We start from the raw sequence: 55,000 nt of genomic DNA, 5'->3' as shown, positions 1-55,000 counted from the left end.
GAGTCATGCAGGATTCGAACCTGCGACCCTCTGATTAAAAGTCAGATGCTCTACCAACTGAGCTAATGACTCGTCTAAATGGTGCCGGCAAGAGGACTTGAACCCCCAACCTACTGATTACAAGTCAGTTGCTCTACCAATTGAGCTACACCGGCATATAAATGGTGGAGGATGACGGGATCGAACCGCCGACCCTCTGCTTGTAAGGCAGATGCTCTCCCAGCTGAGCTAATCCTCCATTATGCTTGGCGACGTCCTACTCTCACAGGGAGAAACCCCCAACTACCATCGGCGCTGAAGAGCTTAACTTCCGTGTTCGGAATGGGAACGGGTGTGACCTCTTCGCTATCGTCACCAAACAATATAAGGAACGTTGTTCCTTCAAAACTAGATAATAAGAAAGCATTGCGTGTTATCAAAACAATAGGTTAAGTCCTCGACCGATTAGTATCAGTCAGCTCCATGTGTCGCCACACTTCCACCTCTGACCTATCAACCTGATCATCTTTCAGGGGTCTTACTAGCTTGCGCTATGGGAAATCTCATCTTGAGGGGGGCTTCATGCTTAGATGCTTTCAGCACTTATCCCGTCCGCACATAGCTACCCAGCGATGCCTTTGGCAAGACAACTGGTACACCAGCGGTGCGTCCATCCCGGTCCTCTCGTACTAAGGACAGCTCCTCTCAAATTTCCTGCGCCCACGACGGATAGGGACCGAACTGTCTCACGACGTTCTGAACCCAGCTCGCGTACCGCTTTAATGGGCGAACAGCCCAACCCTTGGGACCGACTACAGCCCCAGGATGCGATGAGCCGACATCGAGGTGCCAAACCTCCCCGTCGATGTGGACTCTTGGGGGAGATAAGCCTGTTATCCCCGGGGTAGCTTTTATCCGTTGAGCGATGGCCCTTCCATGCGGAACCACCGGATCACTAAGCCCGACTTTCGTCCCTGCTCGACTTGTAGGTCTCGCAGTCAAGCTCCCTTGTGCCTTTACACTCTGCGAATGATTTCCAACCATTCTGAGGGAACCTTTGGGCGCCTCCGTTACCTTTTAGGAGGCGACCGCCCCAGTCAAACTGCCCACCTGACACTGTCTCCCACCCCGATCAGGGGTGCGGGTTAGAATGTCAATACAGCCAGGGTAGTATCCCACCAACGCCTCCACCGAAGCTGGCGCTCCGGCTTCACAGGCTCCTACCTATCCTGTACAAGCTGTACCAAAATTCAATATCAGGCTGCAGTAAAGCTCCACGGGGTCTTTCCGTCCTGTCGCGGGTAACCTGCATCTTCACAGGTACTATAATTTCACCGAGTCTCTCGTTGAGACAGTGCCCAGATCGTTACACCTTTCGTGCGGGTCGGAACTTACCCGACAAGGAATTTCGCTACCTTAGGACCGTTATAGTTACGGCCGCCGTTTACTGGGGCTTCAATTCAAAGCTTCGCTTGCGCTAACCTCTCCTCTTAACCTTCCAGCACCGGGCAGGTGTCAGCCCCTATACTTCACCTTGCGGTTTCGCAGAGACCTGTGTTTTTGCTAAACAGTCGCCTGGGCCTATTCACTGCGGCTCATCTGGGCTTTAACACCCTAATGAGCACCCCTTCTCCCGAAGTTACGGGGTCATTTTGCCGAGTTCCTTAACGAGAGTTCTCTCGAACACCTTAGGATTCTCTCCTCATCTACCTGTGTCGGTTTGCGGTACGGGCACCCTACATCTTGCTAGAGGCTTTTCTTGGCAGTGTGGAATCAGGAACTTCGGTACTCTATTTCCCTCGCCATCACAGCTCAGCCTTAACGGAAACGGGATTTGCCTCGTTTCCAGCCTAACTGCTTGGACGCGCATATCCAACAGCGCGCTTACCCTATCCTCCTGCGTCCCCCCATCGCTCAAACGATGTATAGGTGGTACAGGAATATCAACCTGTTGTCCATCGCCTACGCTTTTCAGCCTCGGCTTAGGTCCCGACTAACCCTGAGCGGACGAGCCTTCCTCAGGAAACCTTAGATATTCGGTGGAAGGGATTCTCACCCTTCTTTCGCTACTCATACCGGCATTCTCACTTCTAAGCGCTCCACCAGTCCTTCCGGTCTAGCTTCAACGCCCTTAGAACGCTCTCCTACCACGGACATCGTAGATGTCCATCCACAGCTTCGGTGTTATGTTTAGCCCCGGTACATTTTCGGCGCGGAGTCACTCGACCAGTGAGCTATTACGCACTCTTTAAATGGTGGCTGCTTCTAAGCCAACATCCTGGTTGTCTAAGCAACTCCACATCCTTTTCCACTTAACATAAACTTTGGGACCTTAGCTGGTGGTCTGGGCTGTTTCCCTTTTGACTACGGATCTTATCACTCGCAGTCTGACTCCCGAGTATAAGTATTTGGCATTCGGAGTTTGACTGAATTCGGTAACCCGATGGGGGCCCCTAGTCCAATCAGTGCTCTACCTCCAATATTCTCAATCTCGAGGCTAGCCCTAAAGCTATTTCGGAGAGAACCAGCTATCTCCAAGTTCGATTGGAATTTCTCCGCTACCCACACCTCATCCCCGCACTTTTCAACGTGCGTGGGTTCGGGCCTCCATTCAGTGTTACCTGAACTTCACCCTGGACATGGGTAGATCACCTGGTTTCGGGTCTACGACCTCATACTCATTCGCCCTATTCAGACTCGCTTTCGCTGCGGCTCCGTCTCATCAACTTAACCTTGCATGAAATCGTAACTCGCCGGTTCATTCTACAAAAGGCACGCCATCACCCATGAACGGGCTCTGACTACTTGTAGGCACACGGTTTCAGGTTCTCTTTCACTCCCCTTCCGGGGTGCTTTTCACCTTTCCCTCACGGTACTGGTTCACTATCGGTCACTAGGGAGTATTTAGCCTTGGGAGATGGTCCTCCCTGCTTCCGACGGGATTTCACGTGTCCCGCCGTACTCAGGATCCACTCAGGAGGGAACGAAGTTTCAACTACAGGGTTTTTACCTTCTTTGACGGACCTTTCCAGATCTCTTCATTTACCCCGTTCCTTTGTAACTCCATGTAGAGTGTCCTACAACCCCAAGAGGCAAGCCTCTTGGTTTGGGCTAATTCCGTTTCGCTCGCCGCTACTCAGGAAATCGCGTTTGCTTTCTCTTCCTCCGGGTACTTAGATGTTTCAGTTCCCCGGGTCTGCCTTCAGTACCCTATGTATTCAGGTAAAGATACTGTTCCATTACGAACAGTGGGTTTCCCCATTCGGAAATCTCCGGATCAAAGCTTACTTACAGCTCCCCGAAGCATATCGGTGTTAGTCCCGTCCTTCATCGGCTCCTAGTGCCAAGGCATCCACCGTGCGCCCTTTCTAACTTAACCATTCAAAAAATCTTACTCGGTGTTTTGAAAATTGACGCAAAAAAATATTGCCTTCTATCTATTATCTAGTTTTCAAAGAACAAAGTTCTGAATGAATTACTCATTCAAAACTGAACAAAACAAAAGCGCCTATTTAATGAAGAACCGAGATTCTTCATTTTTCCTTAGAAAGGAGGTGATCCAGCCGCACCTTCCGATACGGCTACCTTGTTACGACTTCACCCCAATCATCTATCCCACCTTAGGCGGCTGGCTCCAAAAGGTTACCTCACCGACTTCGGGTGTTACAAACTCTCGTGGTGTGACGGGCGGTGTGTACAAGGCCCGGGAACGTATTCACCGCGGCATGCTGATCCGCGATTACTAGCGATTCCGGCTTCATGTAGGCGAGTTGCAGCCTACAATCCGAACTGAGAATGGCTTTATGAGATTCGCTTACCCTCGCGGGTTCGCAGCTCTTTGTACCATCCATTGTAGCACGTGTGTAGCCCAGGTCATAAGGGGCATGATGATTTGACGTCATCCCCACCTTCCTCCGGTTTGTCACCGGCAGTCACCTTAGAGTGCCCAACTGAATGCTGGCAACTAAGATCAAGGGTTGCGCTCGTTGCGGGACTTAACCCAACATCTCACGACACGAGCTGACGACAACCATGCACCACCTGTCACTCTGTCCCCCGAAGGGGAACGCCCTATCTCTAGGGTTGGCAGAGGATGTCAAGACCTGGTAAGGTTCTTCGCGTTGCTTCGAATTAAACCACATGCTCCACCGCTTGTGCGGGCCCCCGTCAATTCCTTTGAGTTTCAGCCTTGCGGCCGTACTCCCCAGGCGGAGTGCTTAATGCGTTAGCTGCAGCACTAAAGGGCGGAAACCCTCTAACACTTAGCACTCATCGTTTACGGCGTGGACTACCAGGGTATCTAATCCTGTTTGCTCCCCACGCTTTCGCGCCTCAGCGTCAGTTACAGACCAGAGAGTCGCCTTCGCCACTGGTGTTCCTCCACATCTCTACGCATTTCACCGCTACACGTGGAATTCCACTCTCCTCTTCTGCACTCAAGTCCCCCAGTTTCCAATGACCCTCCACGGTTGAGCCGTGGGCTTTCACATCAGACTTAAAGGACCGCCTGCGCGCGCTTTACGCCCAATAATTCCGGACAACGCTTGCCACCTACGTATTACCGCGGCTGCTGGCACGTAGTTAGCCGTGGCTTTCTGGTTAGGTACCGTCAAGGTACGAGCAGTTACTCTCGTACTTGTTCTTCCCTAACAACAGAGCTTTACGACCCGAAGGCCTTCTTCGCTCACGCGGCGTTGCTCCGTCAGACTTTCGTCCATTGCGGAAGATTCCCTACTGCTGCCTCCCGTAGGAGTCTGGGCCGTGTCTCAGTCCCAGTGTGGCCGATCACCCTCTCAGGTCGGCTACGCATCGTCGCCTTGGTGAGCCGTTACCTCACCAACTAGCTAATGCGCCGCGGGTCCATCTGTAAGTGATAGCAAAACCATCTTTCCATCTTCTCTCATGCGAGAAAAGAAAGTATCCGGTATTAGCTCCGGTTTCCCGAAGTTATCCCAGTCTTACAGGCAGGTTACCCACGTGTTACTCACCCGTCCGCCGCTAATCTCAGGGAGCAAGCTCCCATTGATTCGCTCGACTTGCATGTATTAGGCACGCCGCCAGCGTTCGTCCTGAGCCAGGATCAAACTCTCCGATAGAATTTGACTTGCTCATGTTGCACTTTTTTATCGTGTGTGCTCACTTAAAAATTAACGTTGGCGCTTTGTTTTGTTCAGTTTTCAAAGAGCAATGTTCGTCACTTCTTAACGAAGCAACTTTTATATAATATCATTTTTACGAATCCTCGTCAACACTTTTTTAAGATTTGTTTTACTTTCTTAATCTGTATGTGACTCGTTCGTAACAACAGATATAAATATACCACCATTGTATCTTCGTTGCAATACTTTTTTAAAAATTATACAACTAGTTTTTGTAACTAAAAATATTAAATAAAAAATCGAATACGAACAGTCTTTTTAAAAGACTGTTCGTACTCGATTTAGTTTATCTTCTTTTCTATTAACGGTGACGCATTAATGGGAATAATAGAACATCGCGAATTGATGGAGAATTCGTTAACAGCATAACTAAACGATCGATACCAATTCCTAAACCACCAGTAGGAGGCATACCGTATTCTAATGCTTCAATGAAGTCTTCATCCATTTCATGCGCTTCATCGTTCCCTTGTTCACGTTCTACTAATTGTGCTTCGAAACGTTGACGCTGATCAATTGGATCATTTAACTCGGTGAAAGCATTTGCGTGTTCACGAGCTACAATGAACAATTCAAAGCGATCTGTGAAACGTGGATCTTCTGGATTTTTCTTCGCTAATGGCGAAATTTCAACTGGATGACCGTAAATAAAAGTTGGTTGAATTAATTTTTCCTCTACCACTTGTTCAAAAAATTCATTTACAATATGGCCAAATTCCATCGTATCTTTTATTTCAATATTATGCTCTTTCGCTAATTGTTGAGCTTCTTCTTTCGTCATGTGCTTCCAGAAGTCTACACCTGTATATTCTTTAACCGCATCAACCATGTGAAGTCGTTTCCACTCAGGTTTTAAATCAATCTCATATTCACCATATTGAATCGTTGTTGTACCTAGTACCTCTTGTGCTACATGTGCCACTAAGTTCTCTGTTAAACTCATAATGTCCTTATAATCTGCATACGCTTCATATAATTCAATCATTGTAAATTCAGGGTTGTGTCTTGTTGATACCCCTTCGTTACGGAATACACGGCCAATTTCATATACCTTTTCCATTCCTCCGACGATCAAACGCTTCAAATGAAGCTCAATCGCAATACGAAGGTGCAAAGGCATATCTAATGCATTATGGTGTGTATTGAATGGACGAGCAGCCGCTCCACCAGCAACCGAATGCAACATTGGTGTTTCTACTTCCAAGAATCCTTGTCCATCTAAATAACGACGGATTTCTTGAATGATTTTACTGCGCAAAATAAAAGTATGCTTGCTTTCCTCATTCGTAATTAAGTCGACATAGCGTTTACGATAGCGCTCCTCAACATCCTTTAAACCATGGAATTTATCAGGAAGCGGACGAAGAGCTTTTGTTAAAAATACATACTCTTTTGCCTTGATTGAAAGCTCTCCTACATTTGTTTTAAACACAACACCTGTTACACCAACAAGATCTCCTAAATCTGTTTGTCCGAAATCTTGATACGGTTCTTCACCGACTGCATCTTTTCTTACGTAGATTTGAATTTGCCCACTAATATCTTGAATATGCGCAAACCCAGCTTTTCCTTTTCCACGTTTCGTCATCACACGTCCTGCAATCGTTACCTGAATTTCTTTTTCTTCCAGCTCTTCCTTAGAAATGTCACCATACGCTTCTTTAATTTCTGCTGCTGTATGTGTACGATCAAAGCGGCTGCCAAATGGATCCTTCCCACCTTCTTGCATCGCTTGCATTTTATCTCGTCTTACTTGCAATTGGTCATTTAATTCTTCATGACTCATCGAATATCATCTCCGTCTGTATTTTTCAGCATTATATAACCGTATGCGATTAATTGTTTAACATCCTTATTTATTCTTACATAAAACAAAGAAATCGAACAAGCCTTTTAACTGAAATATTTACGTTTTCAGGCCATATAAAAACTGCCAGAAAATCCGGCAGTTGAAGTTAAGCGTATTATAGGGAAACGCCGACACAATGTCAAACGTTTACACCATTTGCATATTTTGTTCTTTCGCTTCAATTTCTTCTACAAGACCGTATAGAAGCTTCACAACATCTTCTCGTGTATTACATTCGTTAATCTCTTTACGTGCTTTTCCATTCCCTTGAACACCTTTTAAATACCAGGCAGCGTGCTTACGCATCTCACGTACTGCAATGTTTTCATTTTTCAAGGCAATAAGACGGTCCATGTGGAGTACGCATACATCCATTTTTTCACGTACACTCGGCTCCGGCATTAGTACACCTGATTCTAAGTATTTAACAGTTTGGTAAATCATCCATGGATTCCCAAGTGCAGCACGGCCAATCATAACACCATCAACACCGACCTCGTCTAGCATTCTTTTAGCGTCTTGAGGCGTTACAACATCCCCATTCCCGATAACCGGAATGTTCACTGCATTTTTCACATCTCGAATAATATCCCAGTTCGCTTTTCCTTCATACATTTGAACACGCGTTCTGCCGTGTACAGCTACCGCACTGCCGCCAGCACGTTCTACCGCTCTTGCATTCTCGACAGCAAAAATATGATCGTCATCCCAACCGATACGCATTTTCACCGTAACTGGTTTATCAACTGCATCAACAACCGCTGACACCATATCATAAATTTTATTTGGATTAAGCAGCCATCTTGCTCCTGCTTCACATTTAATAATTTTAGAAACGGGGCACCCCATATTAATATCAATAATATCAGCATTTGTGTTTTTATCCACAAACTTAGCCGCTTGCACAAGTGATTCTTTTTCGCCGCCGAAAATTTGTAAGCTCAATGGATTTTCACGTTCATCTATATATAGCATACCCATTGTTTTTTTGTTCTTAAGATTAATCCCTTTGTCACTAATCATTTCAGCACACACAAGTCCTGCGCCAAACTCCTTTACTGTTAAACGGAAAGCCGAATTGCAAACACCAGCCATAGGAGCCAGCACAACAGGATTACTTATTTCAACATTTCCAATCTTCAACAAACTATGGGCCTCCCTTACTTTTCTCTTTCTTATCATCTAGCGGTTGCAGCTCTTCTAATGACACACTGAGCATATCCGACACATCTTGTAAAAAATAATCTGGCGGTACTTTGTTTCCTCTTTCTACTTCACCTAAAAAAGAAACAGATACACCTATTTCTTTCGCAAATTGTTCTTGTGTAAATCCTTTTAACTTTCGAAAAGCCCGAATACGTCGTCCCCATTTTTCCGCTTCCATAATCGTACTCCTTCTTTATCCGGTATCTGATTTAGAATATCGTTCAAAGATGCGTTTACGTTCGGAAGTTTGATGTCTGGGTCTAATTCCAATAGTGGAACTATCACAAATGCTCTTTCTTGCATCCGAGGATGTGGAACAGAAAGACTCTCTGTCTCAATATTTTCTTGATTATATAACAAAATGTCAAGGTCTAAGGTCCGAGGTCCCCATCTAATTTCCCTTTTTCTCCCTAATTTTGTTTCGATATTCAAACAAGTTTGCAGCAATTCTTCGGGGCTTAAAGAAGTAAAAACTTTAATTACCGCATTTAAAAAGCAGTCTTGATCTGTATATCCTACAGGATCTGTTTCATACAAAGATGAAGAGCCAACAACTTTTACCAATTTGTTACTATCTAATAATTGAAGCGCTTCATGAAAAGTAGCAAGTCGATTGCCGATGTTGGACCCAATCGAAAGGTATGCGATATTCTCCATCGTTATCTCCCTCTCGTAATTTCAATTGCAACCGATTTATAATGCCCTCGTATCGGCGGATTAGGCTTGATTACTTTTACCGTACAATTTTGAACGCTAGGGAATTTCTCCAATAGCTTTATTGAAATGGTTTCAGCAACTGCTTCAAGCAGCTTCATCGGTTCTCCTTCCACAATCCCTTGAACTACTTCAAATAATTCACCATAGTTAATAGAATCATCTAAGCAATCCGTTTGACCTGCTTTTGCTAAATCCGTCTCCACTACTATATCAACAACAAATCGTTGTCCAAGTTTTGTTTCTTCTGGAAACACACCGTGATATCCATAAAACTCCATTTCATTTAAATAAATTTTATCCACTGTATTCTCCTTTCTTAACAAGCGCATCCATCATCTTTGCTGTACGCGCCATTTCTTTCACATCATGTACTCGAACAAGCTGGCACCCTTGTCCAATACCGAAACAAATCGTAGCAGCTGTTCCTTCTACACGCTCTACCGGCGGCAAATCTAGTACATGTCCGATCATAGATTTACGAGATGTAGCCAGCAAGACCGGATAACCTAACGCCACAAGCGTATCAAGATTTCGCATCATTTCTAAATTCAGTGTGACATCTTTGGCAAATCCAATCCCTGGATCCAAGATAATTTGTTCCTCTCTTACACCGGCTGCTTTTACAAGAGCGATACTTTCATACAAGTCTTGCAGTGCATCACGCATAAAATGTTGATAGGTTTGCCCCTCGCGATTGTGCATGAGGATAATCGGAACTTGATATTGAGCTGCGACCTTTGCCATTTCAGGATCAGCCTTCGCTCCCCATATATCATTAATAATATGAGCACCTGCTTCAATCGCAGCTTTTGCGACCTTTGATTTATACGTATCAATTGAAAGCGGGACATCAATCCGTTTAGAAATCGCTTCAATAACAGGTGCGACACGCTCTATTTCTTCTTCATCTGAAATTCGCTCATAGTTCGGGCGTGTGGACTCTCCCCCGATATCGATTAAATCTGCTCCATCCTCTACCATTTGCTCTGCATGTCTTAGGGCTGCATCGATATGATCGTAGCGACCGCCATCTGAAAAAGAATCTGGTGTAACATTTAAAATGCCCATAATATACGTTTTCTTTTGATAATCAAGCGTATAAGGGCCGCATTTTGTTTGCAAAGTACTTATTCCCGACATTTCTTACTCTCCTTCGTCTCATCAAAAAATTCACATACTGAGTGTACTCACTTTCAAAGGCAAAACGCAAGTTACACAACTAAAAAAGCAAAGCCCCTAAAGGAACTTTGCTTTTTTTACTATTCCTATTAAGATTATTCAAAGTGATAAAGAGGTGTACTTAAATAACGCTCTCCGTTACTTGGAATAATAGCTAGTACTTTTTTACCTGCACCTAACTCTTTAGCTACTTTAATTGCAGCACTAATCGCAGCTCCTGAAGAAATACCACCTAAGATTCCTTCTTCTTTCGCAGCACGGCGAGCATATTCAAATGCTTCTTCCGTTGTAATTTGAATAATTCCATCATATAACTCAGTATTCAAGATGCTTGGTACAAAGCCTGCACCAATTCCTTGAATTTTATGAGGGCCTGGTTTTCCACCCGATAAAACTGGAGAATCTTTCGGCTCCACTGCGTAAATCTTAATGTTTGGATATTTCTCACGTAACACTTCACCAGCACCTGTAATTGTTCCACCTGTACCGATACCAGCAATGAAAGCATCTAATCCTTCATCACCAAAAGCTTCAACAATCTCAGGACCTGTTGTTTGACGGTGAACTTCAGGGTTTGCTGTATTGTTAAATTGTTGAGGTAAGAAATAGCCTTTTTCTTTTGCTAATTCTTCCGCTTTAGCAATAGCACCTTTCATACCTTCCGGCCCTGGAGTAAGAACTAATTCCGCACCATATGCACGAAGTAAGTTACGACGCTCTAAGCTCATTGTTTCTGGCATAACAAGAATGGATTTATATCCTTTAGCAGATGCAACTAACGCTAGACCAATTCCTGTATTTCCACTTGTAGGCTCAATAATCGTATCGCCCTCTTTTAATTGACCGCTTTTTTCAGCTGCCTCAACCATTGCAAGTGCAATACGATCTTTTACACTGCTCCCTGGGTTAAAATACTCTAGTTTCAAGTAAATATCTGCGATGTTTTCTTCTGGAATTCTGTTTAATTTTACAATTGGTGTTTGACCAATTAATTCAAGTACGGAATTAGCAATACGTGCCATTTCGTTCACTCCTTCATTTTTAAATACCTAGTAAGTATATTGGTTTTATTAATTCAAAATTATCAGATTGTATAGACTATTGTCAACTATTTTCTACTTTTTTCTAGTAATTTTTACTCATTTCGCACCATAAAACCATTCAACTTCTAGTTCATCCCAAAATATTTCGCTAGATACAGATGTTTGAATATGTTCCATAGCTAATTGACGACGAATCTGTTGTTTCACTTCATCATAAGAGAATTGTTCTCCTTTAATTTTTTCATGAAGATATAGAACCGCCCAGCCTTCTTCAATTTGAATCGGCTTGCTCCAATCATTTGTTTTCATTGATGCCGCCGTCTCAATATAGACCTTTGGCACTCGTTCATTATCTTCAGAAATGAAACCCATCGCCCCGCCTTGATTAGCTGTAAACTCATCAAGAGATTTCTCCATAGCTAACACCTGAAAAGAAACGCCCTTTGTCAGCTCTTTCATTACTTTATCCGCCTCACTTTTTGTCGCTGTTGTTAAGTGAGAAATTCGATAAGTAGTCGGGATTCGAAATAAATCCTGATTGTCGTTATAATAGTTTTTTATTTCTGTTTCCGATATGCTGACATCTTTCGTCAAAATCTCTTCTAATAATAAGTCCGCTTTGATTTGAGCCTTTCTCTGGTCTTCAGACTGACTTTGTGATTGTTCGTAGGTTCCATATAAAGTTTTCATTATCTTATATTCTCGCTCAATTTCTTGGTCTGTGACGCTTACATCATATTTCTCAGCCATTTGTTTTACGACTTCCTCATCAACCATCTCTTTGAGCACATCTTTCCCATACCGTTGTTCTAACTCATTTATCCAACTCTCTCTTGAGATACCTACATCACCAATTTGAGCTACCGTTTCTCCTCCGCCAACCGTTCGAGAATTAAACATCGGCCAAATCGCAAATATGACAATCGTAATCAAATTTAACAAAGCAAGACCAGCAACCATAGATCTTAACCGCTTCTTCGACAACTATCCTTCCCCCGTTGGCCTTTATTTTGCTTCTGCCGCTAATTCCTCAAGCTCTTCTTTAGAAAATTGATATTTTTCATTACAAAAGTGACACTGTGCTTCCGCCTTACCTTCTTCTTCAATAATGTCCTGAATTTCTGCTTTCCCTAAGCTGATTAAGGCATTTGAAATTCTCTCTCTTGAACATTGGCATTGAAACGATACTGGCATTTTCTCTAACACCTTTACATTTCCTTCTCCTAAAAGTTGGTCCAAAATTTCTTCAGGCGTTAATCCTGCTTGAATCATTTTTGAAACAGGCGGAATACTCTGTAATCGATTTTCAATTTCTGTAATAGTTGAATCGTCTATTCCAGGCATTAATTGAATAATAAAACCACCAGCTGTTTGAATAGAGTTATCCGGATTCACAAGCACGCCTACACCTACTGATGACGGAACTTGCTCTGAAGTAGCAAAATAGTAAGTGAAATCTTCACCAAGCTCTCCTGATACAATCGGAACTTGGCCAGTAAAGTGATCACGTAATCCAATATCCTTTACAATCGTTAACATCCCATCGGTACCGACTGCTCGTCTTACATCCAATTTACCATGCTCATTTAAATCGAAATGAACGTGTGGATTCGTTACATAGCCACGCACTTCACCTTTTGCATTGCTATCCACTAGAATGGCACCGATTGGCCCGCCACCTTCGATTTTAATCGTGAGCTTTTCCTCACCTTTTAACATGGCTCCCATCATCAAACCCGCTGTCATAGCACGACCTAATGCAGCAGAAGCAGTTGGCCATGTATAATGACGGCGCTGAGCTTCTCCCACTGTTTCTGTCGTAGAAACGGCATACGCACGCACCTGTCCATTATATCCCAACGCTTTTACTAAATAATCTTTCACTACTTTTGCCCCTTTCCTAGCTGCCTTTAATTCTTTAATTCTTTACTTGTTCACGATTCCGCTTATAAATTAACTGAAGTCCCTTTAACGTTAAAAACGGTTCTACAATATCAATCGCCGTGGATTCATTAGCAATTAACGGTGCAAGTCCTCCTGTCGCGATAACAAGCGGCTCGATTTTACTTTGCTCCTTAATTCGAGCAACAATGCCTTCTACTTGTCCTACATAACCATATAAAATACCAGACTGCATGGCTGAAACAGTATTTTTACCAATTACACCCTCCGGACGGCTAATTTCAATTCTCGGTAGCTTCGCTGCTTTTGAATAAAGAGCCTCCGTTGAAATATTAATCCCAGGGGCAATTGCTCCACCCATATATTGTTTGTCTTCATTAATGTAACAATAAGTTGTTGCTGTTCCAAAATCCACAATAATGAGAGGGCTTCCAAATTCGTGAATACCAGCAACAGCATTCACAATTCGGTCCGCACCTACTTCACGCGGGTTTTCATATTTAATGTCTAACCCTGTCTTAATACCTGGTCCAACAACTAACGGCTTAATACCAAAATATTTCTTACACATTCTCTCTAGCGCAAACATAATAGGAGGCACAACAGAAGATATAATCATGCCATCAAATTGGTCAAAAGATAGCCCCTCATGCTGTAATAAAGATTTAATGATCATTCCATACTCATCTTCTGTCTTATGACGATTTGTCTCAATTCGCCAATGATATTTCAAAATATCATCCTCATATACCCCTAAGACTGTATTTGTATTTCCAACATCTAATACAAAAATCATCGTTCTATCCCCCTAATAAATTATTCTCCTACGTCACACTTAATCATTATTTTACACGATAATAGAAGTAAAACGAAAGTATCTTGTCATATTCTGAGAATAAGATAAGTAATTACTAAGCGAGAAAAAGGTATTCCATCTAGGAATACCTTTTTCTCGTTATACAATCATAACTTATTATCTGTATCTTTTGGACCCTTTTCTAAAGAAGGTGCTTGATTCCCTTCAAAAGGTGTCGAATCTTCTTTTTTGGCATTAATCTTTACCTTTACATCATCGTCTGAAGCAAGATTTCCATTAAGGGCTACATAATCACGATCCGGTAGTTTCCCCTCACGGTACAGACTTTGGATTTGTTCTTGGTCTAGTGTTTCCACATCAAGTAACGTTCTTGCTACTAAATCTAACTTCTCACGATTTTCTGTAAGAATTTGCTTACATCTTTCATAAGACTCATTAATGATTCGTTGTACTTCTAAATCAATTTCATAAGCAATCTTATCGGAGTAATTTTGTTCGTTATTAAAATCACGACCTAAAAATACTTGACCTTGAGAGCTTCCGAATTGAAGCGGACCTAACTTACTCATCCCGTACTCCATAACCATACTGCGAGCAATACCAGTAGCACGTTGGAAATCGTTATGAGCACCTGTACTTGCCTCACCAAACGTAATTTCTTCCGCTACACGTCCACCAAGCAAACCAACAATTTTATCCTTCAGCTCTGGCTCTGTCATAAAGAAACGATCTTCCTTCGGCAACATTACCGCATACCCGCCTGCTTGACCACGTGGAACAATCGTTACCTTATGCACCACTTCTGCATCATCCAATACTAAACCGATAATTGTATGCCCTGCTTCATGCCAAGCTACAATATTACGCTCTTTCTTAGAAATAACACGCGTTTTCTTAGCAGGTCCTGCAATAACACGGTCAGATGCTTCATCTAAGTCAGACATATCAATTGTTTTCTTATTCTGACGAGCTGCCACAAGAGCCGCTTCATTTAATAAGTTTTCAAGGTCCGCTCCAGAGAATCCTGGTGTACGTTGTGCAATAGCCTTTAGATCAACACTATCTGCTAATGGTTTATTACGAGCATGTACTTTTAATACTTCTTCACGACCTTTTACATCTGGGCGACCAACTGTAATTTGACGGTCAAAACGGCCCGGTCTTAATAACGCAGGGTCAAGAATGTCTGCACGGTTTGTTGCAGCAATCATGATAATCCCTTCATTTCCACCAAAACCATCCATTTCAACAAGCAATTGGTTAAGCGTTTGTTCACGCTCATCATGCCCGCCGCCAAGTCCTGCACCACGTTGGCGTCCAACAGCATCAATTTCGTCAATAAAGATAATACACGGCGCATTTTTCTTAGCATTTTCAAACAAATCACGCACGCGCGAAGCTCCTACTCCGACAAACATCTCAACGAAATCTGAACCACTGATAGAGAAGAATGGAACACCCGCTTCACCAGCTACTGCTTTCGCAAGTAATGTTTTACCCGTACCAGGAGGCCCCACTAAAAGCACCCCTTTTGGTATACGAGCACCTAGCTCAGCGAACTTTCGAGGGTCTTTTAAAAATTCAACCACTTCGACAAGCTCCTGCTTCTCTTCATCTGCTCCTGCTACATCATTGAAGCGAACTTTCTTCTTATCATCATTGTATAGCTTCGCTTTACTTTTCCCAAAGTTCATTACACGGCCGCCGCCGCCACCTTGAGCTTGGTTAAGTAAGAAGAAAAAGAGAATGAAGATGATAACAAATGGAATAATTCCTGTAAAGAACGTTACCCAACCACTTGTTTTTTCCGCAGGTTTTACATCAAATTTTTCAATTCCTTGCTTGTCAACAATCTCACCAATTTTTGCTTGATAATATTCATTTGGTGGGATATATGTTACAAAATATTGACCTTCTTTATACCCTTCAAGCTGCCCTATAATTTCATAAACGCCACTTTCAGGCTGCATGGTTAATGATTTTACTTTCCCATCTTCCAAGTTTTTATAAAGCTGGTCTTGGGTAATAGTCTCAGTCGGTTCATTGTTATTGTTAAAAATACTAACAATCCCAATAATGACCAAAAAGATCAATAAATAAAATATCGTATTACGGAAGATCCGATTCATACCCTACCTCCTCCCATGAGTCAACAAACTATAGTAAATAGTATCATAGAAAATTATTCGTTTACAATATTTTAACACCGCTGTTTTTATTGGTGTTCAGCTGAATCAGCTGTTGTAAATCTCAGGCTTTAATACGCCGATATAAGGTAGATTACGGTATCTTTCTGCATAATCCAAGCCATAGCCAACAACAAAGGCATCTGGCACGATAAAACCTGCATAATCTGGTTTTATATCTACTTTTCTTCCTGTAGGCTTATCTAACAATGTCACGATTCTGACCGATTTAGCTTTGCGGTATCGGAATAATTCCGCCAAGTAGCTTAATGTTAAACCGCTATCAATAATATCTTCAATAATCAAGACATCTCTGCCTTCTACAGATGCGTTCAAATCTTTAACGATTTTCACTTCACCGGAAGATACAGTCGAGTTACCATAGCTTGAAACATCCATGAAGTCCATTTCTAAATGGGTATCCATTCTTTTTAATAAGTCACTCATAAACGGCAGAGCTCCTTTTAACACTCCAACAGCTAATGGAAATTTATCTTGGTAGTCACTTTCAAGCTGTACTGCTAATTCCTTAATTTTACTTTGAAGTTCTTCCTCCGTTATTAACACTTTTTCAATGTCATTTTTCATGGTCATTGTTATTAATTGCCCCCTATGAAGAATTAAGCTTTCTTATATTGTAAATAAATTAAAGACGATTCATCGATTACACTTTCTGATTCTATGTAGGATTTTTTTAGACCCGGAAGCCAAATGATGTGTCCCATTCCATCGACAACAATAGGCCAATCATTTCGTTTAAAAATAGGGACCTTCTCATCAATAAAAATATCCTTTATTTTCTTTGTCCCGCCTAAACCTTTGACTTTCATGCGATCCCCCGTATGTCTTGTACGGACCGTTAAAGGAAAAGTAACCATCGAGTAAGGAATAATACAAGAATCATTTCCACTTATAGCAGGGATGTCTCCTTCTATATACTGTGCTTTAATCTTATATCCATTCGGAAGAAACGTATCACCAGGAATTTGTAATAAAAGGGAATAATTCACGGTTTCCCGTTTAAAAAAACGAAAGGTACATATATGATACGATTTTTCTACAATGAGGCCCTCCGGAAGATGCAATTCAGCAGATGGTTGAGGATTCAAAAATAAAGCTAAAAGCTGATCAATATGTAGTGCTGAAAGCGATGATGGTCTATCTAAGTAAAGATAATTTAATATTAGTTGAATCGCTCTCCTTTGTAAAGGCTTAGGCATCGCAAGTATGGAATCAATCTGAATAGATGCATAACCTTTCTCTTTTTTCACCCAAATCCCATCCATTTTTTTCAAAACCAAGTCGTGCAAAAAAGCTTCATCTTCGTAAATTTCTTCACTGAAACGTTGAAATTGTTCATGAACAAGCGGATTTTCTTGCTTTAAAAAAGGCAATACCTCATGTCGAAAGCGATTTCTTACATAATCGTTTTTGGCATTACTAGGATCTATCCTCGGCTGCAAGTAATGAGTCCTAGCATATTCATAAATATCTGCCTTTGTTACAGCAAGAAATGGTCGAACAATTTCCGCATTCTTGAACGGACGTTTCAGTGGAATACCAGCTCTCGCTGTTCCGGTTGCTCCCCTTGTCATACGCATCAGCATCGTTTCTACTTGATCATCACCGTGATGACCAAGAACAAGCGTCGAACACCCGTATTTCTTCATCAATTCTGCAAAAAATTCAAAGCGTAATTTCCTTGCAGCAAGCTGCGTGCTCTCACCTGTCTGTTTCATATGTGCCGGTACATCGATTCGACACCCTTCAAATACAATGTCCCATTCTTTACAAATCTTCTCTACAAACAAATAATCTTCATAAGACTCTTCTCCGCGAAACATGTGATCAACATGGGCCACAAAAAGGTCCCACTCCATCACCTTCTGCAATTGTTTCAGAACATGTAACAATACAAGTGAGTCAGGGCCTCCTGAAACCCCTATTAATAGCTTTGCATTCTTTTCTATTAACTTATGCTTATGAATGACATGAAGCACTTTATGCTGTAACATACTCTCTTCCTTCTTTGTTGACAGTCTGCCCATCTCCCTCTATGTATACGATTCAACAGGCAAATTGTTTCAATTTTTTTGTATATAATTTACTATATCATAACAATTGATCATACATGTAAAGAGCGTACAACAAAGAAATAACTGCTACAAGGACAAACGTTTCCACAAAGTGACCTTTCTTTTTTTGTCTTGCCTTTTGCTGCAGACGACTTGCTTGTTTTGTTGATTGAGTTGGTTTAGTTTTTTGCACTTTTTGCGTTTTGGGAATGGGTTGATCACTTGGTTGACTTAAAATAGTAATTAAATCTTGGCGCATTTCTTCTGCTGATGTATATTTCCCAAGCAATGCTTTTTCCAACATCTTTCGATAGGGCTTCAATACTTGCTTCTGAATAATTCGCTCTTTTAATTGCATGTACCCTTCCCCTTTTTTAGAAAAGCGAGTTGGATAAGCAGCATTAAGCATAATCATCGCTACAGCAAACAAGTCATATGATGGATCTGCTTTACGGGAACCTAACCCCCAGTATCCCCTATCAAAAAATTCGGTAAACTCTTTAATAGCACGGCCTATCGCTGTTGTTCCTCCTACATCGACACAACGTACTCGGTAAGCAGGCATGGAGACAATTAAATTCTCCGGTTTTAAATCCCCAAACACCCAGCCATGTTTATGTAATTCCACTAAACTCGTTAGAAGCTGAAGCATAAGCACACCAATCCAAGCTGCTCCCTTCTTCTCTATAAACTCTAAAAGCCCTTCGCCTTTAATATACTCCATTACATAAAACGGCAAAGTAGAACCTTGTCGCTGAAAATCATCCGCTTCCAAAAAATAAGGTCCAATGGCAGACCCATGGACCTTAGAAAAGGATTTAAGAGTATTCATCTCAGAAATAATGGACGTACCATTGTCACTTAGTTTTAAGGCAAATGGCTGATTTTTACTTTCAACTAAGTAGACAACTCCATTTGCACCGTATCCTAACTCCTTGATAACTGTGTACTCATTTGCATTCCATTTTCCGGTAATGCGATCACCTTTTTTAAGTTTACATTGAGTCCTCATAGTATTGTTCATCATGTGATAATAAGCCCCTTAATGAACGCTTTTTATTAAAATATGATAATGCTTCACGAATGGCTGGACCTGTTGGCGTAATCCCTCCTGTTGTTAACTTCGGAAAGATTTTTGATAATGCATTAAGCTCTGGCGTCCATTCTAGTAATTTTTCAACATCTTTCTTTTTCCCGGGAAATACAAAAACAGAAAAGCGATTTTCACCTATTCTTGCATTCATACTGAGTGATAAGTCGAGCAGCGAATCCTTTACTGTAGGCAATTTATGCTTCATGCTGGCACTTGTATCCACAAGCACTAATACTTCAAGCTTACTCGTTTCTCCAAGCTCATCGACCACCTCCATCACTTCTCCCCGTGTATCCGGCGGTAAATCCTCAAGCTTCTTAGACTCTCCTAATATGTGCTTAAGCTCTCGATTAATCACCCCTTGTATCGTTTGAGTCATCGCTTTTTGTGTTACCATTTGAACAGTTTGTGATAATTGCTGTGCATACACAATTTGACTTACACCACCACCTGATAACGCAATATTTTCAATTTCTTTTATCCCTTTTTCATCAATGACATCATTTTCTACAACACCAATCACATTTACTGTAATCCCCCGCTCGCGAGCCAATGCTGCCATCGCTGCAGGATCTTCCCCTTGATTTGAGCAACCATCCGTAATGAGCAATATTTGACGCAATGTTCCTGCTTCCATGTGTCAGTCTCCCTTCTTTCAGTCTTTTAACATAATTGACTAAAATAGGGTTATTTATACAAACTATCACTGCGCTTTTTTACGTTTAGATGCGACCGGAATAGATGCCCACTTCGGTGTATTGTGCATAATTTTCGCTGTCACAATCGTCATGTCATCGTCAATTACTCCTTTCGTTCGAATGACTTCTTCTAAAATTAAATCGGAAATCTCTTGTGGATCATCTGTTTTCAGCTCTTTAATTTTCCGCTTCATCCAAAATTCAATATTTTCGATATGATCTGGTCCTTCAAAAATACCATCGCTCATCATGATCAGCACATCGCCTGCTTTCAGCTGTTCTGATACTACATCTACATCAAAGTCTTCAATAATCCCCATTGGTAAGTTACTAGATTCAATTTTAATAATTTTATCTCCTCTTTTTATGAAACTCGGAATCGAACAGACTTTTAAAAATTTTGCTTTAGCATCTTGTAAATCAATCATGGCTAAATCCAGCGTTGAAAAAATTTCATCGGTCGTGCGGAGAGATAATACGGAGTTTACTGATTTAATAGCAATCTTCTCTTCAATCCCTGACTGTAAAAACTTTTGTAACAGCTTTAATGTTTCCATGCTTTCGAAATGTGCTCTTTCTCCGTTACCCATTCCATCACTAATAGCTACTGCATATTTACCACTCCCAATCTCAAGTGTTGTATAGCTATCTCCCGAAACAAGACCGCCCCCTTTGGCCGCATGAGCAACACCCGTTTCAACTACAAACTTTTTAGCTGAACGAAAAACGACTTCGCATTCCCCAGCTGGATTCGTTGCACATTGCTCTGAATGAACAACTACAGTTTCTCCTAATATATCTGATAGCATTGGTGCTATTAACTTTTCACACTCTCCTCTCCCTTGGCAGTAAGGTACTCTCATTTCAATATCGACATTCCCTTGATCTAAGTTATAGATTTCAATATGGCCAATATGAAGGCCAAAATCTTGAATCGCCTCCATAATTAATTCTTCATGTTGATGATGGCTTTGCCTTTCTCTTTGAATTTCTTTAGCGAAGTCCTCCATAACTGCGGATACTCCCCGCAATTGATCTGCAACTAATCTTCTGCTCTCCCTTACCTTTCTTTTTAATTTTTGATTAGCCTCATAAAAAGTAAGCTCATGTGCAATGGCCGCAATGACTCTAGGACCTGAGCGACAATATTTCCCCCACTCATTCGCCGTTTTTTGTGGAAGCTGCCCATCATTTTCACTAAGTTGATACATAATTTCGTGCATGCCTTCATAAGTTGTATTAAAGTTCTTCACCCAACATTGTTCTTTTCTAAAGCACATTTGACACGTCTTTTCAGTCACATTCCCTAAAAAGTAATCAAATTCTTTTTCTTCTTCCTCCTTTATTCCATATTCATCTATTTGCGAGAAACTGTTAGACAGAGCTTCAAACACGTGAGAAAATTGCTCGACTCGTTGAGCTGTTACATCACGAACTTTACGAGCATATTGCTGTTGCTCATCCATATGCTCTGTCGTCCCAGGGATATGTTTGGAAATTTTATGAATTAATGAAGTGGGAGTTAAGAGAAATAATGCGACTGCAATTAATGATTCATAGAGAGTAATCATAATATTGCTTGTCCCTTCACCGTATAAACCAATTAACAGCGTCGCAATTAATAAACCAATTGCAACCCCGGCTTTTTTCCCTTCCTTTAATAGGCCCCCAAGTAAACCTGCAAAAGCAAGTAAACTCATCTGATAGAGACTAGCTATACTCGCTAAACTAAATATTAAACCTGTGACGACTCCTACGGTTGAACCGATAGCCGCACCACCTGCCAGTCCAAATAAAAGTACAAGGTATCGTGAAAGAACATGGTCTAATGATATATCATAAAAGACCCAACCTATCGTTCCTGTCATCACAGAAGCCAGCAAAATAATAATGCTAATAATTTCTTCTGTTTTTAACGTTGGTGATCTTTTTCTAATCGATAGAAGTGGAATAGATTGAATAAAGATTAACGTTAAAATCATCGCTAATCCCGCTTCAACGCCAATCATCATAAGATCGTAGAGTTGAATGGATTGAAAGATAAGATAGTGCTCGGCTAAATTAACCAAGAATAAGGAAGTAAATACATACAGTGCGATTGTCTTAAATTGCCCCTCGATATCCGGCTTCCTTATTTTATGAAGGATAAGGAATAAAAAGACCGATGCAAAGATGACAAGACTGTTAGAATAATGAAGAGTGAGAGCTCCTGCCAGTAAACCAATGAGAGCTAATGGTGCATGATCTCTTCGTATTAAGAAAACAGCTGCGAAAAACGGTAGTGCAAATGGAGCTAGTTGTGACAGAATTAAGGCTCTTCCTAAAAGAAAGCCAATAATAGCTACTGGAATTCCTTTATTTGAAAATAAATCTTCCATTTTAACCTGCAGCTTTTGAAACCAATTAATAGCCCCTGCCTTCACATTCTTCAGCTGAACTTCACCTAAAGGCTCTATTAAGCTTCGATTCACTTTTTCCATTACACACACTCCTATCCTTCTTAGTGTGTTTTATTATAAAGAGTGCTTGTTCAATTTTTTGTCATAATTTTAAAAGTGACTATAAAAAATGTTCGACGCAATTCTCCTTGAACATCCACATGTATACAGGTTTTTAAAGGCGTATGGGCCTTTTCCAAACATTCACATCCATTTCTTATTCAAAATGCCCCTTTTTTTAGCTGATTTTCGCAAAAAATCATTAGTATATTTTTCCTAATGCTAGAAAACGACAAAAGGTTAATTTTTTATTGACAATTTTATAAGGCGATTGTAAGATATATCTTGTGCTCAAAAAGAGTATCATGGCGGTGTAGCTCAGCTGGCTAGAGCGTACGGTTCATACCCGTGAGGTCGGGGGTTCGATCCCCTCCGCCGCTATCTTTCATTTTTTTAAATAGGCCCCTTGGTCAAGCGGTTAAGACACCGCCCTTTCACGGCGGTAACACGGGTTCGAATCCCGTAGGGGTCATCGTCAAAGATGCCTTAGGCTCATTCTCTATTAATAGAAGAAAGCCTAAGGCATTTTTTATAGCTTTATAAAACAGATTTATAGAAAGTTCGACCATAAAAAAACAAGCCCTTTGAGGCTTGCCTTTATATAAAATATGAAATGGTTTCACAGGATCATTGCTAGAATATGATTTTCAGCAGCAGTCTACCCGCGTCTTCCTCCTCTACCTCCCCGTTTTGTTTCGGTATTGCGTTTGAGGGAAGATAAGCGGTCTTCACTATCTTTTAAGAACTTTGCCATTTTTGTCTCAAAAGTTTCCTTTGGACGGAAATTATCTTTAGAACGAAAATCCTTAGAACGGTCATTTCCTCTATTTTGGCGCGGACGTTGTGAATAAGATGATTGTCCTTCTGGACGATCTTTTGCTTTCTTAATAGATAAGCCGATTTTACCATCCTTCTCAACATTAATGACCTTTACCTCTACAGCATCGCCTACTTTAAGGTGATCATTAATATCTTTTACATAGTTATCAGCTACTTCACTGATATGGACAAGTCCCGTTGCACCTTCAGGTAATTCTACGAACGCACCAAAATTTGTAATGCCTGTTACTTTACCTTGTAACTTGCTGCCTACTTCGATTGACATAAAAAAAATGTTCCTCCTTAGAAATGTTCAAAATCGCTTCACTATCTATTATAATACGAAAGGAAAAAAACAGTGTCAATATTAGTCACTGTCTTCATTATTTTTTGGTAAATTAAAAATAATTTCTCCCTCTTCTGATAAGAAGTAATCCCGTCTTACGATTTTCGCTATATACTCATCATCATTCAGCCTTACAATTTGTTCCTTAAGTACCTTTTCTTCCTTCTTAAGCGCCGCTAATTCGCTATCGATTTTTTCCTTCTGTTGGGCTTTTTCATTCAATGCAGCATTTTGAGATACAATAGTCACTACAGCAAAAATGAAAAAAACGAACAAGCAGATTCCATATAGCGTTAATCGCCGCCTTAACCCGCGCTTCTTTTTCTTCATGGACTGAGCTTTTTTTTCTTGTTGGGCAACATACTCATTTTCCATTTTTGTTACGTTTATTTTGCGGAGGCCCTTCATTCCCTTCCACCTCAATCTTTTTCTTTTCTCCACTTATTAAAGAATGTCTTTATTACATTCTTGCATTTCATTAAAATTCCTGTCAATTTTTTATAAAACTTTACGACCTTTTTTGTAACAGTATCCGGCAGCATTTTCCACAGTTTTATCAAAACCCACTGAAGCGGTTTAAAAATGATCCGTAAAATAAGGAAAATAAACTTACCTAGCCACTTTAGACAAACAAATATCATTTTGAAAATGCCTATACACAAGGTGAAAATTGTGACTGCTATCCATTTTATCGGAAGGAATAGTAAATAGTGAAATGCCTTTAATGTAAATTCGTATAATTTAATTACGATAGTAATAAGCATTTCTAATCCGCGTTGATAAATATTTTTAAATAAGGCTTGGTAAGCAGAGAAGCCGCATAATAAAGCAAGAAATAAATAAAAGCGAAATTCCCCTTCATTCACTAAAAATAGAACATAAAAAATGAGTAACCCTTGGATCACCCAAAATAACACATCGTGAATAAATACAATCCAGCGCTTTCGTTCAGCACGTTTTAAAAATCGGCTATACGTATCGAGGGCAGCTCCAAAAAAACTGCCCATCCCTACCATTACTAGTAACGTATAAAATTGCGTTGTTAACGTCATTTGAATAACTTGCCAAAGAAGCCTTTAGCTTTCTCCCCTGAATGTTCATCCAAATAAACAAGGTCAAAGATTTTCCCTTTAATTGAGACAATACCTTTATCCACGTCTAAATTCTTCATCTGTAAATTTTGCCCGCGGATCGAGAGAAATCCCATCGATGTTTCAAGCAAAAATTCTTCATTATCAAAACTTTCTACTTGCTTCACACCTGTAATATCTAGTAAGCGTCGACCTCTCATCGTCACATCATGTTCTGGTACAGTTCCTTTAGAATAGCTTGAGTTCGGGTCTACATATTGGCTCATTCTCATCCCTCACAATAACACTAGTTTTCTAAAAATGTATGTAGGGATGAAGAGAAATAGAACAAGCCTCCTTTTACTGTTCACTTCCTAGCTTTTCTTCTTTTACGACTGTATACATTTCTGCAGCCGCTTCCTTCTTTGTTGTCTCTTGAATTTTATCAATGCGAACCGTAACAAGTTTTTGTCCAAAGCGAACCGTCAGTTCATCTCCTTCTTTTACATTCGAGCTCGCCTTCGCTTGTACTCCATTAATGGAAATACGGCCTTGATCGGCCACCTCCTTGGCTAACGTACGGCGCTTAATTAAACGTGATACTTTTAGAAACTTATCTAATCTCATTGACATAGCAGATTCCTCCTTCTCTTACAATCCTTTTTTCTTTGCCTCATCCCAAAAATGATCAAGCTCAGCCAATGTATAATCCGAAAACTTTTTCTTATCTTGGCGAACACAATCCTCAATATAAGTAAAACGGCGGTAGAACTTTTGATTTGCTCGGTATACAGCTTCCTCGGGCTCGATTTTATAAAAGCGCGCCACGTTAACGAGTGCAAAAAATACATCGCCCAGTTCATCTTGAATGTGGGTAATATTTGGCGTTTGGCGTTTTATTTCTGCCTCGACTTCTTCTATTTCTTCACGAACTTTCTGCCATGCTTCTATTGCTTCATCCCAATCAAACCCAACTTTTGCCGCTCGCTTTTGATACGCTTCTGCACGCATTAAATTTGGCAAGGATTTCTCTACATCTGCCAGTAAAGAAACAAACTCTTCTGCTTGTTCTCCCTTTTCTTCTTCCTTAATTTTTTGCCAATTGACAACAACCTCTTCTTCTCCACTTACTTGAATATCACCAAATACATGTGGATGACGACGAATCATTTTTGCAGAAATACTTTCGACAACATCATCGACCGTAAACATGCCTTCATCTTCTCCAATTTGTGCATGAAGCATTACTTGCAGAAGAACATCTCCTAATTCTCCAATCATTGCCTCATCATCTTGCTCATCAATGGCATCAATTAGTTCATAGGCCTCTTCGATTAAATATTTCTTTAAACTCTCATGTGTTTGCTTCTGGTCCCACGGACAGCCATTCGGCCCTCTAAGCTTAGCAATAATTTGACGCAGCTTAGAAAACTCACGATATTGCAATTCGTCTTCTTTAACCGGTGGCACATATACACTCGTTAAATTACTTAACTCCATTTGACGGTCCAGCTCATATAATGGAACCTTCGTTACTTTTTCCTGTGTGCTCCCTGCAGCTGTCACGATATATACATTATAATCATCCGGAAGCTTCTCCATCAGCGTCAGCTTCACTTCGGAAGCAGTAAACATATCGTATACTTGTCCAATAATCATATGTTGAGTAATCTGCAATTCATCCCGATGAAGAGCCGTTCCATCCAGTAATTGAAATCCCTCAATAGGATCCACTTTTACCGCCTGAAACAACGCATCTAAAAAGCTTTGTCCCCCTTCTACCTGAATGGTAATACCGCGCTCCGGACCTTTTTCTAATAGTAATTGCACGGTTTTTTCTGCAACCATTGGATGTCCTGGTACTGCATATAAAATAGGTTGAGTGGAAGCCTTTTGTAAAAGCGTTTCGGATATTTCCTCATAAACAGCTTCAAATCCATTATGCTTTTCATAAACGGCATCAAAGCTAATAAACTTCACCCCTTCAGCTTTTAACTCTTCAATAGCGGGATGATCCATTGTTCGAACCAAGCACGTCTTTTCCTTCTTAAGCTTCTTATAAATCCCGAGTGGGAGCTGATTCAAATCCCCCGCGCCTAGACCAATGATTGTAATCATATTTGTCATGTTATTCATTACTCCTATTCCATTTATTCAATCGCTCTAATTGATTACCAAATGGTAAAAGCATCAATTCGTCTTGTTTAAACAAGCCTGTACGTAAGATAATAACACCAAAAACAAGTGCACCAAGAACAACACCAAACAGCGCTTGAATTGTAGCCATCATTCTTGTTTCACTTGGAACAAGCCAATCCGCTGCCATATTAAATCCCCATAATGTACATGCCATACATCCAACACTAAGCATAACAATTCCTATATCTTTTCCTATCCATAATGATTGTTTCACATCATTTTTTAAGACGCAAGAAAAACCAATTGTCATTCCTAACAAGGAAAGAACAGTTGCCACAGCGGCTCCATTTATATGATAATGAGGAATCAGCCACACATCTAAGAACCACTTTCCGACAACTCCTGCTGCCACAATGAATATAGGGGCTATATAGTGTCCTAAGCTTTGAATGACAGCAGCCATGGTCATAATAAGGGATGAAAGTACAATCGATACGGAAAAAATAGCGAGTGTCACTGAGCCAAGACCATCGGTATATAACATCTTATTCACAGGTTTGATTAGACAAATAAGTCCTACTGTTGCAGCTGAGCCAATCATAAGGCTTACGCGCAATGATAATCTAATTTTTGAAAGCAGCTCCTGTTCATCTTGATTCTTACCATACCTTGCAATCAATGGAACAAGTGCTAACGAGAGTGAGTTCGCTACAACCGTCCCTAATTGAAGCAGCGGTTGACCACGATCATATATCCCCTTCCACTCTTTTGCTGTCATCTCAGCAATTCCAGCTTGTCTTAGTAAAGCATATAAATGCAGTGAATCCACCAACTGAAGGAAAACGAGGATTAAACTAGATATACAAAAGGCCAAGCCTTGAAATATTAATACTTTCATAATCAGCGGAAATTGTCGAAGCTGAAGTGCATTAAACTGAACTCTTTTCCTTTTTTTATATCGCACAAAAAAAATCAGTAAAAGAATAAGCCCCATTAGTCCCCCTGTGATTGAACCGAAAATAGCTCCTGCTCCTGCATCATACAAAGAATACCCTTGATGAATCAAGATGGGTGTAAGAACAAGAATAGTAAGCACACGAACAAACTGCTCAGCAACTTGTGAACTTGCTGTTGGGAGCATCTCATGATTTCCTTGAAAATATCCACGAAAGACGGCGGCTAAAGGCATCAATAAGTAGGACAGAGACAAAATCCTCAGCAGTTCAGCTAAACGAGGATCTGCCATTTTATTTGCTAACCAATCCGCTCCTAAAAAAAGACTCGTGGAACTCACGAGCGCGATTACACCTAACATAAGAAAAGAGGCAGCCAATATATCCCTTTGAGCAAACTTTCCTTCAGCAATAAGCTTTGAAATAACGATAGGAAAACCGAGTGTCGACAATGTAAGCATAATTCCGTAAAACGGATATACTTGCTGGTATATGTAAAAGCCGATGTCCCCTACAATATTTTGATAAGGTATTCGATAAGCTGCGCTTAATACCTTTACCATAATAGCCGCAATACTTAAAATAAATGCACCGCGAAAGAACTCCTTCGATGCTGAATACGGCTGATTAACCATGCTAATACCCCACTTCATTTCTATGTGGTTGTTATTATAGCATATTTTAGCAATCAAAAAGCAGCTCCAGTCAAGTGGGCAGCTTGCTTAACTTAGACATTTTTATTCTTTCTTAATCTACAGAAAAAGGACAGCTCTATATCGCTGTCCCTTCTCCTTATTTAATCAATAGCCTGTCTAACTCTTATTTTATTGCTCCATTTGACGTGCAAGGAAGCTAGCCGCTGTCTCAACAGATTTTTGCTCTACATCGCCTACTGCCGCTTCTTTAGCAAGAATCAAAACAGCACCGATCGGATCACCGTTGGCAATAATTGGAGCCACTGCATATGATTGCACTTCTTCATGAATGCCATCGACGAATGAAATTTGACCTTTTGGAGAAGCAATTGTAGAATTGCGATCTTCCATAATCTTCTCAACTAGTTCACTTACACTTTTATTTAAATACTCTTTCTTGGAACCACCTGCTACAGCGATGTATGTATCACGGTCGCATATTAATACAGGATTCCCTAAACTATCATATAGCGCTTCCGCATATTCTTTAGCAAAGTCACTTAATTCACTAATCGGCGAATATTTTTTCAAAATTACTTCTCCGTCACGATCGACGAAGATCTCCAAAGGATCTCCTTCACGAATACGCAAAGTTCTTCGGATTTCTTTCGGAATTACGACTCTTCCTAAATCATCAATTCGGCGAACAATACCAGTTGCTTTCATCTTATGTTGCCTCACTTTCATCTAAATTGATTTGGATGTATATCTTAGTAACTATTGTGCGGAGCGCTATAGCACTAGTATTTTACTAATGGAAAGTTCTATACATATTGAAGAAATATTTCTTTCCTATATAGATTATTCTAAATGAGTAACTAAGACAGAGTCGGTTGTTCCGATTAATTTTTTTCCGCTATTTGTACTTCTTGTTTGGCCTGCTGAAGTCCTTCCACAAGTTCAAATAACACCTTAAACCATTTAGATTGCTCGATACCCTTCGTATGAACAGCCAGCTTTAAGCATTTCCCTTCCATACCTAAGCTAATCATTCTACTATGTTTCGCGGTAAGCTCGCTCACCTGTTTTAAATTAACTTTTTGTGTATCGTTTTCTGAAAATAAGATGGTAATAACCTGTTTTAATTGTTTAATGCTTTCAATACCAGCTTTCATTGCATAAACTTTCATTTCAGCCATTAAAAATAAATAATGAACTTCTTCTGAATATTCACCAAAACGGTCTCTCATTTCCTCTTGCAGCTCTTTCACTTCTTCAATTGAAGTAATGCCTCTAAATCGTTTATACATCTCGATTTTTTGATGACCATCAGCAATATAGGCATCTGGTATATAGGCGTCTACTTCAATATCCATATCCAGTGATACTTTTTCTTCTGCCGGTTGCTCATTACGTTTTGCTTCTACAGCTTCTTTTAACATTTGCGAATACAAATCAAAGCCGACCGAATCAATAAATCCATGCTGTTGGGCTCCAAGCAAGTTCCCCGCTCCACGAATGGATAAGTCGCGCATCGCAATCTTGAATCCGGAACCAAGTTCAGTAAACTCTTTAATCGATTGCAGGCGTTTTTCAGCTACCTCGGTTAGCACTTTATCTTTTCGATACGTAAAGAAAGCATACGCCACTCGATTTGAACGTCCAACTCGACCGCGAAGCTGATACAGCTGGGAAAGACCCATTCGATCTGCATCATACACAATTAACGTATTTACGTTCGGAATATCAACACCGGTTTCAATAATCGTCGTACTTACTAATACGTCGTATTCTCCCTCTAAGAAACCAAACATCACGGCTTCCAATTCCTGCTCTGTCATTTGGCCATGCGCAAATGTCACACGAGCATCAGGAACGAGCATAGCAATTTCCTCTGCTTTGCGCGCAATATCTTCCACACGGTTATAGAGGAAATAGACTTGACCATCTCGAGCCAGCTCTCGCTCAATAGCCTCTTTCACCAATCCTCCATTATACTCCATCACATAGGTTTGAATAGGGAAACGATTTTCTGGCGGTGTTTCAATAACCGATAAGTCTCGAACTCCGAGCATCGACATATGAAGGGTACGAGGAATCGGCGTTGCTGTTAACGTCAGCACATCCACATTCGTCTTCAATTGCTTGATTTTTTCTTTATGCGTCACTCCAAAACGTTGCTCTTCATCGATAATTAAAAGGCCTAAATCATGATATTGAATATCCTTCGATAAAATCCGGTGTGTACCGACAACGATATCAACAGTACCTGTCTTCAGGCCTTTTACCGTTTCTGTTTGTTGCTTTCTCGTTCGAAAACGACTCATCAAACCTATGGAAATCGGGAAATCCTGAAAACGTTCTCGTAATGTTTCATAATGCTGTTGAGCTAAAATCGTTGTTGGAACAAGAAAGGCTACTTGTTTTCCATCTGCAATCGCTTTAAAAGCAGCACGAATAGCCACTTCTGTCTTCCCGTACCCTACATCGCCACAAAGCAAGCGGTCCATCGGTCTTTCCCGCTCCATATCTTTCTTAATTTCAGCGATTGACCGCAACTGATCTTCCGTTTCATTGTATAAAAAGGATAATTCAAACTCTCTTTGCATATCTCCATCCGGTGAGAATGCGAACCCTTTTGCCGCTTCCCGCTCGGCATACAATTTAATCAAGTCGTCTGCGATATTTTGCACAGAGGAGTGAACCTTACTTTTCACTCGTTTCCACTCTGTTCCACCCAGTTTGTAAAGCTTCGGTTCTTTCCCTTCCGAACCGACATACTTCTGAACAAGGTCAATTTGATCAACAGGTACATACAACTTATCGTCTGCTTGATAACGGATATGGAGGTAGTCTTTATGAACGCCATTAATAACTAATGTTTCAATCCCTAAATACTTCCCAATTCCATGATTCACATGAACAACATAGTCGCCTACTTTTAACTCAGAATAACTTTTAATTCGTTCTGCATTCGATAATTTCTGCCTGCGACTCGATTTTTTCGCCCTTTTATTAAATAGCTCCGTTTCTGTAATAATCACGATTTTTTCCATCGTCATTTCAAAACCACTATTTAAACTACCACGCAAGATTTGAACTTGGCCTGGCTGTAAATGACTAGAATCCTTTAATTCAGCAGCTTCGATATCGTAATCTGCCAGCACCCCCTGAATCTTCTTCATCCGTTCCTCATCCTGACCAAGAATCACAACGGTGTACTGTCCTTTTTTCCAATGCTCAACCTCTGCTTTAAATACATTCATTTGTCCATAAAAGTTCTGCATTTGCTTACAAGCCACGTTCACAATATTCTGTGGGTTTGTATGCGGTACATGGCGTAAAAACAATGATAAATAAATGAATGGATAAGAAGAATGCGTAATTAAACTCGGCAGGTCATGAGCTAGCTTCACATCATGAACAATTTTCCCCTCACCTAATAAATCGGTGTACCACTGGGCTTCTTCTTTCTCTAATGATTCATTAATTTCTTGAATCCGGCTGATTTCATCCAAAAGAACAATTCCATCGCCAGGAAGGTAATCTATTAAACTAGCCGGTTTATCGTACGCTAAACTGAAATACTTAAAAATTTGATCCGGCTTCTGTCCTTGTTTTAATTGCTCTAATTCATGCCCCACTGTCTCAGCAAGCTGTTCCTTCACTTTATCATCTTTAAACTTTTTCAAACTCTTACTTAAGTTGCTTTCAAGCTTTGTCATTATATTATTAAGATGTTCATCTTCTAGTAAAGCTTCACTTACTGGTCCAACTGTCACTCGAGAAAGCTTTTCAATAGAACGTTGATCATCAGAAGAAAATGTTCGAATCGACGTAATCTCTGTATCAAATAATTCAATTCGAATTGGATTCATTTCGGTAATCGGATACAAATCAATAATCCCACCGCGAATACTACATTCACCTGGTGAAGAAACCATCTCCGTACGACTATATCCCATAGTAATTAATTTATGTAATGTTTCCTCCAGCTCAATATCAGCCCCCACTTGAAAGGACAGCTGATACTTCTTCCATACCTCTTTTGGTGAAAGGAACTTACGAATACCAGGAATCGGGACAATAACAACGCCTTTCTTCCCTTGCGACCAAAAATTTAATGCCTCTACTCGCTGCGCCCTTAATTCGGGGCTAGCAACACTTAAATCTGCTGCAATTAACTCATTTGCAGGAAACACATAAAGCTCTTCTTCCGGAATAAAATTCAACAAATCCTCTTGAAATTTTTGTGCTTGTAGAAGATTATGTGTCACTAACAAAATGGACTTATTCGTTTTCTCATAGATAGATGCCACAAGCATCGACCTTGATGAACCCGTTAAGCCAGAAACCAATTGTTCCTTTAATCCTTCATCAATACCCGCTATTAACGAATGGACATTATCGTGCTTGGAGAACAAATTTTGTAATCCATTCACCATCTTTGCCCCTCCTCCCTATAAAATCAAAATTATGCTTTTTTCTATCCAATCATTTACCCTGTTTACTTTGTTATAGAAGGCTTTTCGCTTTTAGCTTATTTCATGGAGCAAAGCTAAAATGTGCCAAAAATTATAAAATCACCAACACGGCTTCACACAGTCAATATACTAACTGAAAGAATCCTTTATATAATGCTATTGATTTTTTGCAATATTAGTAAATGAAAACAAACGGAAAAATGCTTTGGAATTTATCCAAAGCTCCTCCCGCTTAATGAATAATATAATCGTTTTGATATAACTCTGGATTTCTTTGCAATGATTCGTAACAATCTTCGCAAATCGACTTAACCTGAATGTTTCCAGAGGAGTCATAAACGATCATCTCTTGCCTTTCTTCATCACTCAGCTGGTTAAACCCTAACTGTGCCGCTTGTATCTGCTGTTCTTCAATAGTGCCCAGCTTGATTCCACAATGACGGCAATGATAATGGAGAGCCATATAGTAACCCCCTATACTGTATTGCCATTAGTATGAACAGAAATAAGGGATTTTTATTCATTAAGCAAGAAAGATATTTTTCCTCATACATTATTGATTATATACATTCATTACTTGTAAAAAAGGCGTCTTTAACCAAGCTTCACATGCATTAGCGCTTTTTTCAATGGTGTTCATAATATCGGGCCATTCCTCAGATGTAAATTTCCCCAATACATAATCTGAAATAGCCATCAGTCCAGACGGCCGACCAATACCAATCCGAATTCGGTTAAAGTTTTGTGTACCAAGATGAGCAATGGTTGATTTAATCCCATTATGCCCACCAGCACTTCCCTTTTGACGCAGACGAACTTTCCCAGGAGGTAAATCCAAATCATCATATAGCACGACAACATCATCCACTTCTACTTTAAAGAAACTCATAACAGCTGAAATAGATTCACCAGATAAATTCATATATGTCAACGGTTTAAGCAGAATTACCTTCTCGTTATCGATTACACCCATCCCATATATTCCTTTATGTTTTGCTTGATTTAAAGGAATAGACCATTTATCAGATAATGCATCTATTACTTCAAACCCGACATTATGTCGTGTTTTTTCATATTGTTTTCCAGGGTTACCCAGACCTACGATTAACTTCATTTTTCACACTCCGTTACAACTAAGTTTCATGGAGTCACCTTTTATTATATACATTTTTGGAAACATTAGTAAAAATAGTATCTCATATCTCTAGAGGAATGCAAGCTTCACAAGACCTAAAAGGATATATCCCTACCCTTTTATATAACAGGATTATATGAAGCTATTGATTATTTACCTTGTCTTTCATATAGGCTATGTAAAACAATACTGTGAATCCAAACGTTGCATCACAGTATAACAAAGCCTTCATAATAAAAAAGCGCAACCCATAATGTGTTACGCCTATTATACCATGTTTATTTTTTTATCTAAAACAAAGAAAGGAAGCCGACGTAATCTCTACGCTTGAGATTCTGGAGAAGCGGCTGTTTCACGCCCTTCTTCATTCGTCGGTATGCCGCCTTCTTGTTGTTCACCTGTACTAATTTCTCGTTCTTGGCGAGGAGCTAAGACAGAGGCCACTACTTCGTCACCACTATGATTAAGCGTTACACCTTGTTTCATATTTAAATCGGAAATATACAGTGTTTCATTCACTTCAAGCTCTGTCACGTCAACATCAATCGACTCTGGAATGTCACCTGGCGTCGCAGTAACGGTTACTTCATGGAGAGATTGCTGAAGTACTCCGCCATCTTTTACACCAATTGATTGACCGACGAGATTAACTCGTACATTTACCTGTACTTCCTCCGACATATCAACGATTAGAAAATCAGCATGATACATCTCTTGCTTTAACGGATCAGATTGATATTCTGAAAGCATAACCTGATGTTCTTTACCTTGACAATTTAATGAAATAATGCCATTTCGACCGATTTCCTTCAATGTTTTTTTCAAATCTGCATAATTCACGGAAATTGCTTGACTCCCATTCTCACTTCCGTAAACTACTGCTGGTATTTCCCCATTTTCACGCAATTCTCTTAATGTAGATTGTTTGAAGTCTGTCCGCTCTTTTGCTACTAGTACATGGCTCATCTTCATCTTCACCTTCCCAGTTTTATAAAAATTCAAGCTAGTCTACATCATCTTTCCCCTTATGTATCCAATTTATGCATAAAAAAACAGCAAGCGAAGCCGCTTACTGTTTTTTACACCTATCTATCATCAATCAAACAATGTACTTACTGATTGCTCTTCATGAACACGGATAATTGCTTCAGCAATTAAAGGCGCCACAGATAACTCAGTAATTTTTTCGATTTTCTTTTCTTCCGGAAGAGCAATAGAGTTTGTTATAACTAGCTCTTTAATCGTTGAATTTTGGATACGTTCAATGGCAGGACCTGAAAGAACCGGATGTGAACAGCATGCATATACTTCTTTCGCACCGCTCTCTACTAATGCATTTGCAGCAAGTGTAATCGTACCCGCTGTATCGATAATATCATCGATTAAGATTGCTGTTTTCCCTTCAATATTACCAATGATGTTCATAACTTCTGCTACGTTTGGTCTTGGACGACGTTTATCGATAATAGCAATTGGTGCTTTTAGGCGATCTGCCATTTTACGAGCACGTGTTACACCACCATGGTCTGGTGAAACAATTACGATATCTTCTAATTCTTTTCCACCAAAGTAATCAGCTAAAAGTGGCACAGCTACTAAGTGGTCAATTGGAATATCGAAGAAACCTTGAATTTGTGGTGCATGAAGATCTAACGTCACAACACGGTGTGCTCCAGCTGTTTCTAAAAGGTTCGCAACTAATTTCGCTGTAATTGGCTCACGAGAACGAGCTTTACGATCTTGACGCGCATATCCATAGTAAGGCATAACAATATTAATAGTCTTTGCTGACGCACGTTTTAAAGCATCGATCATAATTAAAAGTTCCATTAAGTTCTCATTAACTGGTTGGCTAGTAGATTGAATGACGAAAACGTCACAACCACGGATACTTTCTTCGATGTTAATTTGAATTTCACCATCACTAAAACTTGTTACCGTACACTTACCAAGCTCTACTCCAATAGCATCAGCAATTTCTTGAGCTAACCCAACATTCGAGTTCAATGAAAACACTTTTAAATTAGGATCTAAATACTGGTTTGACATGATGACCTCCATAGGTTAATTATTAGAATTTAAGTTTTTCACGTAATCTTCTTTGTTAATCTGACGAGCGCGGGCAATAGACAATGCTTCACCTGGTACGTCTTCTGTAATCGTTGAACCAGCTGCCACATAGGCACCCTTCCCAACCGTTACAGGCGCTACAAGGTTTGAATTGCAACCAATAAATACATCATCTTCAATTTTCGTCAAATGCTTCTTCTTACCATCATAATTGACCGTAATCGAACCACATCCGATATTGACGCCTTTTCCTACCTCTGCATCGCCAATATAGCTTAAATGAGATGCTTTGCTGCCTTCACCGAAAACTGTCTTTTTAATTTCAACAAAATTACCGATTTTGACGGAATCATGGATTTCAGATTGTGGTCGAATATGAGCAAACGGACCAATGTTCACATTGCTTCCAATGCTGCTGGAATGAGCAACAGATTGATGAATATGCGTTCCCTTGCCAATTTCGCAATCTTTAATTTCCGAATGCGGTCCAATCACACAATCTTCTCCAATCACTGTTTGACCCGCAATCGTTACACCTGGGTAAATCGTTGTATCTTGACCAATACTAACACCGGATTCAATATACGTTGCTGCAGGATCGATAATCGTCACTCCATTACGCATATGGGTTTCATTAATTCGCTTACGCATAATCTGCTCTGCCTGTGACAAAGCAAGACGATCATTCACACCTAAGGTCTCTTCGAAGTCTTTTGTTTGGAATGCAGTTACAGTCTCTTGTGCAGATTTCAAAATTTCAATAACATCAGGCAAGTAATATTCATTCTGCACGTTGTCATTCGAAACTTGTTGTAACGCTTGGAATAACGCCTGGTTGTCAAAGCAATACGTACCTGTATTAATTTCTTTTACAGCACGTTCCTCGTCCGACGCATCCTTATGTTCGACAATTTTTTCGACAAGTCCATTGGCATTGCGAATAATTCGACCATATCCATCAGGGTTCTCTGCGTAGGCTGTTAAAACCGTCGCCTTTGCTCCTGTTTCTTCATGCAAAGTAACAAGTGCCTCCATCGTTTCCGCCTTGATTAAAGGCGTGTCTCCGCAGATGACAAGAGTTGTTCCTTCTTGCTTAGCTAAAACGCTTTCAGCCTGCATCACTGCATGCGCTGTTCCAAGCTGCTCAGCCTGCAAAGCATATTGACACACATCACCAAGTTGTTTTTGAACTTGCTCGGCACCGTGTCCAATAATGGTTACGATCTCTTCTATTTGAAGTTGATTGACTTGTTCAACAACATGCTGTACCATTGGTTTTCCGCAGACTGGGTGCAAAACCTTGTATAGTTTTGATTTCATTCTTGTACCTTGTCCTGCGGCCAATATTATTGCATACCGATTCCTCATAACAGGCCTCCATTTTAACCTTTTTATCCATTAAAAATATTATCTTAAATAGCGGCTCATTTCAAGGTAACAATTAAAAGTACCTTTTATTATCAATTTTGGGAGAGATAAATTCTTCATATTTTTCAAATAAGCAGGAGTTTTGGAAAGTAGAGAGGGAAATGAATGAAGACGGGTGACACTGCGGTTTCACACGAATGAGCCAACACTCGTATAAATCAACAATATTCCATTAACATAGCCCATAATAAAAAGAGCCTTACTAAGTAGTAGGCTCCTAGATGCAAATTTTATTGATTTTTTAAGCTAAAGAAGCGCCAGCTCCTGCTTCCTCTAATTCCGTTTCAAGTTCTCCTAAACGATGATATTCTGTTAAGACAGCTTCTTGAATTTTACCGCGTGTAGAGGAATTAATTGGATGAGCAATATCACGGAACTCTCCATCTGGAGTACGTTTACTTGGCATTGCAACAAATAAACCATTGTTTCCGTCAATCACACGAATATCATGAACAACAAATTCATTATCCAATGTAATTGATGCGATTGCTCTCATGCGTCCATCCGTGTTTACACGGCGTAATCTTACGTCAGTTACTTCCATTAAGTTCACCATCCCTATTTGTTGTTATGAAACTTTAAATAAGTAATTCAACAAAAAAAGGAGAACTCCTTCTAAGAATTGTAAGTTTTTTAGAAAATTTAGGATTTATTTATATTTTTTTCAATACTTATAAAAAAAGCTCGTCTTATTTAACGAGCGCAACTACTTCAATTTCAACTAATGCATCTTTTGGAAGGCGAGCTACTTCTACACAAGAACGGGCTGGCTTATGTGTTGAAAAATACTCTCCGTACACTTCATTAATTGCTCCAAAATCATTCATGTCTTTAATAAAAACCGTAGCTTTAATAACTGTTTCAAATGACGCTCCCGCTTCTTTTAAAACGGCTTGTAAGTTGCTGAACACCTGATGAGTCTGTTCCTTTACATCGCCTGTTACCATCTCTCCAGCCGGAGTAAGTGGAATTTGACCTGAGCTGTAAAACACATTATTAACAATAATTCCTTGTGAGTATGGGCCAATAGCTGCTGGTGCTTCATTTGTATGTACTGCTTTCATATTCATTTCCCCCTCTATTCAATCATTTGGAAAATAATTCCCGCGACTTACATTAATTTTTTTATCTCTTTCATCAACCTCTGACAATCTAATTAATGATATATAATCTTCAATCAGACGTTCCTCATTATGTTCAGACTCAACAAGTACAGCAATACCTGCTACCGTTGCTTTAAATTCTTCCAGCAAACTTACCATACCTTTCATGGTTCCGCCAGCTTTCATGAAATCATCTACAATTAACACATTAGAACCTTCCACTAAGCTTCGTTTTGAAAGAACCATCGTTTGAATTCGCTTGGAGGAACCAGAAACGTAGTTAATGCTCACCGTCGAACCTTCCGTTACTTTATTGTTTCTTCTAACAATCACGACGGGAACATTCAAATAATTCGCAACCGCATAAGCAAGCGAAATCCCTTTTGTAGCCATCGTCATAATAACAGAAACATTCGCTTTCGCATATCTAGCCGCAATAATGCGCCCCACTTTATTTACCGTTTGCGGGTCACCTAGAATATCTGTCATATATAGGTAGCCGCCTGGAAGTAATCGCTCCGGACTTGCAATCGTCTCACACAGCCCATCAATAAAGGCAGCTACATCCTCTTCTTTGATAGATACCATGTATTTCACACCGCCCGCAGCACCTGGAATGGTTGTTAACGAGCCAATGCCTCGCTGTTCAAACGTTTCTTTAATAATCGTTAAATCTTCGCTTATAGAAGACTTCGCTGACTGATATCTTTCAGAGAAAAAAGTTAGTGAAACGAGTTCTCCTGGATGCTCCAATAAATAATTAGTCATATCGACAAGTCTTTCACTACGACGAAATTTCACAAAAACACCCCCTGTCTTATTTCCGAATATTTTATAGTAACTATAACATTAATGTACGTATTTATTCAAGATGGTTCTGAGTTCCAAGCAAACGAACAGCGTATACCTGATCACAAAAGCCGCGCAAACCATTATAAATTCTTTGCATACGAGAATCATGCTCCACTAGCCCAAAAACTGTCGGACCACTCCCACTCATTAGTACGGCATCTGCTCCAAACGTTTTCATCTGATTTTTAATGTTTGCTACTTCTGGATAAAGCGGTAACGTCACTTGTTCTAATACATTCCCTAAACCACTGCATACTTTTTGATAATCATTATTTTCAATCGCCGCAATCATTCCGTACACATCTGGATGTTCCATATCAGAAAGCTGTAAGCGTTTATAAACATTTGCTGTCGAAACACCAAGCGTTGGTTTAGCTAAAATAACCCAACAATTCGGAGGCGGTGGTAAATGAGTAATTTTCTCACCTCGACCTTTTGCAAGCGCAGTGCCTCCATATACACAAAAAGAGACATCAGAACCAATTTCTGCGCCAATTTCCGCTAATTCATCTAATGAGAGACCAAGCCCCCATAATCTATTCAATCCTCTTAATGTCGCAGCCGCATCACTACTTCCTCCAGCAAGTCCAGCTGCAACCGGAATATTCTTTTCAATGGTAATCGAAACGCCTTTATTCACATCGTACCGTTCTTTTAATATATGTGCAGCCTGATAAGCTAAATTGCGATGATCGTCTGGCACAAAACGATTATGAGATAGGATTTTGATATTTTTCCCAGGAATCTCTTTCAATTCAATCCTGTCGGCAAGATCTACCGTTGTCATAATCATTTCTACTTCATGATAGCCATCAGGTCGCTTAAAAAGAACATCAAGCGCCAAATTTATTTTAGCTGGTGCCTTCTCCATGAGCTTCACTATTTCCACCTACTTTAACGTTCTTAAAAGTTCTTGTCCTATTCTATCATATCTGAATCTATTCTAAAGGTTTTTTCCGTGTAATTTCAATGAAATGAAATTTAAGTATTTCTTCAAAGAACCTAAAGGAAAAGCGGACTCGCCTAAAGAAAGAACCAAACTCTATTATTCACAATGTAAACATAAATGATTATGCTTATACATGGAATAAGAGTTTGGTTCTGATTAGATGTGTAGATAGCATGAAGTCGTATAGTCAGACTAAGATTGTTATTGCCCCATCATTTGACGCTGCGCTTTTTCAATGGCGAGTTTCACCATGTTTCCTGCATCACGAGCTCGAATGCCGCCCCAGCCTTCTTTCTGAACAACATCGTAAAAACCAAGTTCCTTTGCCAGTTCTTCCTTTAAACCTTCTGACATAATCCCTTTTCTTCTACTCAATTGAAACAGCTCCTTTTGCATGCTACTACATCTATAGTGTGCACATGAAACTTTATTATCATGAGCTTTTTATAAAAACTAAAAAGCAGCAAACATAACGTTTACTGCTTACTCTAATTACATTTCTTGTTGTTTGTTTAAAAACGTTAATTGTACGGTTTCCGTTAATACATCCGCATAGCTGTAAGATACTCTTTCAAACGCATTTTCCTCTTGGTCAAGCTCAATTACAAAAACAGCCGGGTAAGTTTCCGCCAACGTTCCAAAACGTTCTACAGTCTTTCTTCTTCCACCATTCGCCTTTAAAAGCAACCTTTTTCCTAGGTTTGAATCAAGTGCCGTTTTAATATCAGCTAAAGTTTTTGGCATTTTCGGTCCACCTCACTAAGTATAGTATATCACATTCTGGGTTGAAACGCAAATAAAATATTAAATTATATCAGCACTTAAAAATGTTTGTCAATAATTTTTATTATAAAATCCATTAAAAATGTTGGCTAACCATAGTATGGCACTATTATTGAAATATTATGTAAAGCTGTTACAACTGTTTTGCTCTACATGAAAATAAGCTACATCTGTATAAGAATGCAGCTTATTTTTCTTCTTGAATCGGTTTAAACGGCAAACCTGTTCGCAGGACTCCTCTTGTTTCAATGCCGCCTAACCCTTTTTCCCCAGTTAATGTATTACGCAGCACATCCCATACATGTATATACTCACGAAATGGTGTAAAACTAATCTTCCCTACTATATAGACAGGATCTAAAGCATGGATATTAACTCGCGAAGGAGAGCTTGCAAAATTGGCCCCCGCTTGAATAATGGATTCAAAGTGGGACTGACAAGCTCCTGCAAAAATAATAAGATGATCTAAGCTTGCTACCTTTTTGCGTGCTTCACGAACTGTCTCGACAAATTCCTTCGAATGGCGATAGGCCTTTAGATCCGTTATATCGCCTTTCGATTTCGAATAAGAATCATGCCCTGTAATGACGAGAATATCAGGTCGATAATGATCCAATAAGCCGCCGATTTTGTATGGCATTTCTTTCTCATTACAAAATACACCGTTTACAGGAATATGAAACCTTGCATATAAATCCAAACACTTACGTAAATAAGATGCATCTCCATCAACATGGAGCACCTTGCCCGGTATTTGAAAATAATCCCCATCATATCGATATCCGTTACTCGATTCATAACCGCTCTTTTGCTGCTGTAATTCTAAATCCTGCGTAAGTAGACGATTGGATTGCTCTTGTAGCTCTTTTGTCGCACGTTGGCGTTCATTTCGCTCTTCTTCCTGAATCTTTACTAAATCTTCAAAAGGAGCATCTGCAATTAGCCGAAACTCTTCCCCATATAAAATGGCTTGCTTCTTTCCATTTACCTCCCGAATATCGATGACGCGAAATAATATATCGCTCTCATATGAAATTCGTCCAACAATATCATTAATCTGCACAGTCATGGTCTCACCCCATGAGAAAAATTCCTTTAAGTTAGGTGCTTTATCTTTCTACAGTATGCAAAAGCACAGTCCATGGTGAATATAAAAACAGAAGCCTTCCAACATGCTACACAAGCTGGCAGGCACACGAGATCGTGGTTTCACATGAAACAAGTCTATAAACCCCCTCGACTAACAAAAGGTATGAAACAGCAGCAAGGCGCTGAAGAAGTCATTTATCGCTAGACAATAAAAAAGAGCTAGAGGTCATCCCCTAGCTGATTTTCCATCTTTATTTAAATGTCCCTAATAAAGCATCACTCAAACGCCCGAACTCTTCAATCGTTAACGTTTCACCCCGTCTTGTTGGATCAATACCTGTTTCTTCAAGGGCCTCAATAATTTGCTCCTTCTTCTCCTTACCACTTGGAAGCTGACTGGATAAATTATTTAAAATGGTTTTTCTTCTTTGGGCAAAGCTTGCACGTGTCACCTGAAATAAAAACTCTTCATCCTTCACTTCCACGAGCGGCTTTTCTCTTTTCGTCAATCGAATGACTGCAGAATCTACATTCGGCTGTGGCATAAAGACTGTTTTGGGAACAATCATCACCGTTTCAGCTTCCGTATAGTATTGGATAGCGATAGATAAAGAACCATACTCTTTCGTACCCGGTTTCGCCGCAATCCGGTCTGCCACTTCTTTTTGCAGCATACAGACAATGCCCCGAATCGGCAAACGATCAGCTAATAACTTTAAAATAATCGGTGTCGTCACATAATAAGGGAGGTTCGCTACAACCATTAAATCACGTATACCTGCAAACTCTTCCGAAACCACTTGCTGAACATCGGCTTTTAAAATATCCTGATGAATAATCTTCACATTCTGATAGGGTAACAATGTATCCGCTAAAATAGGCAGTAGGCGCTGATCAATCTCAAACGCTGTCACTTTTTTACTTCTTTTAGCAAGCTGTTCCGTTAAAGCCCCAATTCCTGGTCCAATCTCAATAGCACCGCTTTCTTCTGTCAGCTCTGCAAAGTCTACAATTCGATGTAAAATATTCGTATCAATTAAAAAGTTCTGCCCTAAACTCTTCTTAAAGGAAAAACCATACTTCTTTAAGATTTCTTTTGTTCTAATAGGTGTTGCAATGTCTTTATTCATTCTTTTCCTCCTGATTTATCCGAACCATTGCCTCAATAAACGCTTTCTTCGAAATTTGAAACATGTTCAAACGTTTATATAACTGCTTACCATTTGTGTGGCCAATACGTAACAGTACGCCAAGTCTTTCTCTTCTATCCTTTGCACCTGCCCCGCCGATTAAACCTGCATCAACAAGGTCCTGCTGCGAAATTTCTTCAGGAGCCTCTTCCTCCATTAATTGCGCATCCTTCAACGCATTTCGAATCGCCTCGGGAGATGCATGCTCCACACCAATACCGCGTCCAGATTTCGGCAATCCCTCCTGTTTCGTAATGAAAGCATGCTTACAGCCCTTCACTTGCTCCGAAATCGTATTTCTAATTTTTTGACCTGGAAAGTCTGGATCAGTAAAAATAATCACGCCTCGTGTTTGCTGAGCAAGCCGAACTTGTTCAATAACAGATTCATTCACGGCTGAACCATTTGTCTCAATCGTATCGGCATTAACTGACCGCTTAATGGCCACGGTATCGTCTTTTCCTTCCACTACAATAATTTCCTTAATTTTTTTCATTTCTTCCTCCATATCGCGAAACCTTTTTATGTTTTCACTCGTCTATGCAGTATAGGATACCAAAATATATTCTTACTTGATACGTATCACCTTGCTAATCAAGGCTCTTGCACTTGTCTTATTATAAAGCAAAAGCGATGTTAAACATATTGTGAATCTAAAAACCCATGCATCATACGTCTAGAAAGACAAATAAAAAACAGGAGATACATCATCTCCTGCTAAAAGTCTTCTAATCGATTATACGAACCTTTACCCTCTTGACACCCCAACGATAGGCTTCAGATTTAGAAGGGATAAACACATCAATTTTATTTCCTCTAATTGCTCCACCTTTGTCGGCAGCAACAGCATAGCCGTATCCTTCAACATGTACTTTAGAACCAAGCGGGATGACATTAGGATCAACAGCAATCACCTTTGCATGTGGATTACTCTTTAAATTCATTCCCGTCGCTGTCACGCCGGAACAACCATTACAGCTTGCTGTGTAAGCGGTTGATGAAACATATATTTCTTTTCCGCCTGATGAACTACTAACATTACTTGCATAAGTAGCAGTGGGAGTAGGTGCTTTCGTTCCTACTGCGACTACCTGATCCTGCTTTTCTTTTATAACCTTTTCAGCAATAACTTTTCGTTTTACTTCTTTACCGTTTTCTTTTATGACTTCATATTGTGTTGAAATTTGACCTTTTTTCCCTTCTGTCAGGATTTTTTCTTTTCCTTCTGAAAGGGAATCATCTTCTTTTTTCACAATGTCATATTCGATTGGTGATTCCACTACATCGGTGACTTTTTCAACTCGAGTGACGTTTATTGTATTCTTTGCTTGAACTTTTTCCGATAATTTCGGCTCAACTCTATCTAATTCATTGAGCTTCACACCTTGTTGCGTCAAAAAGTCAACGACCGTAGTCGAAGTTGACCACACTTGCTTTTTCTTACCTCCCACTACTAAAGTGAGTGGAAAAGCTTTTTTAACGGAAATTTCCATTTTTTCTTTAATAGGGGTCTTTTTAGCAGGACTCAATTTATCATGTTGTGTCACTTCAATGTCTTGTTCCTTTAACAACTCACCAACTGTATCAGTTGTTGTCCATACTTTTGTTTCCTTGCCGTCCTGAAGTAATGCTACTTGTTGAGCAGGTTTCCAGACTACTTGTACATCCTCTTTCAACTGACTGTTTTTCGAAGGCAATATGTAGTCTTCAGCTTTGACCTGAATCTCTAACTCTTTTAATACCTCATCTACAGTAGCAGCATGTGTGCGCACTACTTGTTCTTGCCCATCAATGATGACAGTAATCGTCTGCTTTGTACCTTGATAAAACAGGATTCCAACCACTATCGTAAGCACAAGTACACTACAAATAGCATTGGTTGTTCGCTTTATCCCAAAAGACTTGGGAACTAAGTTCTTCATAGTTTCTACAAAAATGAAAAACTCCTCCTTCCTCTCGGTGATTATAAAGACATACTCAGCAAGATGTCAACCCACCTGTTTTTTTCATTGTTAGGAAATTAGTTCCTATTATGACTAGTGTCTATGAAATTGAAAAGGGTGAATTCTCGACAACATTAATCATTGATAGACATGAGATTTGTAGAATTTTTGGGAATTGACGAGAAAAAGACAAATATTAGGTGAATATTCACAAAGGAAATTGTCAATTTATGGCGAATATTTTTTTGGCATTTTCTGTTGTAATGCGTGCAACTTCTTCTACTGAAACTTGTTTAATACTTGCAATCTGCTCAGCTACTAGTTTCACATAAGCCGGTTCATTTCTTTTTCCTCTAAAAGGATGCGGAGCTAAGTACGGACAATCGGTTTCAATAAGCAAGCGATCTAGTGGAACTTCTGCTGCAACTTCCTTCGGTTTTTTAGCATTTTTAAATGTAACTGGCCCACCGAGAGAAATATAAAAGTTCATCTCTAAACATTCTTTTGCCGTTTCTACACTGCCACTAAAGCAATGCATAATACCACCTACAAGTGATGCCTCTTCTTCTCTTAAAATGGTTATAATATCTGCTGTCGCTTCTCGATTATGAATAATAATTGGTAGTTTCACTCTTTTAGCCAAACGAATTTGCTTTCGAAACACCTCCATTTGGATTTCTTTTGGTGACTTATCCCAATAATAGTCTAGTCCCATTTCTCCAATTGCTACGACCTTTGGATGTGCTGCTAGTGATTCGATCCACTCTAAATCACCATCAGTCATATCAATTGCATCAACAGGATGCCAGCCTACGGCCGCATATAAGAAATCATATGTTTCTACTAACTCCATTGCCTTTGTAATCGTTGGACGATCAAATCCTACGACAATCATGTTAGCGACCCCTGCTTCTTGTGCTCTCTTAATTGCTTCTGTCAAATCTTCTTCAAATTGTTCTGCGTTCAGATGTACATGCGTATCAAATAGCATTTCTATCTTCCTCTCTACCATTAGTTTATTACGAAATACAGTGCTTATGTTTCACAATTCGATTACAAATATGTAACAAAAAAATCGAATTTGGTAAAAATATACATAAAAAAGCATAAAAACGTTTCACATGAAACATTTTTATGCTTTTTTCTTTATCTTTAAATGCCTGTTGTCTATTTCACTTTAGAGCCATTAGGAAGCGCTGCATCAACGGTTGCAACGGATAATACACCTTCATTACTTCCTGCTAGAATCATTCCCTGTGATAATTCACCGCGCAATTTTACTGGTTTCAAATTTGTAACACAAATGACTTTTTTGCCCACTAATTCTTCCGGTTTATAATATTGAGCAATACCTGATACAACTTGGCGTCTTTCATAGCCCAAATCTAGTTGTAATTTTAAAAGTTTATCAGCCTTTTTCACTGGTTCTACTTCTAGCACTTGTGCTACTCTAAGCTCTACTTTCATGAAATCATCAATTGTAATCTCATCGACTTCTGGAATTTCAATTTCTTTCGGTTCTTCCTTTGATTCCTCTTTTGGAGCTCCCCCCTGCATTTGCTCTTTAATATATTGGACTTCCTCTTCCATCTCTAATCGAGGAAAAATTGGTTCTGCTTTAACTACCTTTGTTTGAGCTGGAATTTGTCCAAAAGCATCCAAGCTATCCCACGTTTTTAATATCTCATCCTTAATATTTAATTGGGCAAAGATTTTTTCTGGTGTCTGTGTTAAAAATGGTTTTAGTAAAATAGCCACTCGACGTAATGTTTCAGCTAAATGAACCATTACACTTCCTAGTTCATCGCGCTTTTCTTCCTCTTTTGCAAGTACCCATGGCTGTGTTTCATCAATAAATTTATTCGTTCTGCTCACAAGCTGCCAAATAGACGTCAAAGCAACTGAGAATTCCATATTCTCCATAGCCTCTTCATATTTCTTCACAGTTTCCCTATTCATCTCTAATAAAGACTGCTGGAATTCACCTTTTGAATCTACATAAGCTGGGATTTCTCCATCAAAATATTTATTAATCATGGCAACTGTACGATTAAGTAGATTTCCAAGATCATTCGCTAAATCAAAGTTAATACGTTCAATAAAGCCTTCTGGAGTAAATACTCCATCTGAACCAAATGGTACTTCACGCAGTAAATAATAGCGTAACGCATCTAACCCGTAACGATCAATTAATGTGACAGGATCGACCACGTTTCCTTTTGACTTTGACATCTTGCCATCCTTCATTAATAACCAACCATGCGCAAACACTTTGTTCGGTAATGGTAAATCCAGTGCCATCAACATAATTGGCCAATAAATAGTATGGAAGCGTACGATTTCTTTTCCAACAAGATGAACATTAGCTGGCCAATATTTAGTATACTTTGACTCATCTTTAGACCCATAACCTAAAGCGGTAATATAATTCGTTAAGGCATCAATCCATACATACACAACATGCTTCGGATTACCTGGTACTTTAATTCCCCAATCAAAAGTCGTACGCGAAACAGCCAAATCCTCTAAACCTGGCTTAATGAAGTTATTAATCATTTCATTCTTACGAGATTCCGGTTGAATAAATTGTGGATTTTCTTCATAAAATTGCAGCAAACGGTCTGCATACTTACTCATTCTAAAGAAATATGATTCCTCTTTTACCTTTTCAACTGGTCTGTTGCAGTCCGGGCACTTTCCATCATTTTCTTCAACTTGACGCTCTGTAAAGAATGATTCACAAGGTGTACAGTATAACCCCTCATATTCATCTAAATAAATATCTCCCTGATCAAGCAGCTGCTTAAAAATCTTGGCAACAACTTCTTTATGACGCTCTTCCGTTGTTCTAATAAAGTCATTGTAAGAAATATCAAGTTTTTTCCATAGATCTTTAATACCTGAAACGATATTATCGACATATTGCTGTGGTGTTATCCCTTGTTCTTCTGCCTTTCGTTGAATCTTTTGACCATGTTCATCGGTCCCTGTCAAGTACATGACATCGAATCCACGCAGTCTTTTATAGCGAGCCATTGCATCGCCTGCCACAGTTGTATAAGCATGACCTATATGTAAATTTCCACTTGGATAATAAATAGGCGTTGTAATATAAAATGTCTTTTGGTTATCCTTCATATTCTTTTCCTTCCTCCTCAACTTTTGCAAATCTAGTTCTATAAATATCACTAAACTGCATGAAACCGCTACCCCTATTTTAACGCTATCTGTCCATCTATGCGACTAGAAAACATAAACTCCTCTTTAAAAAGGACACAATGCCATTCATTTTATCATCATTGCCTCATTTATAAATAAAATATACCTGCGTCAAACAATACATATACAGATAGAATCTATATTTTTACAAAAATATACAAAAAAAGTAACCTAAACCGAACATTTCATTGGAATTATATTGAATTTATGAGTATAATGAACATTGGCAGATGTCGATTGCCGTACACCTGTGTCGAATTCTGCTGACCATTATCAAACGTTCAATTTTCTTTTAAAAATTTTTCGATAAATAAGGGAATAAAAAGGATAAAAAGCGCAATAAACCCTTGATATATGGGCATTTGACCACTCAAAAAATACAGTAATAATAAAAAATAAAATCATTGACGTATTTGGGAATGGCTGGTATTATAGGTTTATAAGAAGTTTGTCGAATATTGACGAATAAAAAAATAGATAATAGATTATAAATTTGAGAGGAGATTTTATTAGTTATGAAATCTACAGGAATCGTTCGTAAAGTTGATGAATTAGGTCGTGTGGTAATTCCGATTGAGCTTCGCCGTACATTAGGTATTGCAGAAAAGGACGCTTTAGAAATTTACGTAGATGATGAGCGCATCATCTTAAAAAAATACAAACCAAACATGACTTGCCAAGTAACTGGTGAAGTATCTGACGATAACTTAACACTTGCAGGCGGTAAATTAGTTCTTAGCCGTGAAGGTGCTGAAATTCTTATTAAAGAAATTCAAAATAGTTTCGAAGCTTCTAAATAAGATATAAAAAAAGCTACTAGATTCATCTAGTAGCTTTTTTGTATTTATTCTTCAATATGATAGGCTTGATACACTTCCCTCTTTTGCAACCCACGATCTTTTGCAACCTGCTTAATAGCTTCCTTCGACTGAAGCCCTTTCGCTTCCACATAGTAGTCTACATGTTTAACTAAATCCATTGAACTCCACCAAACGATTTCTTCCTCTTCTGTGGCAGGTATAGCCCCTTCTATAATTAAACAAAATTCACCACGTACTTCAGATTCATTTGCCCATGCTAATGCCTCACTAATCGTTCCACGAATAAATTCTTCAAACTTCTTCGTCAACTCACGGCATAAAACAATATTTCGGTCTCCTAATATATCAAGCATCTGCTTTAATGTTTCTTTTAAACGATGAGGGGATTCATACATAACCCATGTAGCTTCTATCTTCTTTAATCTCTGAAGCTCCTCCTTCTTCTGTTTAGCCCCTCTTTGCAAAAATCCATAAAAATAAAAGGGTTGTGGTACTAAACCTGAAGCAATTAAAGCTGTTAAAGCTGCATTTGCCCCCGGGAGCGGAATAACCTTTAATTGCTCGGCAATTGCATCTTTTACTAGTTCATAACCTGGATCTGAAATCGTTGGCATTCCTGCATCGCTGACTAAAGCAATTACCTGTCCGTTACGAAGTCGATCTAGCATATGCCTGCCGCTATTCTCTTTATTATGCTCATGATAGCTTACAATCGGTGTTGTAATCTCAAAATAATTGCATAGCTTTTTCGTATTTCTTGTATCCTCTGCTGCAATAACATCTGCTTCCTTTAAAATACGTAAAGCTCGAAAGCTCATATCTTCTAAATTGCCAATAGGGGTTGGTACTAAATACAAGGCCGGCTCGAGACCTTCTCTTTCAAAACTCTTCTGCTGCCACATACTACTCCTCCTTTTTCATCCATTTCTGTTTACTCTGCCGTGATAGCTGCTTAAAACGATATTCAGCTTGCATAGCCTCCTTTTTCGTATCAAAGGTTTCATAATAAATAAGTGAAACAGGTGTTCTCCCACGCGTATATTTGGCCCCTTTTCCTTGATTATGAAGATTTACACGGCGTTCTAGATGATTTGTATAACCTGCATAATAGCTTGTATCTGCGCATTCTAATACATAAAAATAATGCTTACTGCTCTCCATATAAAATCCTTCTAATGTCTGGATTATATTCATTTTGTTCATTATAGACAACAAGCGGTGGTAACACCTTTAAGTCCGGGTTCCCATCTTTAATTCCCTCAATTAAAATCGTATTCGCTTCTTTATTTTGTTTTGGATAAACAAACTGAAGTCGCTTCGGCTCAATGCGATATTGCCTCATTAGACTTAATATATCCATTAATCGCCCTGGACGATGAACAAAAGCAGCCTTTCCGCCTTGACGTAACAGTTGACTGCTTACTCGAATGACGTCTTCAAGGTTACACATAATCTCATGACGAGCAATTGCATAATGTTCATTTTTATTGATTTCCTCTTGAGAAGGCGTTGGAAAATACGGTGGATTACACGTCACTACATCGTATTTGCTATACCCAATCTCCTTCACTATCTCTTTCAAATCACCATGAATCATCTCAATTTGCTGAGATAGCTCATTATAGTTTACACTTCGACGCGCCATATCACAAAGCCGCTCTTGAATTTCAACACCTATAATTGAGCCTTTTGTCCGAGTACTCAATAACAACGGGATAATCCCATTTCCTGAACATAGATCAACTAGTTTCCCTTTTTGAATTGGTACATTCACAAATTTCGACAATAGCACGGCATCTAATGAAAAGGCAAACACAGAAGGACTTTGAATAATTCTTAAATCCTCTGCTAATAAATAATCAAGTCGCTCATCTTCTCTAAGTTGCACCATAGATTGTTTCCTCCTAGCCATTTTTCATCGTACAAAAAAGGTCTGACTCATGCTTACATGTCAGACCTCGAATTACTATATGTTATCATGTAAAAGAGACAAATAAACGCTCCCTAGGCTATTTTTTATTTAAAAAGGATAGACAGAAGAGACAATCTCCTTCTTTACGTAAACTACCAAAATGAAGATTACAAATATGAAAACCTTCTTGATAAATGCGAGCTAAGTTATCATACCCTTCACCGATATCTATAGTCTTTTCCTCACTATTTATCGACTTCACTTTCACCTTGCTGGCTCCTTTTTTAGCAGCCTTTGGCACTTCAATTAAATCTAATCTACGTCGCAAGTGGTCATTCTCCAGCTTTAATGATTGATTATCTTCCAATACTTCGGCAAGATGTTCTTTCAATTCTCCAAGCTGTTTGTACAGTTGACCGATTTGGGTTTCCATACTCGTAACCGATTCAAAAATCTCTTTCTTATCCACGCTACCCACCACCTTACTAATCTGTGGCTTGAATAGAAACGGCTCCCTCGTTTAGAATCTCATCTAAAGTATATTCTAATACTCTGTCTTGTTCGATTAATTCAACTTGAAGTACACGTTCTAGAATGTTAAGCCCAACTACCTTGCCTTTACCGTTTGGAGTTTTAATAATTTCCCCTAAATCAGGAAGCAGTTCTTTTGCACTTTCGTATTCATCATTTTCATATTTTAAGCAACACATCAGACGTCCGCATAAGCCTGATATTTTTGTTGGATTTAACGATAGATTTTGGTCTTTCGCCATTTTAATGGAGACAGGCTCAAAGTCACCAAGAAACGTTGAACAGCAAAGCATTCGGCCACATGGTCCAATTCCGCCTAGCATTTTAGCTTCATCGCGTACACCAATTTGGCGAAGTTCAATTCTAGTTCGAAAAATAGCAGCCAAGTCTTTCACTAAATCACGAAAATCAACACGTCCATCTGCTGTAAAAAAGAAAACAACTTTATTTCGATCAAATGTATACTCAACATCAACAAGCTTCATATCTAGCTTATGTTCTTCTACCTTTTGACAGCAAATATCGTAGGCCTCTTTAGCAGCCGCTTTATTCTCCTCTACAATTAACCGATCTTTTTTATCCGCAATCCTTAACACTTTTTTCAAAGGCAGGACAACATCATTTTCTCCTACTTGCTTCCGGGCTGTTACAACCTTGCCGAATTCCACACCACGAACGGTTTCCACTATGACAAAGTCATCCTTAGGAATATCGATTTCACCCGGATCAAAATAGTATATTTTGCCCGCTTTTTTAAAACGGACGCCTACAACATCATACAAATCATGATCCCTCCTGCAAATTCAGCACAAGCTGTTCCATTAACAGCTGTGGATTTGTATTGGACGACAACTTTCGTTTCGTATCCAAAATAGTGCCCATACAATCTGCAAGACGCCTTTGTGAGAGCTGAAGAGCATGAGAGGCAAGCTCTTCTTCCTGATTTTGAAACACGACGAAGTTCCGCTTGTCCAATTGAATATATAGTAAATCCTTATAAATCAAAAGTAGTAAATCAAGCCCTTTATCTAGTTGCTCTCGTTCCTTAAAGTGAGAAAACCAATCCGTTTGTAAAAATAACAATGCCTTCATCCGGTTTTGTTTTAACACTTCATATAATTTTACCACTATTTTTTGAGCTTGTACAAACCATTCATCGTGGCTCAGCGCTAAACCTTCTTCTACATTTTGAGTAATTTGGGAAATGACGGAGGCAATTTGCGGTTGAAGATTGTGCTCTATCAATTTTTGTTTCACATTCTCAGGAGAAAGCGGCTGAAAGGTTAATACTTGACATCGCGAAATAATCGTTGGTAATATCCTCTGAACTTGCTCAGTCATTAAGATGGCAACTGTGTCATCCGATGGCTCTTCTAGAAACTTCAATAAGCTATTAGCCGCACCTACGGACATTTTATCAGCATCAGCAATCATATAGATTTTCCGATTTGCTTCTACGCTTTTTTTCGAAAATTCCTCTTGAAGCTGTTTAATTTGCTCCTTTTTAATCGATAAGCCATCTCGCTCAATATAATGAACATCTGGATGATTTCCACTCATGATTCGCTTGCAATTTCTACACTCTTCACATGGCTCATAACCAGCAATAGGAGCTTCACACAACAAGCTTTTAGCAAAAACATGGCTCACTTCATGTTTACCTATTCCTTTTTCTCCTTCAAACAAATAAGCATGTGCTACTCGTTTTTTTACTAAGCTATTTTGCAACATCCTCATAATCTGCGGCTGTACTTGTTTTGCTTCCTGCCATGTTTTATTCAAAATGATCAACTCACTTAAGTATTATAAATTCATGTATCAGATATTAACTGTATTATTTTACCATTATATTAATTGTTAGAAAGGAGGATAATGACAAATCGTTGTCCTATCATCCTTTTTTATGCAAAAATTCTACAATACTTTGCTTTGCCTGTTCAAACACGAACTCTAACGATTGACTCGCATCAATTAATACGAATCTCTCCTTCCATCGATTCATTACAAGCTGATAGCCTTCACGTACTTTTTTATGGAAATCGATTGTTTCCAAGTCTAAACGATTCACTTCCCGATGATTATTCGCTTGAATTCGCTTTAATCCTTCATCTGGTTCAATATCAAAATACAGCGTTATATCTGGCATAACATCAGCAATCGCAAATGTATTAATACTATAAATTTCTTCAATTTCTAAGCCGCGTGCATGCCCTTGATAAGCAAGCGAGCTATCAATAAAACGATCACATAGTACAATCATTCCCTGCTCTAATGCAGGAATAATTCTCTCAACTAGATGCTGACGCCTTGCTGCAGCATACAATAAAGCTTCCGTTCTTGAATCCATCGCTGTATTCTCTTTATTTAAAATCACTTCTCGAATTTGTTCTGCAATTGGAATTCCGCCTGGTTCCCTAGTTACAACAACACGATGTCCTTCCTTTTCTAAGGCAGCTCCTAAAAGTTGCAATATCGTTGTTTTTCCAGCACCTTCAGGCCCTTCCAATGTAATAAATGCTCCACGATTCATCGCTTATCCCACCGTTCATTATTTTACTGCTAGTATATCATTTTAACGGACAGACCCAGATTCGTAAACGATAAGCTCACCACTCATCAATGCTTGTCCACCGTGAAAACGGGATTTATGTGCTAATAAATGTTTTAAAGTCGCCACTTTCTCAGCTGTAATCATTTCCCCAGGCATAATAAAAGGAATCCCTGGAGGATATGGAATGACCATTTCTGCTGAAACTTGACCAATTGCTTCATTTAATAAAACTTGTTTTGTTTTCATTTGCTTCATATCTGAATAAGATACTACTAGTGTTGTTATGATTGCTTCTTCCTTCCATTGAATCATAGAAGAAGTACTATTTTGTCCCTTCTTCCCTTTTAACGCTCCTTGTATTTGTTCAATGGTCTGTCGTAAAGGATAAAACTGTTCCTTTTTTAATAATGGCAATATGAGTAAGACATTGCGGGGATCCGCCAATTCAGAATAAATACCTGCTTCTTCAAGTAAAGCTTGTACTTCATAACCACTTAGTCCCTGTGTTGATCGAATACTCACCTTTAGCGGGTCAGCTACAACACCTTTAGGCGGTTCTAACACTTCAACTTCTTTA

Annotated in this window: 51 protein-coding genes, 5 tRNA genes and 3 rRNA genes (2 of these 59 cut by a window edge); 3 read left to right on the top strand and 56 right to left on the bottom strand. The window is 39.5% G+C overall.

Features of this window, described 5'->3' with window-relative positions:
- The 22 genes from BAOM_RS00450 to spoIIE form a co-directional block, all read right to left on the bottom strand.
- Positions 1 to 72 (bottom strand) — tRNA-Lys (locus BAOM_RS00450); it reaches 4 nt to the left of the window's first position.
- Between the two features lie 7 nt (positions 73 to 79).
- Positions 80 to 155 (bottom strand) — tRNA-Thr (locus tag BAOM_RS00445).
- Between the two features lie 7 nt (positions 156 to 162).
- Positions 163 to 238: transfer RNA gene (locus BAOM_RS00440), tRNA-Val, on the bottom strand.
- A gap of 5 nt (positions 239 to 243) precedes the next feature.
- Positions 244 to 359 (bottom strand): 5S ribosomal RNA (rrf, locus tag BAOM_RS00435).
- Between the two features lie 65 nt (positions 360 to 424).
- A 23S ribosomal RNA gene (locus BAOM_RS00430) occupies positions 425 to 3,358 on the bottom strand.
- Positions 3,359 to 3,526: 168 nt separating this feature from the next.
- Positions 3,527 to 5,075, bottom strand: a 16S ribosomal RNA gene (locus BAOM_RS00425).
- The 16S, 23S and 5S rRNA genes sit together here with 3 tRNA genes alongside, the layout of an rRNA operon.
- Before the next feature lie 364 nt (positions 5,076 to 5,439).
- On the bottom strand, positions 5,440 to 6,924 hold the full coding sequence (gene lysS / locus BAOM_RS00420) for a lysine--tRNA ligase (protein ID WP_127758636.1): 1,485 nt from the start codon (positions 6,922 to 6,924) through the stop codon (positions 5,440 to 5,442).
- A gap of 210 nt (positions 6,925 to 7,134) precedes the next feature.
- Positions 7,135 to 8,133 (bottom strand): tRNA dihydrouridine synthase DusB, encoded by a 999-nt coding sequence (gene dusB, locus BAOM_RS00415; protein WP_127758635.1) that lies wholly within the window; start codon positions 8,131 to 8,133, stop codon positions 7,135 to 7,137.
- 1 nt (position 8,134) lies between these two features.
- Positions 8,135 to 8,371 (bottom strand): helix-turn-helix domain-containing protein, encoded by a 237-nt coding sequence (locus BAOM_RS00410; protein WP_127758634.1) that lies wholly within the window; start codon positions 8,369 to 8,371, stop codon positions 8,135 to 8,137.
- Complete coding sequence (folK, locus tag BAOM_RS00405) at positions 8,323 to 8,850, bottom strand: 2-amino-4-hydroxy-6-hydroxymethyldihydropteridine diphosphokinase (protein WP_127758633.1); 528 nt, start codon at positions 8,848 to 8,850, stop codon at positions 8,323 to 8,325. Before folK ends, BAOM_RS00410 begins: the two co-directional genes overlap by 49 nt.
- A 2-nt stretch (positions 8,851 to 8,852) precedes the next feature.
- The gene (gene folB, locus BAOM_RS00400) at positions 8,853 to 9,212 is read right to left on the bottom strand and encodes a dihydroneopterin aldolase (RefSeq protein ID WP_127758632.1); all 360 of its coding nucleotides are present in this window, start codon (positions 9,210 to 9,212) and stop codon (positions 8,853 to 8,855) included.
- Entirely contained in the window at positions 9,205 to 10,050 is an 846-nt protein-coding gene (folP, locus tag BAOM_RS00395; protein WP_127758631.1) for a dihydropteroate synthase, read from the bottom strand. Before folP ends, folB begins: the two co-directional genes overlap by 8 nt.
- A gap of 134 nt (positions 10,051 to 10,184) precedes the next feature.
- Positions 10,185 to 11,111, bottom strand: coding sequence for a cysteine synthase A (gene cysK / locus BAOM_RS00390; protein ID WP_127758630.1), 927 nt, complete (start codon positions 11,109 to 11,111; stop codon positions 10,185 to 10,187).
- A gap of 117 nt (positions 11,112 to 11,228) precedes the next feature.
- Positions 11,229 to 12,116, bottom strand: coding sequence for a peptidyl-prolyl cis-trans isomerase (locus BAOM_RS00385; protein WP_127758629.1), 888 nt, complete (start codon positions 12,114 to 12,116; stop codon positions 11,229 to 11,231).
- Between the two features lie 21 nt (positions 12,117 to 12,137).
- Entirely contained in the window at positions 12,138 to 13,016 is an 879-nt protein-coding gene (gene hslO / locus BAOM_RS00380; RefSeq protein WP_127758628.1) for an Hsp33 family molecular chaperone HslO, read from the bottom strand.
- A 34-nt stretch (positions 13,017 to 13,050) separates the two neighbouring features.
- The gene (locus BAOM_RS00375) at positions 13,051 to 13,830 is read right to left on the bottom strand and encodes a type III pantothenate kinase (RefSeq protein WP_127758627.1); all 780 of its coding nucleotides are present in this window, start codon (positions 13,828 to 13,830) and stop codon (positions 13,051 to 13,053) included.
- Between the two features lie 167 nt (positions 13,831 to 13,997).
- Positions 13,998 to 15,980 (bottom strand): ATP-dependent zinc metalloprotease FtsH, encoded by a 1,983-nt coding sequence (gene ftsH / locus BAOM_RS00370; RefSeq protein WP_127758626.1) that lies wholly within the window; start codon positions 15,978 to 15,980, stop codon positions 13,998 to 14,000.
- Positions 15,981 to 16,085: 105 nt separating this feature from the next.
- On the bottom strand, positions 16,086 to 16,625 hold the full coding sequence (gene hpt, locus BAOM_RS00365; RefSeq protein ID WP_127762395.1) for a hypoxanthine phosphoribosyltransferase: 540 nt from the start codon (positions 16,623 to 16,625) through the stop codon (positions 16,086 to 16,088).
- 32 nt (positions 16,626 to 16,657) lie between these two features.
- Positions 16,658 to 18,052: a tRNA lysidine(34) synthetase TilS gene (tilS, locus tag BAOM_RS00360; protein ID WP_127758625.1), complete on the bottom strand. Its 1,395-nt coding sequence runs from the start codon at positions 18,050 to 18,052 to the stop codon at positions 16,658 to 16,660.
- Positions 18,053 to 18,149: 97 nt separating this feature from the next.
- Entirely contained in the window at positions 18,150 to 19,139 is a 990-nt protein-coding gene (locus BAOM_RS00355; RefSeq protein WP_127758624.1) for a serine/threonine protein kinase, read from the bottom strand.
- Positions 19,108 to 19,842 (bottom strand): vWA domain-containing protein, encoded by a 735-nt coding sequence (locus tag BAOM_RS00350; protein ID WP_127758623.1) that lies wholly within the window; start codon positions 19,840 to 19,842, stop codon positions 19,108 to 19,110. Before BAOM_RS00350 ends, BAOM_RS00355 begins: the two co-directional genes overlap by 32 nt.
- A gap of 66 nt (positions 19,843 to 19,908) precedes the next feature.
- Positions 19,909 to 22,383: a stage II sporulation protein E gene (gene spoIIE / locus BAOM_RS00345; protein ID WP_127758622.1), complete on the bottom strand. Its 2,475-nt coding sequence runs from the start codon at positions 22,381 to 22,383 to the stop codon at positions 19,909 to 19,911.
- A 325-nt stretch (positions 22,384 to 22,708) separates the two neighbouring features.
- Here spoIIE and BAOM_RS00340 point away from each other — a divergent pair.
- Together BAOM_RS00340 and BAOM_RS00335 are read left to right on the top strand one after the other, a co-directional pair.
- Positions 22,709 to 22,782: transfer RNA gene (locus BAOM_RS00340), tRNA-Met, on the top strand.
- 19 nt (positions 22,783 to 22,801) lie between these two features.
- A tRNA-Glu gene (locus BAOM_RS00335) sits at positions 22,802 to 22,873 on the top strand.
- Positions 22,874 to 23,059: 186 nt separating this feature from the next.
- Here the strand turns inward: BAOM_RS00335 and BAOM_RS00330 are convergent.
- From BAOM_RS00330 to metG, 26 genes are all read right to left on the bottom strand, one after another.
- Positions 23,060 to 23,506 (bottom strand): S1 domain-containing RNA-binding protein, encoded by a 447-nt coding sequence (locus BAOM_RS00330; protein ID WP_127758621.1) that lies wholly within the window; start codon positions 23,504 to 23,506, stop codon positions 23,060 to 23,062.
- A gap of 81 nt (positions 23,507 to 23,587) precedes the next feature.
- Positions 23,588 to 23,974: an FtsB family cell division protein gene (locus BAOM_RS00325; RefSeq protein ID WP_127758620.1), complete on the bottom strand. Its 387-nt coding sequence runs from the start codon at positions 23,972 to 23,974 to the stop codon at positions 23,588 to 23,590.
- Between the two features lie 11 nt (positions 23,975 to 23,985).
- The gene (gene yabQ / locus BAOM_RS00320; protein WP_127758619.1) at positions 23,986 to 24,618 is read right to left on the bottom strand and encodes a spore cortex biosynthesis protein YabQ; all 633 of its coding nucleotides are present in this window, start codon (positions 24,616 to 24,618) and stop codon (positions 23,986 to 23,988) included.
- Complete coding sequence (yabP, locus tag BAOM_RS00315) at positions 24,615 to 24,923, bottom strand: sporulation protein YabP (protein WP_119117756.1); 309 nt, start codon at positions 24,921 to 24,923, stop codon at positions 24,615 to 24,617. The genes yabQ and yabP overlap by 4 nt, the downstream gene beginning before the upstream one ends.
- Positions 24,924 to 24,996: 73 nt before the next feature.
- Positions 24,997 to 25,263 (bottom strand): RNA-binding S4 domain-containing protein, encoded by a 267-nt coding sequence (locus tag BAOM_RS00310; RefSeq protein ID WP_119117789.1) that lies wholly within the window; start codon positions 25,261 to 25,263, stop codon positions 24,997 to 24,999.
- A 24-nt stretch (positions 25,264 to 25,287) separates the two neighbouring features.
- Entirely contained in the window at positions 25,288 to 26,763 is a 1,476-nt protein-coding gene (gene mazG, locus BAOM_RS00305; protein ID WP_127758618.1) for a bifunctional methyltransferase/pyrophosphohydrolase YabN, read from the bottom strand.
- A gap of 1 nt (position 26,764) precedes the next feature.
- On the bottom strand, positions 26,765 to 28,363 hold the full coding sequence (locus BAOM_RS00300) for a putative polysaccharide biosynthesis protein (protein ID WP_164853107.1): 1,599 nt from the start codon (positions 28,361 to 28,363) through the stop codon (positions 26,765 to 26,767).
- Positions 28,364 to 28,552: 189 nt separating this feature from the next.
- Positions 28,553 to 29,089 carry a stage V sporulation protein T gene (spoVT, locus tag BAOM_RS00295; RefSeq protein ID WP_127758616.1) on the bottom strand — a complete coding sequence of 179 codons (537 nt, stop codon included), beginning with the start codon at positions 29,087 to 29,089 and terminating at the stop codon, positions 28,553 to 28,555.
- A 176-nt stretch (positions 29,090 to 29,265) separates the two neighbouring features.
- Positions 29,266 to 32,805: a transcription-repair coupling factor gene (gene mfd / locus BAOM_RS00290; protein WP_127762394.1), complete on the bottom strand. Its 3,540-nt coding sequence runs from the start codon at positions 32,803 to 32,805 to the stop codon at positions 29,266 to 29,268.
- Positions 32,806 to 33,079: 274 nt separating this feature from the next.
- On the bottom strand, positions 33,080 to 33,310 hold the full coding sequence (locus BAOM_RS00285) for an anti-sigma-F factor Fin (RefSeq protein ID WP_127758615.1): 231 nt from the start codon (positions 33,308 to 33,310) through the stop codon (positions 33,080 to 33,082).
- A gap of 90 nt (positions 33,311 to 33,400) precedes the next feature.
- Positions 33,401 to 33,961, bottom strand: coding sequence for an aminoacyl-tRNA hydrolase (gene pth / locus BAOM_RS00280; protein ID WP_127758614.1), 561 nt, complete (start codon positions 33,959 to 33,961; stop codon positions 33,401 to 33,403).
- Positions 33,962 to 34,303: 342 nt separating this feature from the next.
- Positions 34,304 to 34,948 carry a 50S ribosomal protein L25/general stress protein Ctc gene (locus tag BAOM_RS00275; protein WP_127758613.1) on the bottom strand — a complete coding sequence of 215 codons (645 nt, stop codon included), beginning with the start codon at positions 34,946 to 34,948 and terminating at the stop codon, positions 34,304 to 34,306.
- A gap of 129 nt (positions 34,949 to 35,077) precedes the next feature.
- Positions 35,078 to 36,031 (bottom strand): ribose-phosphate diphosphokinase, encoded by a 954-nt coding sequence (locus BAOM_RS00270; RefSeq protein WP_127758612.1) that lies wholly within the window; start codon positions 36,029 to 36,031, stop codon positions 35,078 to 35,080.
- Between the two features lie 15 nt (positions 36,032 to 36,046).
- Positions 36,047 to 37,420: a bifunctional UDP-N-acetylglucosamine diphosphorylase/glucosamine-1-phosphate N-acetyltransferase GlmU gene (glmU, locus tag BAOM_RS00265; RefSeq protein WP_127758611.1), complete on the bottom strand. Its 1,374-nt coding sequence runs from the start codon at positions 37,418 to 37,420 to the stop codon at positions 36,047 to 36,049.
- Between the two features lie 301 nt (positions 37,421 to 37,721).
- Positions 37,722 to 38,024: a septation regulator SpoVG gene (spoVG, locus tag BAOM_RS00260; RefSeq protein ID WP_119117765.1), complete on the bottom strand. Its 303-nt coding sequence runs from the start codon at positions 38,022 to 38,024 to the stop codon at positions 37,722 to 37,724.
- Between the two features lie 145 nt (positions 38,025 to 38,169).
- On the bottom strand, positions 38,170 to 38,544 hold the full coding sequence (gene ridA / locus BAOM_RS00255) for a 2-iminobutanoate/2-iminopropanoate deaminase (RefSeq protein WP_119117766.1): 375 nt from the start codon (positions 38,542 to 38,544) through the stop codon (positions 38,170 to 38,172).
- A gap of 18 nt (positions 38,545 to 38,562) precedes the next feature.
- Entirely contained in the window at positions 38,563 to 39,384 is an 822-nt protein-coding gene (gene purR / locus BAOM_RS00250) for a pur operon repressor (RefSeq protein ID WP_127758610.1), read from the bottom strand.
- Between the two features lie 61 nt (positions 39,385 to 39,445).
- Complete coding sequence (gene ispE / locus BAOM_RS00245) at positions 39,446 to 40,315, bottom strand: 4-(cytidine 5'-diphospho)-2-C-methyl-D-erythritol kinase (protein ID WP_127758609.1); 870 nt, start codon at positions 40,313 to 40,315, stop codon at positions 39,446 to 39,448.
- A gap of 270 nt (positions 40,316 to 40,585) precedes the next feature.
- On the bottom strand, positions 40,586 to 40,759 hold the full coding sequence (locus tag BAOM_RS00240) for a small, acid-soluble spore protein, alpha/beta type (protein ID WP_119117769.1): 174 nt from the start codon (positions 40,757 to 40,759) through the stop codon (positions 40,586 to 40,588).
- Positions 40,760 to 40,876: 117 nt separating this feature from the next.
- Positions 40,877 to 41,128 (bottom strand): biofilm formation stimulator Veg, encoded by a 252-nt coding sequence (gene veg, locus BAOM_RS00235; protein ID WP_119117770.1) that lies wholly within the window; start codon positions 41,126 to 41,128, stop codon positions 40,877 to 40,879.
- Between the two features lie 226 nt (positions 41,129 to 41,354).
- A complete protein-coding gene (gene yabG, locus BAOM_RS00230) occupies positions 41,355 to 42,236 on the bottom strand; it encodes a sporulation peptidase YabG (protein ID WP_127758608.1) in 882 nt (293 codons plus the stop codon).
- 271 nt (positions 42,237 to 42,507) lie between these two features.
- On the bottom strand, positions 42,508 to 43,386 hold the full coding sequence (gene rsmA / locus BAOM_RS00225) for a 16S rRNA (adenine(1518)-N(6)/adenine(1519)-N(6))-dimethyltransferase RsmA (protein WP_127758607.1): 879 nt from the start codon (positions 43,384 to 43,386) through the stop codon (positions 42,508 to 42,510).
- Entirely contained in the window at positions 43,379 to 43,942 is a 564-nt protein-coding gene (rnmV, locus tag BAOM_RS00220) for a ribonuclease M5 (RefSeq protein WP_127758606.1), read from the bottom strand. The genes rsmA and rnmV overlap by 8 nt, the downstream gene beginning before the upstream one ends.
- A gap of 232 nt (positions 43,943 to 44,174) precedes the next feature.
- Complete coding sequence (locus BAOM_RS00215; protein ID WP_127758605.1) at positions 44,175 to 45,368, bottom strand: resuscitation-promoting factor; 1,194 nt, start codon at positions 45,366 to 45,368, stop codon at positions 44,175 to 44,177.
- A 244-nt stretch (positions 45,369 to 45,612) separates the two neighbouring features.
- On the bottom strand, positions 45,613 to 46,380 hold the full coding sequence (locus BAOM_RS00210; RefSeq protein ID WP_127758604.1) for a TatD family hydrolase: 768 nt from the start codon (positions 46,378 to 46,380) through the stop codon (positions 45,613 to 45,615).
- Between the two features lie 176 nt (positions 46,381 to 46,556).
- Complete coding sequence (metG, locus tag BAOM_RS00205) at positions 46,557 to 48,527, bottom strand: methionine--tRNA ligase (RefSeq protein WP_127758603.1); 1,971 nt, start codon at positions 48,525 to 48,527, stop codon at positions 46,557 to 46,559.
- A 596-nt stretch (positions 48,528 to 49,123) separates the two neighbouring features.
- Between metG and BAOM_RS00200 the strand changes: the two genes are divergently transcribed.
- Positions 49,124 to 49,408 (top strand): transition state genes transcriptional regulator AbrB, encoded by a 285-nt coding sequence (locus tag BAOM_RS00200; RefSeq protein WP_119117778.1) that lies wholly within the window; start codon positions 49,124 to 49,126, stop codon positions 49,406 to 49,408.
- 44 nt (positions 49,409 to 49,452) lie between these two features.
- Here the strand turns inward: BAOM_RS00200 and rsmI are convergent, their stop codons facing one another.
- The 8 genes from rsmI to BAOM_RS00160 form a co-directional block, all read right to left on the bottom strand.
- A complete protein-coding gene (rsmI, locus tag BAOM_RS00195) occupies positions 49,453 to 50,331 on the bottom strand; it encodes a 16S rRNA (cytidine(1402)-2'-O)-methyltransferase (protein WP_127758602.1) in 879 nt (292 codons plus the stop codon).
- Position 50,332: 1 nt separating this feature from the next.
- Positions 50,333 to 50,590, bottom strand: coding sequence for a GIY-YIG nuclease family protein (locus tag BAOM_RS00190; protein WP_127758601.1), 258 nt, complete (start codon positions 50,588 to 50,590; stop codon positions 50,333 to 50,335).
- Positions 50,577 to 51,320, bottom strand: a complete 744-nt coding sequence (locus BAOM_RS00185; protein WP_119117781.1) for a tRNA1(Val) (adenine(37)-N6)-methyltransferase — start codon at positions 51,318 to 51,320, stop codon at positions 50,577 to 50,579. The genes BAOM_RS00190 and BAOM_RS00185 overlap by 14 nt, the downstream gene beginning before the upstream one ends.
- Positions 51,321 to 51,438: 118 nt before the next feature.
- The gene (yabA, locus tag BAOM_RS00180; RefSeq protein ID WP_127758600.1) at positions 51,439 to 51,810 is read right to left on the bottom strand and encodes a DNA replication initiation control protein YabA; all 372 of its coding nucleotides are present in this window, start codon (positions 51,808 to 51,810) and stop codon (positions 51,439 to 51,441) included.
- Positions 51,811 to 51,826: 16 nt separating this feature from the next.
- Complete coding sequence (locus tag BAOM_RS00175) at positions 51,827 to 52,654, bottom strand: PSP1 domain-containing protein (protein WP_127758599.1); 828 nt, start codon at positions 52,652 to 52,654, stop codon at positions 51,827 to 51,829.
- 1 nt (position 52,655) lies between these two features.
- A complete protein-coding gene (holB, locus tag BAOM_RS00170; RefSeq protein WP_119117784.1) occupies positions 52,656 to 53,654 on the bottom strand; it encodes a DNA polymerase III subunit delta' in 999 nt (332 codons plus the stop codon).
- 109 nt (positions 53,655 to 53,763) lie between these two features.
- Positions 53,764 to 54,402 (bottom strand): dTMP kinase, encoded by a 639-nt coding sequence (gene tmk / locus BAOM_RS00165; protein ID WP_127758598.1) that lies wholly within the window; start codon positions 54,400 to 54,402, stop codon positions 53,764 to 53,766.
- 42 nt (positions 54,403 to 54,444) lie between these two features.
- On the bottom strand, positions 54,445 to 55,000 hold the end of the coding sequence (locus BAOM_RS00160) for an aminotransferase class I/II-fold pyridoxal phosphate-dependent enzyme (protein ID WP_127758597.1). It continues 899 nt past the right edge of the window; only the last 556 of its 1,455 coding nucleotides appear in the window; its start codon lies beyond the right edge, outside the window; its stop codon occupies positions 54,445 to 54,447.

This window comes from Peribacillus asahii (assembly GCF_004006295.1).
Lineage (GTDB): Bacteria > Bacillota > Bacilli > Bacillales > DSM-1321 > Peribacillus > Peribacillus asahii_A.
The sequence above is the reverse complement of the archived record's forward strand: the minus strand, read 5'-3'. Positions and strand labels throughout refer to the sequence as shown.

Excerpts from the sequence above, each read along its gene's own strand:
- lysS (WP_127758636.1), bottom strand. The coding sequence starts at position 6,924 with ATGAGTCATGAAGAATTAAATGACCAATTGCAAGTAAGACGAGATAAA.
- folP (WP_127758631.1), bottom strand. The coding sequence starts at position 10,050 with ATGTCGGGAATAAGTACTTTGCAAACAAAATGCGGCCCTTATACGCTT.
- rsmA (WP_127758607.1), bottom strand. The coding sequence starts at position 43,386 with ATGAATAAAGACATTGCAACACCTATTAGAACAAAAGAAATCTTAAAG.
- BAOM_RS00270 (WP_127758612.1), bottom strand. The coding sequence starts at position 36,031 with ATGTCAAACCAGTATTTAGATCCTAATTTAAAAGTGTTTTCATTGAAC.
- cysK (WP_127758630.1), bottom strand. The coding sequence starts at position 11,111 with ATGGCACGTATTGCTAATTCCGTACTTGAATTAATTGGTCAAACACCA.
- pth (WP_127758614.1), bottom strand. The coding sequence starts at position 33,961 with ATGAAGTTAATCGTAGGTCTGGGTAACCCTGGAAAACAATATGAAAAA.
- metG (WP_127758603.1), bottom strand. The coding sequence starts at position 48,527 with ATGAAGGATAACCAAAAGACATTTTATATTACAACGCCTATTTATTAT.
- tilS (WP_127758625.1), bottom strand. The coding sequence starts at position 18,052 with ATGTTACAGCATAAAGTGCTTCATGTCATTCATAAGCATAAGTTAATA.
- spoVT (WP_127758616.1), bottom strand. The coding sequence starts at position 29,089 with ATGAAAGCAACTGGTATTGTTCGCCGAATTGATGATTTAGGAAGAGTC.
- spoVG (WP_119117765.1), bottom strand. The coding sequence starts at position 38,024 with ATGGAAGTAACTGACGTAAGATTACGCCGTGTAAACACGGATGGACGC.
- yabP (WP_119117756.1), bottom strand. The coding sequence starts at position 24,923 with ATGAGCCAATATGTAGACCCGAACTCAAGCTATTCTAAAGGAACTGTA.
- BAOM_RS00210 (WP_127758604.1), bottom strand. The coding sequence starts at position 46,380 with ATGCTATTTGATACGCATGTACATCTGAACGCAGAACAATTTGAAGAA.
- ridA (WP_119117766.1), bottom strand. The coding sequence starts at position 38,544 with ATGAAAGCAGTACATACAAATGAAGCACCAGCAGCTATTGGCCCATAC.
- BAOM_RS00200 (WP_119117778.1), top strand. The coding sequence starts at position 49,124 with ATGAAATCTACAGGAATCGTTCGTAAAGTTGATGAATTAGGTCGTGTG.
- rnmV (WP_127758606.1), bottom strand. The coding sequence starts at position 43,942 with ATGAAAAAAATTAAGGAAATTATTGTAGTGGAAGGAAAAGACGATACC.
- veg (WP_119117770.1), bottom strand. The coding sequence starts at position 41,128 with ATGCCAAAAACTTTAGCTGATATTAAAACGGCACTTGATTCAAACCTA.
- BAOM_RS00410 (WP_127758634.1), bottom strand. The coding sequence starts at position 8,371 with ATGGAAGCGGAAAAATGGGGACGACGTATTCGGGCTTTTCGAAAGTTA.
- ftsH (WP_127758626.1), bottom strand. The coding sequence starts at position 15,980 with ATGAATCGGATCTTCCGTAATACGATATTTTATTTATTGATCTTTTTG.
- hpt (WP_127762395.1), bottom strand. The coding sequence starts at position 16,625 with ATGAAAAATGACATTGAAAAAGTGTTAATAACGGAGGAAGAACTTCAA.
- BAOM_RS00300 (WP_164853107.1), bottom strand. The coding sequence starts at position 28,363 with ATGGTTAATCAGCCGTATTCAGCATCGAAGGAGTTCTTTCGCGGTGCA.
- BAOM_RS00190 (WP_127758601.1), bottom strand. The coding sequence starts at position 50,590 with ATGGAGAGCAGTAAGCATTATTTTTATGTATTAGAATGCGCAGATACA.
- yabG (WP_127758608.1), bottom strand. The coding sequence starts at position 42,236 with ATGACTGTGCAGATTAATGATATTGTTGGACGAATTTCATATGAGAGC.
- BAOM_RS00275 (WP_127758613.1), bottom strand. The coding sequence starts at position 34,948 with ATGAGCCATGTACTAGTAGCAAAAGAGCGGACAGACTTCAAACAATCT.
- BAOM_RS00285 (WP_127758615.1), bottom strand. The coding sequence starts at position 33,310 with ATGGCTCTCCATTATCATTGCCGTCATTGTGGAATCAAGCTGGGCACT.
- BAOM_RS00375 (WP_127758627.1), bottom strand. The coding sequence starts at position 13,830 with ATGATTTTTGTATTAGATGTTGGAAATACAAATACAGTCTTAGGGGTA.
- BAOM_RS00215 (WP_127758605.1), bottom strand. The coding sequence starts at position 45,368 with ATGAAGAACTTAGTTCCCAAGTCTTTTGGGATAAAGCGAACAACCAAT.
- BAOM_RS00350 (WP_127758623.1), bottom strand. The coding sequence starts at position 19,842 with ATGGAAGCAGGAACATTGCGTCAAATATTGCTCATTACGGATGGTTGC.
- BAOM_RS00330 (WP_127758621.1), bottom strand. The coding sequence starts at position 23,506 with ATGTCAATCGAAGTAGGCAGCAAGTTACAAGGTAAAGTAACAGGCATT.
- spoIIE (WP_127758622.1), bottom strand. The coding sequence starts at position 22,383 with ATGGAAAAAGTGAATCGAAGCTTAATAGAGCCTTTAGGTGAAGTTCAG.
- BAOM_RS00325 (WP_127758620.1), bottom strand. The coding sequence starts at position 23,974 with ATGAAGGGCCTCCGCAAAATAAACGTAACAAAAATGGAAAATGAGTAT.
- folK (WP_127758633.1), bottom strand. The coding sequence starts at position 8,850 with ATGGAGAATATCGCATACCTTTCGATTGGGTCCAACATCGGCAATCGA.
- BAOM_RS00355 (WP_127758624.1), bottom strand. The coding sequence starts at position 19,139 with ATGATGAACAATACTATGAGGACTCAATGTAAACTTAAAAAAGGTGAT.
- BAOM_RS00185 (WP_119117781.1), bottom strand. The coding sequence starts at position 51,320 with ATGGTGCAACTTAGAGAAGATGAGCGACTTGATTATTTATTAGCAGAG.
- tmk (WP_127758598.1), bottom strand. The coding sequence starts at position 54,402 with ATGAATCGTGGAGCATTTATTACATTGGAAGGGCCTGAAGGTGCTGGA.
- mazG (WP_127758618.1), bottom strand. The coding sequence starts at position 26,763 with ATGACAAATATGATTACAATCATTGGTCTAGGCGCGGGGGATTTGAAT.
- glmU (WP_127758611.1), bottom strand. The coding sequence starts at position 37,420 with ATGAGGAATCGGTATGCAATAATATTGGCCGCAGGACAAGGTACAAGA.
- yabQ (WP_127758619.1), bottom strand. The coding sequence starts at position 24,618 with ATGACGTTAACAACGCAATTTTATACGTTACTAGTAATGGTAGGGATG.
- BAOM_RS00310 (WP_119117789.1), bottom strand. The coding sequence starts at position 25,263 with ATGAGATTAGATAAGTTTCTAAAAGTATCACGTTTAATTAAGCGCCGT.
- rsmI (WP_127758602.1), bottom strand. The coding sequence starts at position 50,331 with ATGTGGCAGCAGAAGAGTTTTGAAAGAGAAGGTCTCGAGCCGGCCTTG.